We start from the raw sequence: 57,671 nt of genomic DNA on the forward strand, positions 1-57,671 counted from the left end.
AATTGAACGGACCGGCCAGTTCGGGTTGCGCCCATAATGTCTCTGCCAACCGAAGATAGCCCGCCAACGGCTCCAGCACATGCTGCCACGGCCGCACTGACACGGGGTTGCGGATGTCGAGTGTGCGGCCGTCCTGCCAGGCGCGGACGGCGTCGGGCAGCAAACGGTCTTCGGACCAATCGCCCCCGCCGATGACATTGCCGGCCCGCGCGGTCGCGACGGCCACGCCTTGTTCCCGCAGGAACGCGTCGCGATAACTGGCAGCCACCAACTCGGCGGCCGCCTTGCTGGCGCTGTAGGGGTCATGCCCCCCCAACGCATCGCTTTCGCGGTACGGATAGGGCCATTCCTCGTTGCGATAAACCTTGTCGGTCGTAATGCACAAGGCCACGCGCACGCCCGGCAAGCCGCGCAGTGCATCCAGCACGTGCGCCGTGCCCATCACGTTGGTGTCGAACGTTTGCAGCGGCTCGCGATAGCTGGCGCGCACCAGCGGCTGCGCCGCCAGATGCAACACGATCTCCGGCTGGAACGCCCGGATTCTGGCGGCCAGCGCGGGCGCTTGGCGGATATCCAGGATATGGCTGTCGACCACGGCGGCGATTCCCGCCGCCTCGAACAGGCTCGGCTGACCAGCGGGCGGCGCCAGCGACACGGCGCTGACCTCAGCGCCCAGGCGGTGCAGCCACAAGGCGAGCCAGCCGCCCTTGAATCCCGTGTGCCCCGTCAGGAAGACACGTTTTCCACGCCAGAAGCCGGCTGCATCGGCGCTCACCAAACCCTCCACGGCGCCTTGTTCGTTTCCCACAGCGATTCCAGCATGCGCTTTTCACGCAGCGTATCCATCGGCTGCCAAAAGCCCATGTGCCGGAAGGCCATCAGATCGCCCTTGCGGGCCAGGGTCTCGAGCGGCTCCATTTCCCAGGAAATGTGATCCCCTTCGATCAGGGGAAGCACCGCCGGGGACAACACAAAGAAGCCACCGTTGATCAGGCCGCCGTCGCCGCGCGGCTTCTCGGTGAAACCCGCCACCAGGTCGTCTTCCATCTTCAGCGCGCCGTAGCGCCCCGGAGGCTGCACGGCGGTCACGGTCGCGGCGCGGCCATGTTTGCGGTGAAAGGCGATCAGCGCGGAAATGTCCACGTCCGCCACCCCGTCACCGTACGTGAAGCAGAAGGCTTCTTCGTCCTTGACGTAATCGGCAACGCGCTTCAAGCGGCCGCCGGTCATCGTGTCATCACCGGTGTCCACCAGCGTGACCCGCCACGGCTCGGCATGGCGCTGATGCACTTCCATCTGGTTGTTCGCCATGTCGAAGGTCACGTCCGACATGTGCAGGAAGTAGTTGGCGAAATACTCCTTGATGACATAACCCTTGTAGCCGCAGCAGATCACGAAGTCATTGACGCCGTGTGCGGAATACATCTTCATGATGTGCCACAGGATGGGTTTGCCGCCGATTTCCACCATAGGCTTGGGCTTGACGTGCGTTTCTTCGGAAATGCGCGTGCCCAGGCCGCCCGCGAGAATGATTGCCTTCATGCTTGTTTCTCACACCAATTTTTGAACATGGCGCGAAAGGCCGTCTCGACCTTGCGCGCATAAGCGGGTTCGTCCATCAGGCTGCTTGCACGCATCTCGTCGCGCAGGCCGGCGCGGATACGCGCCAGCGCCGGAATGTCGCTGGCCAACGCCACCACCTTGTCGACGTATTCGGTTTCGGTATGGGCAGTCCATTCGCTGCGGCCCAGTCCCGTCAGCGTCGAGGCGCCAATGCGGCCCACGCCCGGGCGGCCCGTCAAGGTCACGAAGGGCAGCCCCATGTACAGGCTTTCGAACAAGGTCGTGCCCGAGTTATGGGGGAAGCAGTCGAGCGTGATGTCGCACTCGCGCAGCAGGTCCCAGGGAGGTGAATGGAAACCGATTTCAAGGCGGCTGGCCGGAATGCCGTGCACCGCGAAACGCGTCTCCAGGTCTTCACGCAAGCCGGTCGACACGTAACTGCGGCTGTCCACCACGAGTTTTGCCGTCGGCACGCGATTGAGGATGTCTGCCCACACCCGCAGGACGTGCTCGTTGAACCGGATCGCCCGGGACAGCGTGACAAATCTGACATAGCCATTGGCGATGGCCGGCAACGGGCTGACATCACCCATTTCGGCCTTCGGCCGATACGCGAAATTGCTGCCGTCCAGCCGCCACGGCGCTTCGGCGAACAAATGCTCCGAGCTCGGCGGCGCCATGTCGGAATCGATCAGGATATAGTCGATGGCCTTCAAACCGGTCGTACATCCGAAGCCCAGCCACGTGACCTGCACGGGCGCAGGCTTGCGAATGAACACACCCAGGCGATTATTGGCGGTGTGGCCGGCGAGATCCACCAGGATGTCGATCTTGTCGGCGCGGATGCGGCGGGCGAGGACGTCGTCGGACATCCCGTTGGTACGGGTCCATCCGTGTGCATAGCCCTTGAAGCGCTCGGTGACCTCGTCCTCCACTTCCAGGTGCGCATACACATGGACTTCGAACTGCCCGGCGTCATGATTCGCCATCAACGGCTCAAGAAACAGCGTCACCGGATGCACCCGGATGTCGGGCGAGACGTAGCCGATCCGCAGGCGACGCTCAGGATTCCTCTCGTTACGGTGCGGCAGCCAGTGCTTGCGCATCGGTTCGCCATAGAAGGCGTCGAACTCCTGGTAAACCGCGTATATCTGCTCGGCGGTACGATCAGGGAAGTAGTTCAATCCAAAGAATCTGCTGCCCCAGACCTGCGGATTGTCCGGCGTGCGGCGCAACACCTCTTTATATTGCCGGTCCGACCCTTCAAAGTCCCCGATGTCCGCCAGCACGACGCCATAGTTTCCGATCGAATCCAACTGGGCCGGATCAAGTTCCAAGGCGCGCTGGTAGTGGAAAATGGATTCGTAGTAGCGCGAAGCCTTGTGATAGCAACTGCCCAGCACGTTGTGCGCGGAGCCGTAGTTCTGTTGCATGGATATGGCTTGCAAGCAAGCGACCTCGGCCTCATTGAGCAGCTGCATCGAGATCAGCAGCAACGACAGCAGCACATAACGATGCGCGGTGCCCGCATCAAGCTTGAACGCTTGCAGCAGTGACGCGGCCGCTTCCTTGAGCTCGCCACGGTCGCGTTGAATCGAACTCAGCGCGTCCCACGCGGCATCGCAACGCGGTGCGTGCTTGATCAAACGGCGGACGCGCGCTTCGGTATCGGCATTGGCCTTGCCCAGATACGCCAGCATGCGCAGTTCGACAGCCTCTTTCTGCTGTTCGGGCGTGACGCCACGCAACTTGCGGACCGTCTCGGGTTGCGTCAGCAACCATCGGGACAAGGCCTGCACATAAAGCGCCCATGAATGGCGCTCGCCTTTGCTCGCCTCCAAACCTTCTTGCAGGAAATCCCGCCAGCGGGTGGCGCCGACGCGCAACGATGCGGATCGCCTGAGCGCCCGCAATTGCTGCGCCAACGAGATTTTCTCGACATCAGCAGCCGGACTCTCGATATTCAAATCCGCCGGCGGCGCCGACGCGGTTTCATCCTGAATGACGGTGTCGATCGCCGACAAAGACTGACCCGCGGCCAGGCGGTCAAGCACGACGGGTTCCACTGGTTCGTCAACCGACTCATGCCACCAGTTGAAGAGCGGCACCGCCAGCCCGTCTTTGCGCGCCGCCACGGCGGACAACAAGTGGGGGACGACCTGCAACTCGCTTTCGGCAGGCGTGTCGTAGGGCGTGGCATCCACCACGAATCGCACGAGGCCGCGGCGCAACAGATACAGGAGCGCGGCCTGGGTCACTTCCTGGGCGGTCTTGCCTTCCGGCACCTGTTGGCCGGCTTGTACGTACTCGACCAGGCGCGTCGCGGTCAGGGACTCGGGCCAGGCGCATCCCAAAGCGTCCACGACACGCTGCACGGTCAGATCATCCGTCGAAAAAACCTGCCCCGGCGTCGTTTCAAAGTAAACATTCTTCACGTCGCGCAGTCCCAGCGCGCAACGCCGGAAACGGCCCGCCCAGCGCAGGTCCATCAATCGCGGCAGGGCGACCTGCGGCAACACTTGCTCGGCGCGCTCTTGGTGCACCAGAAGCGTGCGACGGTGCTGGCGGCCGACGGAAAAGTCCAGATTCTGTTGCCGCAACACCCGCTGCTTGCCCAAGCCCAGGAGACCGTGGGCCAGCGAGACGTTGGACCCATAGGAATCGGCCATTTCAATCTGGGGTTCGGCATCGCCTGCGCAGATCATGGCAAAGCCGGAAACCAGCTCGGAGAACTCCACGAAGTAATAAGGCTGACGCGCAATCCCGAACAAACCGGCATCCAGATCGGCTCGGCTCCGCTCGGCCGCCAGGCTGAGCGCGCCCGCCATGGGGTTGCCGGCGGCGATCCCGTTGGTGAACAAGGTCAGCGCAGTCCGGGCGGCGTCGCGTTGCGCCTCCGGCGTCTCGGCGCCATGGCTGTACAGCATCATGGCATCGCGCACGGCCTCGAATGCCCGGCCCCCTGGGTAGGTGTCGTAATTGACGTAGGCGATGCCTTCGAAAGCCAGGTTCAAGCGGCAGATGCGAAGAATCTCGGCGGCCTGATCGCGGTCCAGCAAGCTGAAGACGTCATGCGCGATGATGTAGTCGAACTCGCCCATTTCCGGCGTCACTGCGGCATAGTCCGCTGCAATGAATTCCGCGTTCGCCAAGCCGAGGATGCTGGCATGCTGGCGAGCGAGTTCAATCTGGGAATAATCGGGGTCAACCCCCAATATTTTGGCGCCAGGGTAAGCGGCGGCAAACGGGAACGCGTTAGCCCCCGCTCGGCAACCCAAGACCAGCACGCGCGCCTCGTCCAGCGGCACGCTGGTCAAGCCGTACAGATGCGCTGTGGCCCGCAGGTGACCCGGCGAACTCAGGAAATTGATGGCGTGATCGGCCAAAGCGGGAGAAGCCGCAACGTCGCGGCCTCCATCGGGTAAGGACTCAGGCGCGTTCAAGAGAAACTCCGCATCGGGCATGTACCAGTGGCAATTGTTGGCGAGAATATCAGCGCTGATGCCAGCGGAATCGAGCGAAAAGCGCAGGTTTTTACCGGCTCTTGCACCCTATTCGCGCAACCGGGAATGCGGGTTCCTTTCCAAGACAATTTTGAAGCCAGCTTTTTGCCGCCTTATCGGATTTTTGGGGCGTGCGCGATCCCGGCATAATTGCGGCCGCAGCTTTGTATCTAATTTTTTCACGCCATGACCGCCACGCCCCCAGATCCACTCGCTACCCAGCACGACGGCACCCCGGATCCAGACTCTCAGGCGCCGGTGGACGCGCAGACGTTGCGTCTGCGAGAAGAGAACCGCGCGTTGCGCGAATTGCTGGCCGCCCAAGTGCAGGCTGCTCTGCCTGCGCCCGAGCCCGGCTGTCTACGCCGGATTGGCTGGTGGCTGATTTCCGCCCCGGGCGCCGCACTGGTCGGCTGGCGTGCCCTGTTGGGCCGAGACGACGCCGCGCCCTTGACCGGCCGACGCATGGGGTCCGCCACCCTGACCGTGCTCTATACCCTGGCAATCTACGGTGCGCTGGTGCTGCTGGTCGTGTATTGGAACGCACCCAACAACGGGATCACCGGTGCCACGTCGGCCAGCCCTGTGCGCGTGCCGCTTTTGCCCCTGCCGCCGCTTGTGCCCGAAGACGCCCCGTCTGACTGGGAGAGCGATGCCTCGGGCAAGTCCGCACCGGATGCCTCGCCGGATGCCACGCCCTCCGCTAAACCCGAATCCGCACCGGAATCGGAATCCACCCCGACGGCGGACCCGGAACGCGCCACGGCCCCAACGGCGCCCGGGGCGGGCGCAACACCCACTGCCCCGCCCGAGGCATCGCCTCCGCGCCCGCACGTGGCCGCAGACCCTGCGCCCGTCGCCGGTGGCCCGAAATCGACACTGCGCATCACCGAAATCCCCGCCCAGAACCCGATGGCCTGGGTCGATACATTGAAGGGCGAATTAGCCCGCTGCGCCCAGCTGGGATTTTTCGAACGGCCGGATTGTGCCTGGGCTGCTCGCAAGCAATTCTGCGAACCGAATCATGGCTGGGGTACGGTCAAGGAATGCCCGACGCAGCCATGATCCGTCTGGCCACTTGTCACAGGATGGCCACGCAAACCTGTGACAATGCTTTGCACCACGCGAGGATTCCGCGCAATAATGCGTGAACGTTGGGTCTGGCCCGACCCGTTTTTCGATTAGGACACCGCGACTTATGGACTCCGTCAACAACACCGTCAATACCGCCCTCGCCCTGAAAGACGCGAACGTCGTGCAGGAAGTGCAGGCCCGGCTATTGAAGAAGGTCTTGAATTCGCAAGCCGACACCATCGCGACGCTGATGCAGTCCGTGGCGCCGACGGCCATCGACAGCACGCTGGGCTCGCGCATCAACACGCAGGCCTGACCGCCTGGCGCGCCGACACCGGCCTACGACCCGCACAAAAAAAGCGCCGGCCCCTAGAACAGGGCCGGCGCTTTTGCTTTTACGCGCGGACGGCAATGCCGCCGCGACGTAATTACTTCTTCTTCATCGGCGGCAAGTCGGTGCAGACGCCTTCGGCCACTTCGGCCGCCATGCCCACCGATTCACCCAGCGTGGGGTGCGGGTGGATGGTCTTGGCGATGTCGACGACGTCGGCGCCCATTTCCACGGCCAGGGCCAGTTCGCTGATCAGGTCGCCAGCGTGGGTGCCCACGATGCTGCCGCCCAGGATGCGATGCGTTTCCGCGTCGAAAATCAGCTTGGTGAAGCCCTCGTCGCGGCCGTTGGCGATGGCGCGGCCGGAAGCCGCCCACGGGAACACGCCCTTCTCGATCTTGATGCCTTGCTTCTTGGCTTCGTCTTCGGTCAGGCCGACCCATGCCACTTCCGGATCGGTGTACGCCACCGACGGAATGACGCGCGCGTCGAAGAAAGACTTCTGGCCGGCCGCGGCTTCCGCCGCCACGTGGCCTTCATGCACCGCCTTGTGCGCCAGCATCGGCTGGCCGACGATGTCGCCAATGGCGTAGATGTGCGGCACATTGGTGCGCATCTGGCGATCGACCTCGATGAATCCGCGGTCGGTCACGGCGATGCCGGCGCGGTCGGCGCCGATCTTCTTGCCGTTCGGGCTGCGGCCAACGGCCTGCAGCACCAGGTCGTAGCGTTGCGGCTCTTTGGGTGCGCCCTCGCCTTCGAAGGTAACGTAGATGCCGTCCTTCTTGGCTTCCGCGCCCACGGTCTTGGTCTTCAACATGATGTTGTCGAAGCGGTAGGCGTTCTTCTTCTGCCATACCTTGACCAGGTCGCGGTCGGCGCCCTGCATCAGGCCGTCCAGCATTTCCACGACGTCCAGGCGAGCGCCCAGGGTCGAGTACACCGTGCCCATTTCCAGGCCGATGATGCCACCGCCGATGATCAGCATCTTCTTGGGCACTTCACGCAGCAGCAAGGCGCCGGTGGAGTCGACGACGCGGTCGTCGGCGGGCATGAACGGCAGCTTCACCGACTGGCTGCCGGCGGCGATGATGGCTTGCTTGAAGCGCAGCGTCTGGCTCTTGCCGTCGGCCGCCTTCACGGTCAGGTGGTTGGCATCGGCGAATTCGCCCACGCCGTGCACCACGGTGACCTTGCGCGCCTTCGCCATGCCGGCCAGACCGCCGGTCAGCTTGGCAACCACGCTGTCCTTGTAGCCGCGCAGCTTGTCCAGGTCGATCTTGGGCTCGCCGAAGCTGATGCCATGGGCAGCCAGCTCGCGGGCTTCATCGATGACCGCGGCGTTGTGCAGCAACGCCTTGGACGGAATGCAGCCCACGTTCAGGCAGACGCCGCCCAGCGTTTCGTAGCGTTCGACCAGCACCACGGACAGGCCGAGGTCGGCAGCGCGGAAGGCGGCGGAATAGCCGCCAGGCCCCGCGCCCAGCACCAGCATGTCGTATTCGCCGTCAGCCGAACCCTTGAAGGTGGCTGCCGCGGGTGCGGCGGCCTTGGCGGCCGGCGCCGGTGCGGCAGCGGCTTGCTTGGGGGCCTCGGCAGCCTTGGGCGCTTCCTTGGCGGGCGCCGCGGCAGATTCGCCGCCCGCTTCCACTTCCAGCACGACCGCGCCCTCAGCGACCTTGTCGCCGACCTTCACCGCGATGGACTTCACCACGCCGCCTTGCGACGCGGGGATTTCCATCGAGGCCTTGTCGGATTCGACGGTGATCAGGCTTTGTTCGGCCTTGATCGTGTCGCCCACGGCGACCAGCACTTCGATGACTTCCACTTCCTTGAAGTCGCCGATGTCCGGCACTTTGATTTGAACGGTATTGCTCATAGGGCTCCCCGTTTACAGCGCGATGCGGCGGAAATCGGCCAGCAAGGCGCCCAGATAGGCGTTGAAGCGGGCAGCGGACGCGCCGTCGATGACGCGGTGGTCGTACGACAGCGACAGCGGCACGATCAGGCGCGGCACGAACTGCTTGCCGTCCCAGACGGGCTTGTGCGACGAACGCGACACGCCCAGGATGGCCACTTCAGGCGCGTTGATGATCGGCGTGAACGAGGTGCCGCCGATGCCGCCCAAGGACGAGATCGAGAAGCAGCCGCCCTGCATTTCAGCAGGCGAGATCTTGCCGTCGCGGGCCTTCTTGGACAGTTCGGTCATTTCCTGCGCGATCTGCAGGATGCCCTTCTTGTCGGCGTCGCGGATCACCGGCACCACCAGCCCGTTGGGCGTATCGGCAGCGAAACCGATGTGGTAGTACTGCTTGAGCACCAGGTTGTCGCCATCCAGCGACGCGTTGAACTCGGGGAATTTCTTCAGGGCCGCAACCACGGCCTTGATCAGGAAGGCAAGCATCGTGACCTTCACGCCCGACTTCTCGTTTTCCTTGTTCAGCGTGACGCGCAGCGCTTCCAGGTCGGTGATGTCCGCTTCGTCGTTGTTGGTGACGTGCGGGATCATGACCCAGTTGCGGTGCAGGTTCGCGCCGGAAATCTTCTTGATGCGCGACAACGGCTTGGCTTCGATCGGGCCGAACTTGGTGAAGTCGACCTTCGGCCACGGCAGCAGGCCAAGGGCCGCGCCATCGCCCGAACCGCTTGCGGCGGCAACCGGACCGGCGGCCAGCGCCTGTTTGACGAAACCGCGCACGTCTTCAGCGGTGATGCGTTCCTTCGGACCCGAACCCTTGACCTTGCTCAGGTTCACGCCCAGTTCGCGGGCGAACTTGCGCACCGACGGCGAAGCGTGCGGCAGTTGGCCGGGCTTGAGGTTGGGATCTTCCAGCGCGGCGGCGGGAGCCGGGCGCGACGCCGGCGCAGCAGCAGCCGGGGCCTCGGCCTTGGCTTCTGCCTTGGCCGCCGGCGCAGCAGCCGCAGCGTCGGTCTTGGCGGCCGGAGCCGCCGCGGCGGCAGCGCCTTCCACCACGACCACGACCGAGCCCTTGGCGACCTTGTCGCCGACCTTGACCTTCACTTCCTTGACCACGCCGCCTTGCGAAGCCGGGATCTCCATCGAGGCCTTGTCGGACTCGACGGTGATCAGGCTTTGCTCGGCCTTGATCGTGTCGCCGACCGCGACCATGACTTCGATGACTTCCACTTCCTTGAAGTCGCCGATGTCAGGCACTTCGATCTCGATCGGGCCGCTGGCGGCAGCCGGCGCGGCGGCTTCGGCACGGGCGGCGGGCGCGGCAGCGGCGGCTTGCTTCGGCGCTTCCTTGGCCTCGGCCTTGGGCGCTCCCTTGGCGTCCGCCTTGGGCGCCTCGGCAGCGGCGTCAGCCGCTTCCACTTCCAGCACGACCGCGCCTTCGGCGACCTTGTCACCGACCTTCACGGTAATGGACTTCACCACGCCGCCTTGCGACGCGGGGATCTCCATCGAGGCCTTGTCGGATTCGACGGTGATCAGGCTCTGTTCGGCCTTGATCGTGTCGCCCACCGCCACCAGCACTTCAATGACTTCCACTTCCTTGAAGTCGCCGATGTCGGGAACCTTGATTTGCACGATGTTGCTCATGTCTCTTTACCCTCAGGCGTATTGCGGGTTGGCTTTGTTCGGATTGATGCCGTACTTCTTGATGGCTTCGGCCACCTTGGCAACCGGCACCTTGCCCTCGTCGGCCAACGCGCGCAGTGCGGCGACGACGACGAAGTGGCGGTCCACTTCGAAGTGCTCGCGCAGCTTCGAGCGGAAATCCGAGCGACCGAAACCATCGGTGCCCAGCACCTTGTATTCGCGGCCCTTGGGCACGAACGGACGGATCTGGTCGGCGAAGAGCTTCATATAGTCGGTCGACGCGATGATCGGGCCTTCCGTCTTGGCCAGCTGTTCCGTGACGTAGGCGACTTGCGGCTTCTTCTCGTCGGGATGCAGCATGTTGTGGCGTTCGGCGTCCAGGCCGTTGCGGCGCAGTTCGGTGAAGCTGGTGACGCTCCACAGATCCGAGGCCACGCCCCAGTCGGCTTCCAGCAGCTCTTGCGCAGCCATGACTTCGCGCAGGATCGTGCCCGAACCCATCAGTTGCACGCGGTTCTTGCCCTTGCCGTGCGACTTCAGCTTGTACATGCCCTTGATGATGCCTTCCTCGTCGCCCTGGGTCAGACCGGGTTGCGGGTAGTTTTCGTTCATCACCGTCAGGTAGTAATAGACGTTTTCCTGGTCTTCCACCATGCGCTTCAAGCCATGCTGGATGATCACGGCCAACTCATGGCCGAACGTCGGGTCGTAGGACACGCAGTTCGGGATGGTGGACGCCAGGATGTGGCTATGGCCGTCTTCGTGCTGCAGGCCTTCGCCGTTCAGCGTCGTGCGGCCGGCGGTGCCGCCCAGGAGGAAGCCGCGCGCCTGCATGTCGCCCGCTGCCCAAGCCAGGTCGCCGATGCGCTGGAACCCGAACATCGAGTAGTAGATGAAGAACGGGATCATGATGCGGTTGTTCGAGGAGTACGACGTGGCCGCCGCAATCCACGAGCTCATCGCGCCCGCTTCGTTGATGCCCTCCTGCAGAAGCTGGCCGTCGGCCGCTTCCTTGTAGTACATCACCTGGTCCTTATCGACCGGGGTGTACTTCTGGCCTTCCGGCGCATAGATGCCGATCTGGCGGAACAGGCCTTCCATACCGAAGGTGCGCGATTCGTCGGCCAGGATCGGCACGACGCGCGGGCCCAGTTCCTTGTCACGCAGCACCTGGTTCAGGATGCGCACAAAGGCTTGGGTGGTCGAGATCTCGCGGCCTTCGGCGGTGGGCTCGAGCACGGCCTTAAAGGCATCCAGCGCGGGCGCCTTGAGTTGCTCGTCAGCGCGGGCGCGACGGCGCGGCAGGTAGCCGCCCAGCTCGGCGCGGCGCTCGTGCAGGTACTTCATTTCCGGCGAATCTTCGGCCGGCTTGAAGTACGGCAGGTCGGCCAGTTGGTCGTCGGGAATCGGGATGCCGAAACGGTCGCGGAATTCGCGGATCGATTCCAGTTCCAGCTTCTTTTGCTGGTGGGTCGGGTTTTTGGCCTGGCCCACGTGGCCCATGCCGTAACCCTTGATGGTCTTGGCCAGGATGACGGTGGGTTGACCGGTGTGACTGGTCGCGGCGTCGAACGCGGCGTACACCTTGTGGGGGTCATGACCGCCACGGTTCAGGCGCCAGATGTCCTCGTCGCTCATGCGCGACACGGCTTCCAGCAGCTTCGGGTGCTTGCCGAAGAAGTGTTCGCGGACGAACTTGCCGTCGTTGGCCTTGTACGCCTGGTACTCGCCGTCCACGGTGTCTTCCATGATCTTGCGCAGGATGCCTTCCTTGTCGTGCGCAAGCAGCGGATCCCAGTAGCCGCCCCAGATCAGCTTGATCACGTTCCAGCCCGAACCGCGGAAGTCGCCTTCCAGTTCCTGGATGATCTTGCCGTTGCCGCGCACCGGACCGTCCAGACGCTGCAGGTTGCAGTTCACCACGAAGATCAGGTTGTCGAGCTTTTCACGGGCCGCCAGGGCGATGGCGCCCAGCGATTCGGGTTCGTCCATTTCGCCGTCGCCGCAGAACACCCAGACCTTGCGGTTACTGGTGTCGGCGATGCCGCGGGCGTGCAGGTACTTCAGGAAGCGGGCCTGGTAAATGGCCATCAGCGGGCCCAGGCCCATCGACACCGTCGGGAACTGCCAGAAATCCGGCATCAGCTTCGGGTGGGGATAGGACGACAGGCCCTTGCCGTCCACTTCCTGGCGGAAGTGGTTCAGCTGGTCTTCGGTCAGGCGGCCTTCAAGGTAGGCGCGGCCGTACATGCCGGGCGAGGTGTGGCCCTGGAAGTAGACCAGGTCGCCGCCGTGGTTTTCGTCTTCAGCGTGCCAGAAATGGTTCTGGCCGCAACCGATCATGGTGGCCAGCGAGGCGAACGACGCGATGTGGCCGCCCAGGTCGCCGCCGTCCGGCGGATTGTGCTTGTTGGCCTTGACGACCATGGCCATGGCGTTCCAGCGCACGTACGAACGGATGCGCGATTCCAGCTCCAGGTTGCCCGGATGCGCGGGCTCGAGGCCCGGGGGAATCGTGTTGACGTAAGCGGTATTCGGCGAGAACGGGATGTGGGCGCCGGAGCGACGGGCTTCGTCGATCAGGCGTTCCAGCAGGTAGTGCGCGCGCTGCGGCCCTTCGCGATCAAGGACTGCCGCCAGGGCTTCGAGCCACTCCTGGGTTTCAAGGGTGTCTTCGTCGTTGGCAGCCTGCGGGGCGCCAGCCTGGGCGAAAGAGGACATCGTGTGTCTCCTGTTGGGGTTCGTTCGTGACCACACCCGCTTATCTACTCGCGGACTCTGCATGGTAGCCGGGATCATCCGGGCTACCATGTCAGGCATGGGTCGGGGTGTTTTTCTAGAGACCTGCTTTGGGTCGGTTCCCTATCAGCCGGCATTCTAAGAAAGAAGATTAACCGCTCGCAAGGAAAATTTCATGTTGCGGTACGGCATTTCATAATGCGAAATGTTGACCACAAGCTGAATGTATCCTGACTGCAAGCCGATTTTCGCGCCTCGGCCGCGCCAAGGCAAAATATGCCCGCCCGCGGCACCAAAAGCGCCCAACGAGCGCCGTGTGGGGGTAATTTTTATGCCTTACACCAAAAGCCGGGGTTGATTCCCGGCAATTCCATGCCAACCCGCACTAAAATGCGCGGTCTATCTGGCCCGAATTCCATGTCCAGCGCGCCCAAGTCCAATATACCTACGCCGTTCCACGATCACGCCCGCACCCGCCGCCGCGGCGTGTATTGGGTCACGCCCGCCATGGTGCTGATCCTGTACATCTGTGTGATGGGGGTGTTCTTCTGGCTGCAACGCATCCATGACGACAGCGTCATGTTTGTGACGATCGACCAGGAAATGCGTCAGCAACGCCTGATCTGGGTGGTGCTGGCCCTGTCCTGCGTGATCGTCATCAGCCTGCTGATGCTGTGGCGCTATACCCGCTTCCGTTCCTCCGCAGAGGCCGCGCTGATCGCCGAAACGGGCTTTCGCCGCGCCATGGAGAACTCCATGTCCACCGGCATGCGCGTGCTCGACATGGAAGGCCGCATCGCCTACGTGAACCCGGCGTTCTGCCGCATGATCGGCTGGAACGAGGCCGACCTGATCGGCCGCAGCCCGCCCTTCCCCTACTGGGTGCCCGGCCGCCACGAACAGCACCAGCACACGCTGGACGTGCTGATGTCGGGCAAGACGCCCAGCAGCGGCCTGGAAGTCGAAGCGCAGCGCCGCGACGGTTCGCGCTTCACCGCCCGCATGTATGTGTCCCCGCTGCTGGACCCCAACGGCAACCAGATCGGCTGGATGACGTCCATGACGGACATCACCGAACCCAAGCGCATCCGCGAGGCGCTCACCGCCGCGCACGAGCGCTTCATGACGGTGCTGGAAGGCCTGGACGACGCCATTTCGGTGACGGCCGACACCCATGACGGCCTGGAACTGCTGTTCGCCAACCGCACCTACCGCCGCGTGTTCGGCGCGCAGACGGGCGGCCACGACGAATTGCTGGCCGGCCGCCGCGGCCGCTTCACCGACGAATCGGTGGAAGTGTTCGCGCCCTCCGTGCAGCGCTGGTTTGAAGTGCACCACCGCATGCTGGCCTGGACCGACGGCCGCCGCGTGCGCATGCAGGTTGCGCGCGACATCACCGAGCGCCGCGGCCACGAAGAGGCGTCCCGCGTGCAGCAAGAAAAGATCCAGCTGACCAGCCGCCTGACGACGATGGGCGAAATGGCCTCGTCGCTGGCGCACGAATTGAACCAGCCGCTGACCGCCATCGCGAACTACAGCATGGGCGCCGTCGCCCTGGTCAAGGCAGGCCACACCAGCCCCAACATGCTGCTGCCGGCGCTGGAAAAAGCCGCCTCCCAGGCCGAGCGCGCCGGCAAGATCATCAGCCGCATCCGCGAATTCGTGAAGCGCAGCGAACCGCGCCGCCAGCGCGTGGCCATCGGCCGCATTGTCGACAATGCCATCGGTTTTGCCGAAATCGACGCCCGCAAGCGCCGCATCCGCATCGACAGCTTCGTGCCCTCGAACGCCCCGGACGTGCTGGCCGACCCGATCCTGATCGAGCAGGTGCTGCTGAACCTGCTGAAGAACGGGCTGGAAGCCATGGAAAAGAGCGAGTCCGACGAGCTCAAGGTGGCGGTCATCCTGCACGATCAGCACATCGAAGTCGCCGTGGTGGACCGCGGCCATGGCCTGGCCGAGCCCGAGCGCCTGTTCGAACCTTTCTTCAGCACCAAATCCCAGGGCCTGGGCATGGGGCTGAATATCTGCCGTACCATTATCGAATCGCACCACGGCCGCCTGTGGGCGGACCCCAACCCCGCCGGCGGTACTATTTTCCGCTTTACCCTGCCCTGCGCTGCGTCCCAGACGCAGGCCCAGAATGATCAGTCCGAGGAGTTGCACGCATGAACACGCCCCACCTGTCGAGCACGGTATTTATTGTTGACGACGACGAAGCGGTCCGCGATTCGTTGCGCTGGCTGCTGGAAGCCAATGGCTACCGCGTTCGCGCCTATGCCAGCGGCGAATCCTTCCTGGAAGACTACGACGCCAGCCAGATCGGCGTGCTGATCGCCGACGTGCGCATGCCGGGCATGAGCGGCCTGGAACTCCAGGAACAACTGATCGCCCGCAACGCGCCGCTGCCCATCGTGTTCATCACCGGCCACGGCGACGTGCCCATGGCTGTGTCCACGATGAAGAAAGGCGCGGTCGACTTCCTGGAAAAGCCCTTCAACGAGTCCGACCTGCGCGAGATCGTCGCGCGCATGCTGGAACAGGCCACGCAACGCGTCAGCAAGCATCAGGCCCAGAAGGATCACGAAGCCATGCTGGCGCGCCTGACCGCGCGCGAGCAGCAGGTGCTGGAGCGCATTGTCGCCGGCCGCTTGAACAAGCAGATCGCCGACGACCTGGGCATCAGCATCAAGACCGTCGAGGCGCATCGCGCCAACATTATGGAAAAACTGGAAGTGACTACCGTTGCTGATTTGATGAAAGTGGCCTTGGCCAAACCCGAGGCCCACGCATGACCGCTAGGATTATCGATGGCGCAGCACTGTCGCTGCGTATTCGCGAAGAAGTCGCCCAGCGCGTCGCGGCCCTGGCCGCCAAGGGCACCCGCCCCGGCCTGGCCGTGGTGCTGGTGGGTGCGGATCCCGCGTCTCAGGTGTACGTGCGCAACAAGGTTGCCGCCTGCGAGAAGGCCGGCCTGCATTCCGTCAAGGAACAGTACCCCGCCGAGATGACCGAGGCCGAACTGCTGGCCCGCATCGCCGTCCTGAACCAGGACCCGACGATCCACGGCATCCTGGTGCAATTGCCCCTGCCCAAGCACATGGATTCGCACAAGGTCATCGAAGCCATCGCGGCCGAGAAGGACGTGGACGGGTTCCATATCAGCAACGCCGGCCTGCTCATGACCGGCCAGCCGCTGTTCCGCCCCTGCACGCCGTACGGCGTGATGAAGATGCTGGAATCGGAAGGCGTGACGCTGCGCGGCGCTGAAGCCGTGATCGTCGGCGCCAGCAACATCGTCGGCAAGCCGATGGCCATGCTGCTGTTGCAAGCCGGCGCCACCATCACGATCTGCAATTCCAAGACGCGCGACCTGGCGGCCCAGACCCGCCGCGCCGACGTCCTGGTGGTTGCCACGGGCAAGCCCGGCATGATCGACGGCTCCATGATCAAGCCCGGCGCGGTCGTCATCGACGTGGGCATCAACCGCGGCGACGACGGCAAGCTGTGCGGCGACGTGGACTTCGCTTCCGCCCGCGAAGTGGCCGGTGCCATCACCCCCGTCCCCGGCGGCGTGGGCCCCATGACCATCGCCATGCTGCTGGTCAATACGGTTGAAGCCGCGGAACGGGCTGCCGCCTGATCCCCGCCGGGCAGTCCGGGCGGCTCCCGCCCGGACGCTCCCCTGCCGCCCCCTTGGGGCGCCCTTGCGCCCTTGCATTCGGGCGGATCGCCCTTACCTGATCCCTATGACCTCCGTCGGCGCCCGGGTGCATGCCCCTCGCGCCGCCCCGCTATTGCTCACGCCGGTAACACCATGACCCAGAACCCCCTGCTCGCTCCCGTCTCCGACCTGGTCGACTATGCGGCCGTCAAGCCCGGGCATATCGTGCCCGCCATCGAGGAACTGCTGGGCATCGCCCGCCAGGCCGTCGACCACGCCGCTGATGCCGGGCTGGCGCCCACCTGGGAAGCCGTGGTGGAACCACTGGACACCGCCTCCGAGCGCCTGTGGCGCGCCTGGTCGGTGGCGGGCCACCTGAACGCCGTCGTCAACACGCCGGAGCTGCGCGAAGCCTATAACGCCGCCCTGCCGCTGATCACCGAGTTCTCGACCTGGGTCGGCCTGCACGAAGGCCTGTATCAGCAATACCAGCGCCTGGCCGCCGCCCCCGATTTCGCGTCGTGGTCGCCGGTGCGCCGCCGCATCGTCGAGATGGCGCTGCGCGACTTCCGCTTGAGCGGCGTCGAACTGCAGGGCGCCGACCGCGACCGCTATGCCCAGATCTCTGACCGCGAAGCGCAGGCCTCGCAGAAGTTCTCGGAAAACGTGTTGGATTCCATCGACGCCTGGTCGCTGCTGGTCGAAGACGAAGCCCGTCTGGCCGGCATCCCGGCCGATGTCCTGTCCGCGGCCCGCGCCGCCGCCGAGGAAGACGGCAAGCCGGGTTGGAAGCTGACGCTGAAGATGCCGTGCTACCTGCCCGTCATGCAGTACGCGCAAGACCGCTCGCTGCGTGAAGCGCTGTACCGCGGCTATGGCACCGTGGCGTCCGAACATGGCGACGGCCAGTTCGACAATTCTCCGCTGATAGAAGAACTGCTGTCGCTGCGCGCCGAAGAATCCGGCCTGCTGGGCCTGGGCACTTTCGCCGCGCTGCGCCTGCAGACCCGCATGGCCCGCGACGCCCGCGAAGTGACCGTCTTCCTGCGCGACCTGGCCGCCCGCGCCAAGCCTTACGCCCAACGCGACCTGGCCGAACTGACCGCCTACGCCACCGGCGAACTGGGCCTGGACGGGCTGCAGCCCTGGGACGTAGCCTTCGCCTCGGAGCGCCTGCGCGAATCGCGCTACGCCTATTCCGAAGACGAGGTGAAGCAGTACTTCACCGAGCCGCGCGTGCTGGCAGGCCTGTACGAAGTCATCGAAAAACTGTTCGACGTGCGCCTGACGGAAACGCCGGTGTCCACCTGGCACAGCGATGCCCGCGGCGTGCGCGTGGAAAGCCCCACGGGCGACCTGATCGGCTACCTGTACCTGGACCTGTATGCGCGCTCCGGCAAGCAAAGCGGCGCCTGGGTCGACAGCGAGCGCACGCGCCGCGTCGTGGCTGGCCGCGTGCAGACGCCGGTGGTCTACCTGACCTGCAATTTCTCGCGCCCCAATGGCGACCGCGCCGCCGTGCTGACGCATGACGACGTCATCACCCTGTTCCACGAAACCGGCCACGCCTTGCACGCACTGCTGTCCGAAGTGGACGAACCGGGCGCCGCGGCCTTCGCCAGCGTGGAATGGGACGCCATCGAACTGCCGTCGCAGTTCATGGAGAACTTCTGCTGGGAATGGGCGGTGGTGCAAAAGCTGTCGGCCCATGTGGACACGGGCGAAGCCCTGCCGCGCGCGCTCTACGACCGCCTGGTGGCTGCCCGCAACTACCAGAGCGGCATGCAGACCGTGCGCCAGATCGAGTTCGCCTTGTTCGACATGCTGATGCACGACCGCGCGAAGGGCGCCACCATCGCCGAAGTGCTGGCGCTGCTGCAGGAAGTGCGCCAGGAAGTCGCGGTGCTGTTCCCGCCGGCATGGCATCGCTTGCCGCACGCCTTCTCGCACCTGTTCGCAGGCGGCTACGGCGCGGGCTACTACAGCTACAAGTGGGCGGAAGTGTTGTCCGCCGATGCGTACGAAGCTTTCGAGGAAGCGGCAGCCAAGCAGGCCGGCAACGCCCTGGGCACGCTGGACCCGGAAACCGGCGCGCGCTTCCGCCGCGAAGTGCTGGCAGTGGGCGGCTCGCGTCCGGCAGCGGAATCGTTTGCGGCCTTCCGCGGCCGCGCGCCGCGCATCGACGCCCTGCTGCGCCATAGCGGCATGAGCGGCAACTGAAGCCCGCGTCTTTCCCTGAAACGGCCCGCCGCGTGCGGGCCGTTATTTTTCGTCCGCCGGCTTGCGCGCCGATACGACCAGCCAGCGTCCGTGCACCGACTGCCTGGACGCCGCCTGCTTCCAGAAATCGCGGATTGCCTCGGTCTCCGCGCGCTTGATCCGCTGCCGGTAGTACAACTGCGACGGCACGGCCAGCAAGTGCTCGATCCTCCGCTTGGGCTTGACCTCGTCGACCTCGTGCAGCGTGATGTCCACGAAACCATAGTGCGACAGCAGCAGATGCAGTTGCGGAAAACTCCAAGGGAAATACGTGATGTAGTCCGCACCGCGCTGGCGGCCCACCATGGGGCGGAAGCCCGAATGGAACCCGCGTATCAGGAACTGAAAGCGCGAGCGCAGATTCCAGGTGTTCGGCGTGGTGAGGATCAACGTGCCGCCAGGACGCAGCGCACGGTGCAGGCTCTGGACCAGCACGCCCGGATTGGTCAGCAAGTGGATGGCCTCGCAGCAGACGGCTGCGTCGTACTCCTGGGCGACAGCCAGCGGCGTTTCCAGGTCGTGTTCGGTCACGGAACGGTAGCCCGCGCTTGCCGGCGGAAACTCCCACAGCCCCACGCCGTCCAGCACCACCTGCCGGCCACTGGCGCCCGGCAGCGTGTCGCCCAGCCAGCCCAGCCCGCAAGGCGCGTCCAGCACCCGATCGGCGACCCGGCTGCGCAGGATGTCCACCACCACCGGGTAATACGGATAGTACGGATAACGAAGGGCGGTGCCCACGGCCATGTCCACGTTCGAAGCTTCCCTGAAACACTGCACTGACAAGGCCCTGAATGTAGTGCGCCGGTATGGCCCGGCGGGGCGAATTTGCAAGTTCTCCAACAATATTCAGACAAAGCTTCACAAGTCGGCCTGTGCCCTTTCTCGCACCAGAAGTTTGCGCCAGGACAAGAAGCGTGCTGGCTGCACGACATCAGCGGTCTGGGGCGCGCCGCCCTGCCCGGGGCTTGCGGGTAGAATCGACAGGTTTGCCGGGCTTTCCCCTTCCAACCCTTTCGGCCCCTGGACTTATGCGACACTTCATTACCGGCCGCGCCTGGCGTGGCTTGCTGCTGGCCTTGTGCGTATTGCTTGCCGCGTGCGGCGACCGGAATGTCGACTGGACGCTCTACAACGTGAAGGGCCACCTGCCCGACCTGAAATTCTCGCTGCCCGGCGCGGGCGGCAAGACGGTCAGCAGCGACGACCTCAAGGGCAAGACGGTGCTGCTATTCTTCGGCTACGCCAGTTGCCCGGATATCTGCCCCACCACCATGGCGCAATTAACCGCCGTGCTGCAGAACCTGGGCGACAAGGCCCGCGACGTGCGCATCCTGTTCGTCAGCGTGGACCCGCACCGCGACACGCCCGACATCCTGCAGGCCTACGTCAACGCGTTCAACAACAACGCCATTGGTGTGACCGGCGACGAAAAACAGATCGCCGACCTGGCCCGCCGCTACCGCGTCGCCTACCAGATCGAAAAGCCCCGGCCCGGCGACGACGCCGACATGTATGAAGTGACGCACAGCCGCGGCGTGTACATTTTCGACAACGAAGGCCGCGCACGCCTGCTGGCCTCGGACACCGACAGCATCGACGCCCTGACCAAGGATGTGCGCCAACTGATCGACCTGACCTCCTGACCCAAGGGGGGCTGCAACAATGCGCCGCAACATGTTGCGGGCGTGCGCCACATACCAGTTGTTACAGCGGGGCGATTCGGAGCGTGAGTATCATCAGTGCACATTGCCCCTTTTCCCCCTAGTAAGGAGTACGCGCATGAGCTTCATCATCATGATCATCGTCGGGTTCATCGTGGGCCTGATCGCCCGGGCCATCATGCCCGGAGACCAGAACATGGGCATCATCATGACCACCATCCTGGGTATCGTGGGCGCTGTCGTCGCCGGTTTCCTGGGCCAGACGATGGGCTGGTACGCGGAAGGCGAACCCGCCGGCTGGATCGCATCGGTCGTGGGCGCCATCATCGTGCTGTTCGTGGTTGGCATGATCGCCAAGAAGCGAACCTGACGTTCCGCTAGGCAAACATCAAAGAAAACGGGCCGATCGAAAGATCGGCCCGTTTTTTCTTGGCTATCCGGCGGTGGGTTCTTGGCCGGATCGGCCATTGCGCCATCGCCGTTTGATGGGTTGCGCGCGCTGGGCAAGCGAGTGCTTCGCCAAGGGCTCTCGCGCTTCACCCATCCTACGAACCCGTGGCCGGCGTAGCTTGCGCGGTGGCCGTACGCTCGGTCCAGCCGCCGCCCAGCACCTTGTACAAGGTCACCAGGTTCGACAGACGGGCAAGGCGCGTGTCCACCAGCGCCTGCTGCGCGCTGTAGAGCGAACGCTGCGAATCCAGCACGCTCAGGTAGTCGTCGATGCCTTGGCGGAAACGCTGGTCGGACACGTCGTAGGCGCGCTGGTTGGCGTCCACCAGCAGGCGTTGCGCCTGAATCTGGTCGTCCAGCGTGCCGCGGCCGGCCAGGGCGTCCGCCACTTCGCGAAAGCCCGTCTGGATGGACTTTTCGTACTGCGCGACCTGGATGTTCTTCTGTACCTTCGCCAAGTCCAGGCCGGCCAGCAGCGAGCCGCCCGCGAAGATCGGCACGGTGATCTGGGGCACGAAGCTCCAGGCGCCCGAACCGCCTTCGAACAGGCCGCCCAGGCTGGCGCTGGCGGTGCCCGCCTGGCCGGTCAGGCTGATGGTCGGGAAGAACGCCGCACGTGCCGCGCCGATATTGGCGTTCGCACCCTTTAACTGGTGCTCGGCGGCGCGGATGTCCGGGCGACGAGCCAGGAGGTCCGACGGCAGGCCGGCCGGCAAGGTGGTCGGCAGCATGCCGTCGTCCAGCTTGGTGGCCTGCTCCAGCGCCGCCGAGATCTCGGGCGACATGGGCTGGCCCACCAGCAACGTCAGCGCATTGCGGTCCTGCGCGGCCTGGCGCGTGTATTGCGACAGGTTGCGCTGGGCGGTGCGCAGCGACACTTCGGCCTGGCTCAGGTCCAGCGCGGTGGACAGACCCTGGTCATAACTTTGCTGGGTGAGCTTGAAGGAATCCTCCTGGCTCTTCAACGTGTCGCGCGTCAGGCTCAACAGTTCCTGGTCGGCGCGCAACGTCAGATAGGCATTGGCCACCTCGGCGATCAGCGTCAGCTGGGTTGCCGTGCGGGTTTCATCCAAGGCCAGATACGATTCCAGCGCCTTGTCGCTCAGGCTGCGGATGCGGCCGAACAGATCCAGCTCCCAGGCGGACATGGCGGCGCCTACCTGGTAGCTGTGGCTGGTCGTGGCGCGGCCGCTGGGCGACAGGTCCGCCGGCGTGCGTTGCGCCGACTCCTGGCCGGCGACGCCCACGCTGGGCATCAGATCGGCACGCTGGATGCGGTACTGCGCCCGCGCCGCTTCCACGTTCAGGGCCGCCACGCGCAAGTCGCGGTTGTTCGCCAGCGACAGCTCGATCAGCTGTTGCAGGAGCGGGTCGCCGAAGAAGTCGCGCCAGCCGATATCGGCCGTGGACATCCCTTGCGCCGCTTGCGAACCGTCCGCCTTATAGGCCGGGCCGGTGGGATAGGCGGCGTCGACCGGCGCGTCCGGCCGCTCGTACGTCGGGGCCAGCGAGCAGCCCGCCAGGGCCGCCGCCAGGGAAACAGACAATAAGGTTCTCATCTGAAGTTTCATTACGGTTGTCCTTCGGCGGACACTTCCTGCGGGCCGTTGGCGCTGGTGTCGTGCTTGTCGCGGTTTTCGCTCATGCGCTTGACCTTGAACATGCGCAGCATGATCACGAAGAACGCGGGGACAAAGAAAATGGCCAGGAACGTACCGGTCAGCATGCCGCCGATCACGCCCGTGCCGATCGCGTTCTGGCTGCCGGAGCCGGCGCCCGACGAGATCGCCAGCGGCGTCACGCCCAGGATGAATGCCAGGGACGTCATCAGGATCGGACGCAGGCGCTGGCGGGCGGCGTGAATGGCCGATTCCGTCAGGCTGGCCCCAGCCTCGAAGTGCTCTTTGGCGAACTCCACAATCAGGATGGCGTTTTTGGCCGCCAGCCCCACTGTGGTGAGCAGCCCCACCTGGAAGTACACGTCGTTGGACAAGCCCCGCATCAAGGTCGCCAACAGCACGCCGATGATCCCCAACGGCACCACCAGCATGACCGCGGTCGGGATAGACCAGCTTTCATACAGCGCCGCCAGGCACAGGAACACCACGATCAGCGAAATCGCGTACAGCGCCGGTGCTTGCGAACCCGAGAGGCGTTCTTCGAAGGACAGGCCCGTCCATTCGAAGCCCACACCCACGGGCAGCTTGGCCGCCAACCGTTCCATCTCGTCCATGGCCGCGCCCGAACTGTAGCCCGGCGCCGCCTGGCCCTGGATGTTGTAGGACGGCACGCCGTTATAGCGGTTCAGCTTCTGCGGGCCGAAGCTCCACGTCGCTTTCGAGAACGCCGAGAACGGCACCATATCACCCGCGTTGTTGCGCACGTACCATTTGTTCAGGTCTTCCGGCAGCATGCGCGACGACGCCTCGCCCTGCGCGAACACCTTCTTCACGCGGCCGCGGTCGATGAAGTCGTTGACATACGACGACCCCCAGGCGGTGGCAAGCGTGCTGTTGATGTCCGACACGGCCACGCCAAGCGCGCGCGCCTTCTCGCGGTCGATGTCCAGCTGGTACTGCGGCGCATCTTCGATGCCGTTGGGGCGCACGCCGATCAACACCGGGCTTTTCGCGGCCTCGCCCAGCAGCTGGTTGCGCGCGGCAAGCAGCTTTTCATGGCCCACGCCGGCGCGGTCCATCAGCTGGAAGTCGAAGCCCGTCACGTTGCCCAGTTCCATCACGGACGGCGGCGGCACCACGAACAATTGCGCACGGCGCTCGGTCTTCGCGAAATGCGCATTGGCGCGCGCCGCCACGGCACCGGCCTTCAGCTTCGCGTCGCCGCGTTCTTCCCAGTCGCGCAGCTTGATGAACAGGATGGACGCGTTCTGGCCGCGGCCGCCGAAGTTGAAGCCGTTGACCGCGAACACCGAGGTCACGGCGTCCTTTTCTTCGGTCAGCAGATACTTCGTGGCGTCGTCGATGACGGCCTTGGTGGCTTCCGCGGTGGCGCCGGCCGGCGTCTGGATCTGGGCAAACAGAATGCCCTGGTCTTCAGCCGGCAGGAACGCCGTCGGGATGCGCGTGAACAGCCAGCCCATGGCGATGACAAGCGCCAGGTACACCACCATCAGGCGCTTGGTGCGGTTCAGGCCGCGCGCCACGCTGTTGGCATAGCCGTTGCTGCTGCGTTCGAACGTGCGGTTGAACCAGCCGAAAAAGCCCTTCTTCGTGCCGTGATGGCCTTTCGGGATGGGTTTGAGCAAGGTCGCGCACAAGGCCGGCGTGAAGACGATGGCCACCAGCACCGACAGCACCATCGAGGACACGATGGTGATCGAGAACTGGCGGTAGATCACACCCGTGGAGCCGCCGAAGAACGCCATCGGGATGAACACGGCGGCCAGCACCATGGCAATGCCGATCAGCGCGCCTGTGATCTGGCCCATGGACTTGCGAGTGGCCTGCTTGGGTGTCAGCCCCTCTTCGGCCATCACCCGCTCGACGTTCTCGACCACCACGATGGCGTCGTCCACCAGCAGGCCGATGGCCAGCACCATGCCGAACATCGTCAAGGTGTTGATGGAATAGCCGAACGCGGCCAGCACGCCGAACGTGCCCAGCAGCACCACCGGCACGGCCAGCGTGGGGATGATGGTGGCGCGGAAGTTCTGCAGGAACAGGTACATCACCAGGAAGACCAGGATGATGGCTTCCACCAGCGTCTTGAACACTTCATGGATCGACAGGCTGACGAACGGCGTCGTGTCGTACGGATAGACGACGTCCATGCCCGGCGGGAAATACGGCTTCAGGTTGTTGATGGTGTCGCGCACCGCCTGCGCCGTATCCAGCGCGTTGGCGCCCGGCGCCAGCTTGATTGCCAGGCCCGAGGCGGGCTTGCCGTTGTAGAAGCTGTCGATGGCGTAGGTCTGGCCGCCGAGTTCGATGCGCGAGACATCGCCCAGGCGCACTTGCGAACCGTCGGCATTGACCTTCAGAAGGATGCGGCCGAAGTCTTCAGCCTTCTCCAGGCGCGACGGCCCGATGATGGTGGCATTCAACTGCTGCCCGCGCACGGACGGCAGGCCACCCAGCTGGCCGGACGACACCTGCACGTTCTGTTCCTTGATCGCCGCCACCACGTCGACCGTGGTCAACCCGTAGTTGACGAGCTTGGCGGGATCCAGCCAGATGCGCATTGCGTACTGCGAGCCGAACAGCTGGAAGTCGCCCACGCCCTGCGTGCGGCTGATCGGATCCTGGACGTAGGAGGCGACGTAGTCGGCCAGGTCGTCCTTGGTCATCGTGCCGTCGGTGGACACGAAGCCCGCCACGATCAGGAAGTTCTTCGTGGCCTTGGTGACGCGGATGCCCTGCTGCTGCACTTCCTGCGGCAAGAGCGGCTGCGCCAGCGCCAGTTTGTTCTGCACCTGCACCTGCGCCGTGTCCGGGTTGGTGCCCTGCTTGAAGGTCAGCGTGATGGACATGCTGCCGTCGGAGTTGCTTTCCGACGAGATGTACTGCAAGCCGTCCAGCCCGTTCATCTGCTGTTCGATCACCTGCACCACGGTGTCCTGCACCGTCTGCGCGGACGCGCCCGGGTAGGTCACCGCGATGCCGATGGCCGGCGGCGCGATGTTGGGGTATTGGGAGACCGGCAATTGCAGGATGGACAGCGCGCCGGCCATCATCAGCACGATCGCGATCACCCAGGCGAAAACCGGCCTATCGATAAAAAACTTTGCCATGCATGGCTCCCTGATTACTGCTTGGCCGGCGCGGCGTTCGCCGCCTGCGGCTGCTGCGCGTTGGCACCGGCTTCGGTGGCGACGACTTCGACGCCCGGCCGCACCATTTGCAGACCTTCCACGATGACCTTGTCGCCGGCGGCCAGGCCGTCGGTAACCAGCCACTTGTCGCCAATGGCGCGGTCGGTCTTCAATTCACGCAATTCGACTTGGTTCTTGGCATTGACCACCAGCGCCGTCGGCAGGCCGCGCTGGTTGCGCGTCACGCCGCGTTGCGGAACCAGTAGGCCGTCGGCGGCCACGCCGTCAGCCAGGCGGGCGCGCACGAACATGCCCGGCAGCAGGCGGCGGTCCGGGTTCGGGAACACCGCGCGCAGCGTGATCGAGCCCGTGCCCTGGTCCACCGTCACTTCCGAGAACTGGAGCTTGCCGGTCTGCTTGTATTGCGAACCGTCTTCCAGCGTCAGCGTCACCAGCGCAGCCTGTTCGCCATCGGCCTTCTTCAGCTGGCCGCTGGCCAGCGCGTCTTGCAAACGCAGCAGCTGGACGCTGGACTGGGTCACGTCGACATAGATCGGGTCAATTTGCTGCACTGCAGCCAACGCACCGGTCTGGTTGGCCGTAACGAGCGCACCTTCGGTCACGGACGACCGGCCGATGATGCCGTCGATCGGTGACAACACCTTGGTGTAGACCAGGTTGATGCGCGCCGTGTCCAGCGCGGCCTTGGCCGACATCACGTCGGCGGCGGCCTGGTCACGCGAGGCGACGGCGTTGTCATAGGTCTGCTGGCTGACGGCGCGCGTGGCCACCAGCGGCTTGTAACGTTCGGCCAGCAAGGCGGCGGTCTTCTGCTGCGCCTGGGCGCGGGCAAGCGCCGCCTTCTGGCTGTCGACGCTGGCCTGGTAGAGCGCGGGGTCGATCTGATAGAGCTGTTCGCCCGCCTTGACCTCGCCGCCCTCGGTGAACAGGCGCTTCTGGACAATGCCGTTGACCTGGGGCCGGACTTCGGCAACGCGGAATGCGGACGTGCGGCCCGGCAATTCGGTGGTCAGGGAAACGGGCTGCGTGGTCAGGGTCACGACCGAGACTTGCGGCTTGCCCGCCTGCGGCGCGTCTTGCTTCTTGCCGCAAGCGGCCAAGGTGAGAGCCGATGCCGTCAGCGTGACAACCGCCGCGCTGCGCCACATAGCGCTTTTCTTATTCATAGATTGCATTCCCGAATTCTGACAAAAAAGTTATGCCCCCACGCCATGCTCGCTTTCGCGGCTAGGGCGGGTCGTGCGCATCGACTGGGTGGATTCGCGTTGAATACGCAAGGTGGGCTTTATCGCATTGCTGCATTGCAGAACACGCATTCTGCGTTATCCCGCCCTGGAAACAAAGGGGCACATTAAGAAAACATCATTCCATTTATGGGACAATTCCAAGACCCTCGCATGTGACAGAATCTCGCCATGAAACGCTTACAAGGCATGGAACTCTTCGTAGAAGTGGCCAAGACGCACAGTTTTAGCCGCGCGGCGGCGACGCTGGGTGTCCCCAAGTCGACCTTGTCTCGCCAGGTGGCCGAACTGGAACGATCCGTTGGCCTGCGGCTGCTCAGCCGCACGACGCGCAAGGTAGAGTTGACCGACGCCGGACGGCTGTACTTCGAGCGCTGCCAGCGCATCGTGGCCGAAGCGCAGATCGCCCACGAAGAACTGCAGAAACTCGTCGATACGCCAACCGGACCGCTGCGGGTGAACATGCCTGCGGATTTCGGCACGGACTTCCTGGCTGAATCGTTCATGGAGTTCTCCCGCCGCTATCCCGACGTCACGTTTTTCCTGGATCTGGCCAATCCGGACCACGCGTCCCGCGTGTTCCAGACCTGCGACATCTCCATCGAAATCGGCGACCTGCCCGACTCGACGCAAATCGCAAGGCTGCTGGGCATGCTGCCGGCCCACCTCTATGCCTCGCACGACTACCTGGACAAGCACGGCGAACCCCGGCACCCCAGTGACTTGACCCGCCACGAGTGCATCGAGTTCCGCGCCGAAGGCGCTGGCCGCGTGACCCGCTGGCCGTTGTCCAACGGCGACCAGCACATCGAATTCACCCCGGGCAACCGGTTTTCGGTCAATGGCGTGGCCATGGCGCGCCGGCTGGCCATGCTGGGCGCGGGCATCGCGGTGCTGGTCGGCGGCCAGACGGCAGAACAGCAGTCCGGCCAGTTACGGCGGGTGCTGCCGGATTGGCAACTGGGGCCCTTCCCTGTCTACGCGGTCACCGAAACCCGGCTCCTGCCCGCCAAGACCCGGATCTTCATCGAATTCCTGATCGAGCGCCTGGGCAGCGACGGGCAAGCGAAGGATACCCCCGCTTTCATGACTTAGCGGGGTCGCGGAAACAGATTGAAAAATCTGCCGCCATTCATAGGGTCTGCAAGCCGGAATCGCCGCAGCGTTAAGAATAAATAGGGGTCAAAACCCTTCGTCGTCGCGCAGATAACGCCATTGGCCCAGGGGCAGATCCCCCAGCGACACGCGGCCGATGCGCACGCGCTTCAAGCCCACGACCTTCAGGCCCACCAGTTCGCACATGCGGCGGATCTGGCGCTTCTTTCCCTCGCGCAGCACAAACCGCAGCTGGTCGTGGTTCTGCCAGCGCACATGGGCGGGCTTGAGCGCGCGGCCGTCCAGCGACAGGCCGTGATTCAGGAGTTCGAGCCCGCGGTCCGTCAGGTCGCCCTGCACACGCACCAGGTATTCCTTGTCGACGCTGGAATCTTCGCCGATCAGGTGCTTGGCGATGCGGCCGTCTTGCGTCAGCACCAGCAGGCCTTGGGAATCGATGTCCAGCCGGCCGGCTACGGCCAGCCCGTCCAGATGGGCGCGTTCGAAACGCTGCGGCGACCGGTCGCCCGCAAAGCGCGAGCGCGAGTCGATCAGCGCCACGGCGGGCGTGTAGCCCTTTTCGGCCTGGCCGGACACATACCCCACCGGCTTGTTGATCAGAATCGTGACGCGCGAGGTCTGGCGCGCCTGCGCGGCGCGCTCCAGCGTGATCACCTGGTCGGGATAGGCCCGGGCGCCCAGTTCGGACACTACGGCGCCGTCTACGCGGACCCAGCCGCGTTCGATATAGCTGTCGGCCTCGCGGCGCGAGCAGAGTCCGCGCTCGGACATGAGCTTGGAGATGCGTACTTTTTCCATGGCCGGTATTGTATGCGGACGCCAACCGGCCTGCCGCTCAAGCCGCCGGATCGTAGTCGGACGGCGCCATGGGTTCCAGCGGATAGAGCGGACGGCGCCGGCGCTCGTAGGGAAAGAGCGAGAAGTCCGAACTGGTGACGCCCGGGCTACCGCATTCCACCAGCGCCTGCGAGATCGGTTCGAAGACCGGGCGGCAGTACATCCGGGACTTCACCAGGACGAAGCGGGCCTGGCGAGGGTCCAGCCCCATGCTTTCGAACACGCCCAGATCCCAGGGTTCGTGCGTGCGCTCCGTGATCACCAATTTGGCGGCGCCGATGTCCAGCACCGCGCTACGTCCCATGCAGGCGGTCTGGCCGGTATACGTCGGCCCCGTGATGACGTACTGGCCGTCCGTCACCGCCCCGACCACGCCCCGCAGCCGTACCGGCGCCGCAGGGCGGCCGATCGCCGGGATGGGCCGCTTGTTGCCCACCAGGATCTCGACCCGCGCGCCCTCACCCGCCGTCGTCAGCGCCGCCACCGCCTCGGGGTCGCAATACAGGCCGGCGACGATGCCCGTCAGCCCGGCGTCGACCGCGGCCATCAGGACCTCCATGGTGTCGCACGTGCCCCCGGACATGCAGTTGTCGCCATGGTCCAGCAACAGCACCGGCTTGCTGGCGCCGCCCGCCAGTTCGGCGGCCCGGGCCAGGGAATCGGCCAGGGGTTCGCTGTCGTAGAAGAAGCCGTCACGCGCCGCCCAGATGCCCTGCGCCATCTCGGTAGCCGCCTGCTCGGCCTGCGCCTGTTCGCCCGCGCCCACCACCACGACGCTCAGGCATGGCGCGGGAATGTCGGCCAGGGCGAACCCGGCCAGCACCGACACGCCCAGCATGCCGGCCGCCTCGGCACGCCGGGCCGCCTCTACGGCATCGCGCATGGCGCCTTCGGCCGTGGCGCTGCGCAACGTGTGGGTCATCAACGGCAGGCGGCGCCACGCCATCACCGGGCGCGGCCCGCCGTTGAGCCAGCCGAATAGGATGCGTCCCGCGTGTTCGCCGGTCTCGTACATGTCCACGTGGGGATAGGTCTTGAAGCTTACGATCACGTCGGCGTTGGCCATCATCTTGGGCGTAACGTTGCCATGCAGGTCCAGCGCCACCGCGATCGGCACGTCGGGCGTCTGCTGGCGCAGGCGCTCCAGCAGGTCGCCTTCGCCGTCATCGGTGCTTTCGACCGCCATGGCGCCGTGCAGATCCAGCAGGATCGCGCCGCACCCTCGCGCGCCGGCCACGATCGCATCGCAAAGCGTGCGATAGGCGGCCGCATCCACCCGGCCGCTGGGATAGGCGGTGGCCGATACCGGCGTGACCAGCGACGCCCCGTTCGCCTCCGCGAGGTCGATGAAAGCGGACATAGCCGTGCGTTTGCCCTTGTTGTCCTCGTAGGCCTGCGCGCCAAAAGCGGGGCCGTCGTTGCCGAACGCGGCCAGCGGCGTGGGCACGGGCGAGAACGTATTGGTCTCGTGGTTCAGGCGGGCGATCATGACTTTCATTGTTTTCCTCTTTGCTGGCCGGCACTTAGCCGTTTTGCCCCGGCCCCGGGCGCGAGCCGCCCAGGCCAAGCTTTTCCATGGCCTCGCTGGCCTCGATGATCATGGCGGCGACTTCCGCCACGCTGACACGCAACCCGGTGGCGCGGGTCCGCATGTGTTCATAGGCCGCGCGCTCGTCCAGCCGCTGATGGTCCATCAGCACGCGGATCGCCTTTTCAATGACGCGCCGCGCCTTGATGGTGTTTTCCAACTTGTCGATCTTGACCTGCTGCCGGCTTTGGAACTGCTTGGCCGAGCGCGCCAGCACCAGCGTGCTCAAGATGCCGGCCGAGCGGAACGGCCGCGTCAGCACGCCGTGCGCGTTGGTCTTCAGCAATTGCTTGAGCGTCGTGGGGGTTTCGTATTCGGACAGCGCGATCAAGGTGGCCTCGACTTCGCTGGCCGACCAGGCGGAGCTGTTCTGCACGCACTGCGACACCTGGAAGAAAATCACGTCCGCACCGGCGGGCGCGGCGTCCGGAAATGGCCAATGCAAATGGATGCGGCAACCGATGCGCTTGAGTTGCTCGACCAGCACGTCGCGGTCTTCGCCGGGCGGGTACACCACCGCGACGGCCACACTGCGCAGGTCCTCATAGAGGCGGCGTAGGCTATGGTCCATGCTCATTTCAACCAGAATTCGTCCAGACCGAACGCCGTCAGATAGGGGTCCGGCTTCACCGGCTGGTCGCTCTCCCAGACGATGTCGAACCGCCCATCCGCCCGGCATACGCCGATGCGCGGCGTCAGTACGCAATGGTTGTTTTCCGCCAGGATGGACATCTGCCCGTCCGGCGCGTCGAACTGGACCTGATGCACCGCCCGCACGAGCTTGCGCGTGTCCATGCTGCCCACCCGCTGCAGGGCGCGCGCGAACAGGTGCACCTGGCTGTAGCAAGTTTCGGCATAGACGCTGGCCGGATGTTCGCCGAAGCGCTCGCGCCAGCGCGCCAGGAAATGCTGGTTGGCGGGCGTATCGACAGTATTGAAATAGGTGGCGGCGGTGATGTGGCCCACGCAACGTTGCGGGCCGATCTCAGCAACCTCGGACTCCGCCATGGTCAGGCTGGCGATGGGAATGTGGGCCGTCTGCGCCCCCGCCTGCTGGCAGGCCTCGTGGTAGCGCTGGTAGAAGCGCTGCGCGTCCGCGCCGATGAGCGTGGAGAAGACCACATCGGGCTGGATGCGGCGGATGTCCGCCACGACGTCGATGATGTCGCTTTCGTCGCAGCCCAAGGGCAGATAGGTTTCGTCCAGGATCTCGCCGCCGTGCTCCTCCACGGTCTCGCGCATGATGCGGTTGGTTTCGCGTGGATAGATATAGTCCGCCCCCACCAGGAAAATGCGCGATCCGCAGTTCTGGATGAGGTAGGCGGCCAGTTGCATGCTGCCCTGATTGGGCGCCGCGCCGGTGTAGATGACGTTGGGCGAATACTCGAAGCCCTCGTACACCGAGCCGTACCACAGCAAGGAATTGGTGCGCTCCACCACCGGCAGCATCGCCTTGCGGCAATGCGAGGTGCAGCCGCCGAAGATGACGCTGACTTCGTCGTCCAGCAGCAGGCGGGCCGCCAGGCGCCGGTATTCCTCGGCATCGCTGCGCGGGTCGTAGACCACGGGTTCCAGCGGCCGGCCCAGCACGCCGCCCAAGGCGTTGATCTCTTCCACGGCCAGCACCGTCCCGAAGAAATGCTGCGACTCGGTCGTGCCCGTCACGCCGCTGCGCGAATAGAGCACGCCGATGCGCCAGCCGGGCCGTTCTGCGTCCTTGTCCTGGAGCGAGGTCATGATGACGTCCTTACGCGTGAATCCAGCGTGCCGGCCAGGGAGGAAACCGAAATGGCGGCGTTCATACCTTGAGATGGTCAATGATATTGCCGATGGCCTGGGGCGCACCAGCGTCGCCTGCGTCCACAATGGCGCCCTGCTTGAGCACCAGATAGCGGTCGGCCACGTCCAGCGCGAAAGCCACGTTCTGCTCGACGATGAACATCGACGTGCCGCGCCGTTCGCGCTCCCAGTTCAGGGCGCGGCCCAACCGTTCGATCACCGAGGGTTGCAGCCCTTCAGTGATTTCATCCAGCAGCAGCAGTTCGGGCCGCTGCATCAGTCCGCGCGCCACCAGCAGCATCTTCTGCTCTCCGCCCGACAAGGTGCCGGCGTGCTGGCGCAGCCGCGTCGCGAACACCGGGAACAGCTCGGTGATGTCGGCGAAGCGCTCGTCGAAGAGTTTCTCGTTCGGCAGGCCCAGCCGCAAGTTGTCGCGGATGCTCAGGTCGGGAAACAGAGGCTGTTCCTGCGCCGCGTAGGCGACGCCGCAGCGCGCCACCTCGTGCGGGCGCAAGCGCGTGGCGTCCACCCCGCCCACACTGACACGCCCCCGCAACTTGGGCAGGTAGCCCATGATGGTCTGGAGCAGCGTGCTTTTGCCCATGCCGTTCTTGCCCAGCAGCGCCACGCAGGCGCCGCGCTCGACCGACAGCGAAATATCGTTCAGCACCACCGAGCCCTTGTAGCCGCTGGACACGCCGTCCAGGCGTAATGCCGGCGCAGTACCCGTCATTGCCCTGCTCCTTGCGCGGTCTGCGCGCTGCCCGCGTAGATGGTACGCACCAATTCGGATTCCACGACGTCGCGGAAGCTCCCGTCCATGACGATCCGGCCCTGATGCAGGACGACGATCCGCGTCGCCACCTCCTTCACGAAGTCCAGATCATGCTCCACCAGCAGGCAGCACAGCCCGTACTTGTGCGCCAGCGACGACAGCATCTGGCCGATCTGCGCCCGCTCAGCCTTCGACAGGCCCGCCGTAGGCTCGTCCAGCAGCACGATGCGCGGCTCCAGCGCCAGCACCATCGCCAGTTCCAGCGCCTGTTGCTGCCCGTGTGACAGGTCGCGGGCCACGCTGCCCAGGCATTGGTCCAGCCCCGTCACGCGCAGCACTTCCAGCGCGTAAGGCGGCAGATCCAACGTGGACGCGCGGCGCCACCACGAGGGCTGCTCGCGCAGTGTCGTGGCGATGCGCAGGCTTTCGGCCACCGTCATCGTGTCGAACACGTTGGCGTTCTGGAACTTGCGCCCCAGGCCGTAGCGCACGCATTGCTCCGGACCGTCCCGCAGGACCCGGTGGCCGTACAGCTCCAGATCGCCTTCGGACCGTTCGGCGCCGTCGGCAATGCAGCGCATCAGCGTGGTCTTGCCCGCGCCGTTGGGGCCGATCAGGCCCACCAGCTCACCGCCTTTGGCCCGCAGGTCGATGCCTTCCAGCACCTTCAGGCTGCCGAAGCGCTTGGCCACGCCAGACAGGTTCAAGGCCCACGATGCCCCGCTGGCCGGTTGCGGCTGCCCGGTGCGCACACCAAGCGTGGGCACGGGAGCTGCCGCGCCGCGCCGCCGGAACGGCGCCGTCAGCAGCGGCAACAGCCCGCGCGGCAACAGCAGGATCACCAGGATGAACGTCACGCCCAGCAACAATTGCCACAGGAAAGGCAGGTTCCCGCTCAGGTAAGAACCCGCCACATTGATGAGGATGGCGCCCAGTACAGGGCCCCAGATGGTGCCGCGTCCGCCCAGCGCCACCCAGATGATCAACTCCGTGCCGAACACGAATCCTGTCAGCTCCGGCGCCACCACGCCGCTGAACGCGCCATAGCCGAACCCCGCCAGGCTGGCCACGGCGCCGCACACTACCAACAGCACGATGCGCCAGTGGGCGGTGTTCAGGCCCAGGTAGCTGCAACGCGATTCGTTGTCGCGCAGCGCCACCAGGATGCGCCCGCCGTCGCTGCGCACCACGACCCACGCCAGCAAGGCCACCACCGACAGCGTTCCCGCCGCAATCACATACCAGGCCTCAAGAGACAGGTCGAACGTCTCGTAGCCCGTCAGGCCGGACGACGACCCGGTATAGGTGCCGCCGGCCAACACCAGCTGCATCAGCACGATGGGCAGCACCAGCGAGATGACCGTCGCGAAGAATGGCGACGCCCCCCGATAGAACGACAGCCACCCCGTCACCAGCGCAAGCAGCGCCGCGGTACCCACTGCCGCCATTGCGGCCAGCGCAGCGGTACCAGGCGAAAACCCATAATGCGTGAAGGCCAGGCCGGCGGCATACGCGCCCACGCCAAAAAAGGCAGACTGGCCGAACGTCAGATGGCCGGTGTAGCCCCACAGCACATCCACCGTCACCGCCGCCATCGCAAAAAACAGCGCCTTGATCAGCACGTTGAGCAAGTAGGTGTCGAACAGCCAGGGGCCGGCCACGGTAAGGGCGAGGCACATGGCTGCCAGCCACGGCAGTCCCTGGCCGCGCGGCGAGCGCGAGGCCGGCACGGAGGCCGCCTGCGCGTCTTGGGCAAGCGTATGGTCAGTCATGGGCGAATCCTTGGGGACGCAGGCGCAGCGTCAGCGCGGCCAATACGGCGATGGTGACGCCGCCCAGGATCGGGCTGACGAAAATGCTCACCAGCACCTGGCAAGCGCCATAGGCCAGGCAGGTCAGGAGCAATGCAGTGATCGAATGGCCCGACACCATGACCAGCATGAAGGCGCTGACCAGCCACGGCAGGCCCATGTTCGGATCGACGCTGGATAACGGCGTGATCAGCGCGCCGGCCAGCGCGCCCAGCCCCGCCCCCAGGCCAAAGGTCGTGAAGCGTATGCGCTCGGCGTTGATGCCCAGGCCACGCGCCAGGTCCTCGTTCATGATCACGGCGCGGGTCCGCACGCCGAAGCGGGTGCCGTTCAGCAGCAGCGTCATGGCGGCGTAGATCAGCAGCGCCCCGGGCACCAGGAACAGGCGGTACGCCGAGTACTCCGTGCCCAGGAAGGACACGGCGCCCTGGATCGGCGAATCCACGAACTGCACTTCGCGCCCGAATGACACGGTGATGAGCTGGCCGATCACGATGCCCAGCCCCCACGTGGCCAGGATCGCGTCCAGCGGCCGCTTGTACAGCGGCTGCACGATCAGGCGTTCAACGCCCATGCCCACCAGCACGCCGACCGCCAACGCGAACGGCAGGGCCACCCAGGGGTTCAGGCCCAACTGCGTCACGACCAGGCTGGCATAGCTTCCCAGCGTAAGAATCGCCCCGTGCGCGAAATTGACGATCTTCATCACGCCGAAGATGATCATCAGCCCCGACGTCACGATGAACAGCATGGCGGCCGTGCTCAAGATGTCCAGCAGCAAACCCATATCGATCTCCGGCGCCGCCGGACGGGCCGGCGGCGCGTATCACATTACTGCGGCGTCACTTCAGATCCGGGCATTGCGCACCCGGGTCCACCTTATCGAACGTCTGCAGGATCTTGATGGAACCGTCCTGCTGCACCTGGCCCAGGCGCATGGTCAGCGCCGCGTGCCGTTGGCGGTCCATCTTGACGGGGCCGCGGGGGCCGTCGAACGACACCTCGCTCAGGGCCTGCACCACCTTCTGCGGATCCATGCCGCCCGCCTTCTCGACCGCCGCCTTGTACAGATAGAAGGCTTCGTACTGCGGGCCCGAGAATTCATTCGCGGTCTTGGCATCGTTGCCGAATTTCGCCTTCAGGCCGTCCAGGAATTTGCGGTTCTGCGGCGTATCGATACTGGTCAGGTACGACGCCGACATGTACATGCCCACCGCCGTGTCGCCCATGGTCTTGGCCGTGCCTTCGTCGATCGCCAGGTTGCCGTAGGGCATGGACAGGCCCGCCGCCTTGACCTGCTTGGCCAGGCTGACGTTCGGGCCGCCCCCCGCCGTCGAGCTGATCAGCGCATCCGGGTTTGCCGAACGAATCTTCGACACCACGGACGTCCAGTCCGAACCGTCGATGGGCAGGTATTCCTCGCCCACCACGCGTCCGCCCTGCTTCTCGATGTATTCCCGCGTGAACTTCAGCATGCCGCGGCCGAAGGCGTAGTCGCTGCCGACCAGGAAGAAGGTCTTGGCGCCGCGCTCCTTCATGAAGTGGTCCACCACCGGCGCCACCTGCTGCTCGGGCACCCAGCCGTTCACGTGCATCCAGCGGTTGCACGAACGGCCTTCATAGAACGAGGTGTAGATATAGGGCACTTTGCCGCGCGACACGATAGGCAGCGCGGCATTGCGCGCCGCGCTGGTTTCCATGGCGATGATGGCATCGACCTTCTTCTGGAAGACCAGCGTGTCATAGGCCTTTTGCGCACCCACGGCGCCCGAGGCGTCGTCGGCGATCTCCAGCACGATCTGGCGGCCCAATATGCCGCCAGCCGCGTTGATCTCGTCGGCCGCCAGTTGGGACGCCTGCACCACGCCGGGCGCCACGACGCTGTTGGCGCCCGACAAGCCGACCGGGACGCCGATGCGCAAAGGTTCTGCCGCGTGCGCGCTGGCGACACCCGCCAGCAATGCGACGAACGACAGGCGGAGGCGGAAGCTGCTGAACAGGGGTTTCATGAGGTTGCTCCTTGGGAGTCGGCCATGGGCCATCGCTTAACGTTGCCGCGGGGCGCCATCAGCGCCCAGTTGCTCGTCGTAGATATCGCAGCGCCTGTCGCGCAGCACGTGGTTGAAATCGTTCAATTGGCGCGCCCGGCGCGAGGCCTGCACGTCGATGGGCGCCAGCAGCACTTCTTCCTGGTCGACGCTGGCGGGGCCCGCGGCCGTCCAGCCCTGCGATCCCACGATCAGGCTGCGGCCCACGAAAGGCTGGCCGCGTTCGGTGCCCACGCGGTCGGCGCACACCACGGTCAAGCCGTTGCTGTGCGCGCCCCCGATGGTCAGCGCATGCGCCATCACCGGCCCGTCTAGCGTCTGCCCTGGCATCGGCACCCAGTTGGTCGGCACCGCCACGATGTCCGCGCCGCGCACCGCCAGCAGCCGGTAGACCTCGGGGAACCAGCCGTCATAGCAAATGGCCACGCCCAGGCGGCCCAGCTCGGTATGGAACACCGGCAGGCCCAGGTCTCCAGCCTCGAAATACAGGTTTTCGTCGCCCCACAGATGCAGCTTGCGATACGTGCCGATGTAGCCGGAAGGGCCCGCGATCAAGGCGGCGTTGTACAGGCGGTCGCCGCTGCGTTCGGCAATGCCCGCCACCAGGTAGATGCCCAGGCGCTGCGCCAGCGCGATCCAGGCCTGCGAACTGGGGCCGCCGGGCACGGCTTCGGCCAATGCATAAGCCTCTTCGCGGCTCGCGAATACGTAACCCGTGTTCGCCAATTCGGGCAGCACCACCAGCCGCGCGCCTTTTGCGGCGGCCTGCTCCACCAGTTCGGTCGAACGGGCCACATTGGCGGCGACGTCGCCGATCACGGGGGCCATCTGCACACTGGCTACCCAGATGGCCGTGGCCGGGGAACTCTGCGTGTCCGACGCTTGCATGCGATCTCCCAATTTGAAAATTGAAAACGAAAAAGCCCCCGACCACGCATCGCGTGCAAGTCGGGGGCTTCTATAGCCATACCAAATGTTCAAGCAGCAATTATTGCTGCGGGGTACTGCATGCCTTGCTCGAAACGGCCAAAGCCGATTGCGGGTCCCGTCAACGGGAGGAAAGGCATTCCGGTCAATCTTGACCGTGGGCAAATAATAGAGATCGCGCCGATCCCGGGACAATAAGTGCTTTCCCGGACGCAGGAATCGCGGGCCGGCCGCTAGCCGCGCAGCCCTTTTTACGGCGTCGCCCTTGCCGCTGCGTCATTGCGACGCATTGGGGCCGTCAGCCGAGCTTGGCATAATACGCAGCCATGATGAAACCCGCAGCACATCACCCTCCCCTTGCCGCTGGCTGGCTCTCCGTCGCCCCGCCCATCCTGTCGCCGGCCGTGCGCCACTGGCTGTTCCGCCCCGGCGCGCTGACCGCCGGCCTGCGCCAAGTCGGCCAGGTCCGCCTGCGCGTGCTGGCCGAATACGCCGACGGCGCTCCGCTGGATGAGGCTCGCGCCATGGGCATCGCCCCCGGCACGCCCGTGTGGATCCGGGAAGTGCTGATGTCGGTGAACGGCGTGGACAGCGTGCCGGCCCGCAGCCTCACGCCCCTGGGCGCGTCGCACGGCGCCTGGCAAGGCATGCGCCGGCTGCTGACCCGGCCGCTGGCCGACATGCTGTATCACGACAGCACCGTCATCCGGTCGCCCTTCGCCTGCCGCCGCCTGGCGCGCCCGGTGCCGTTTCACGCCACGGCGCGTGGCGTCCTGCCGCCTGACCAGCAGGACCACGACGCGGCCCGCATCTGGGCGCGCCGATCCGTGTTCTGGCGCCAGGGCCAACCGCTGTTGGTGGCCGAGTGCTTCCTGCCCGGCTTCTGGGAACTGATCGCGGACCGGCCCGTGCCGCCGCTGGTCCCGCATCAGCGCACGCCGCGCTAAGGCGCGGAAGGCTGGCTCCCGCCCGGCGCCAAGGAGGCTCGCGCCGCGCGGGGCCGCTTATGCCAGAATAAGGTAATGAGACCCTACCTCGTTCTCGGCCTGCTCCTTCTTGGCACCCTGGCTGCCGTGGGCTACCGCTTCCGGCACCCCAAGCCCGACGACACCCGCCGCCGCATCGTCAGCGACCTTGTCGCCGGTGGCCTCATGTACGCTTTCATCGCCCCGGCCGTCGGCGGCGCCGCGCTCATGCTGGCCCTCTCGGCGGTGACCCGGGATCCCCAGAACCTGATCGTGGCCGTCCTTGGCCTGCCGTGGTTCTACGTCTTCGGCATCGTGCCGGCGCTGCTGTGCGGCGTCGTGGCGGGCGCGCTCAAACCCGTTCTTCCGACCTGGCCCGCCTTGGGCATGATGACGGTGGCGGGCGGCCTGTACGGATTCCTGTTCCTGGCCGCCTTCGGCAGCCAAGACTTCAGATGGACGGACCTGCTATTCCCCTTGAGCGTGGGCGCCCTGCCCGGCATCGTGGGCTCGCTGCTTTGCACCTATTGGTTCTTCGGCAGGCCCGGCCGCCCACGCGCGCTGGCAACGGATGCGACGCCAGAGGCAGCGGATCCCCCACAATGATCGCCTTCACGCGTCCCCCTCCCCCTTTCCCTGGCAGCCTGGTCACCGACATGTCCCCTCCCATGCTTACCCTTTGGTTCCGACGCTTCTGGCTGCTGGCAATCACCAGCCTGATCACTCTGCATGCGGGCGCCAGCTTTGCGCAGACGTTCGACCGGCAAGCGGAAAACCAGCGCTACCAGCAATGGCTGCAGGATTTCCGTCGGGATTTCCAACAGTTCCGCCAAATGCCCGATCGGGAAAATGCGGATGTGGACAAACTGTTCGCCGGCACGCTGGTGCCCGGTTCGCGCGCCTCGCAGGTGGTGAAGGAACTGGCCCGCGCCCAAGGCGACACCACCCATGGTGAAATCCGGTTTGTGGGCATCCAGCGCGTGTTCATGGCGGCGTTGTCCAATTCGGTTGTCGCGGGCGATGGCGGCGTCTATCCGGAAACCCAGGCCGCGTTCAAACAGCAGACTTTGCGCGTGCGCTACATGCATGTGGATGGCGGCGGGCGGTTGGAGAACTATTTCAACAACCCGGAAATCTTCAAGCCATACCGGCTGCCGGACCCCGGCGTGTTGACGCGCGACGCCTACCCCTTCCTGCTGTTTGAAGACGCACAGGGCAAGCTGCGCCTGGGCGGGGTATCGAAGGAATTCTGGGATCTGGTGAAGTACATGGACGCGCAACAATATGCGTAAGCTGCCGATCGTCCTTGCCCTGGCCGCCGCCCAGGCGCTGCTTGCCACCCCCGCGTTTGCCGATTGCGGTCCGGCCGTTACCGATTTTTCCGAACCCTCCACACTGCCCGCCGTGCCGGTGTCCGCCGACTTGGCGAACGACCGCGTTCTGCTCGGCAAACAGGGGGAACGCGTGCCGACGAACCGCAAACTTGCCTGGACCAACGAGCGCGGCGACCCGGATCCGCACACCTGGACGGACAAGGTCGATTGGTCGGCCTACCGGACCCGGGAAACGCCGGGCACGGTCGCCCCGACCCGGCTTTACTTCAGCCCGGACGGCAGGCTGTGCCGCGTGGAACGGTATGGCAAGATCCGCGGCAGGACGGTGCTGGAAGGCGGGTATGTCCTGGCCTACGACACGGCGGGTGCGCTGGCGGCCTACACCGAATACGACCTGTCGGGCTCGTCCGATGCGCAGCCCTATGCCGCAACCCGGCGCGCGTGCCTGCAACGCGATGCGCGGGGCGTCCTGAGCACCTTCATCGATGACGGCTGCGGCGACGCCAAAGGCCCCGGCGCCAGCCGGCATTACGTGCGCGACGCCTCGGGCCGCTTGCTGCGCGTGATCGACACGTTATCGCCGGGCCAGCCTTTGGCCGTCCAGACCCTGGACGCGCAGGGCAAGCCGGCGCAGCGCTACGTACGCCAGTACTCCGCGTTTGTCGCACCGAACGACAGCCAGGGGCCTTACGCCTATCCGGAACCCGCCGCGCGCCCGGACCGCCTGTATCCGCGCCTGCGCGAACACCTGGCCGCATTCCCAGGTGAAATTCCCGGTATGGAATGGCGCATCGTACGCATCGCCGACGAGGTGCCGATGGACGGCGACGACCAGTCTTCCTGGGACCCTGCCGTGCAGACCGTGCTGGCCAAGGGCGAAACCGACGCCCAAGGCGCGGCGCACGTCACGCCACAGGCCCAGGAGCAGATCTGGCTGGCCATGCAAAAACACCCGGGCCGCGTCCTTTTCTATTTCGACCCGATGGGGCGCGTCGCGCTGGTGCCCGCCATGACGCCCGCGCAATGGAATGCCTGCGGCGATCCGGCCAACCTTGCGCCGGACGCCTGCACGCAATGACGGTCAGCGCTTGCCTGGCCGGGTGTCCACCGCCAGGCAAAGCAACGCCGTCACCAAGGCCAGCGCCACGTGCGCCACATACAGCGGCGAGAAGGCGGCGTGGCTGACCGCGCCATGGCCCAGCATCAGCACCGTGATCGCCACACCCATCACCCCGCCGATCTGCCGCGTCGCTTGGTTGACGGCGCTGCCCACGGCATAGTGCTGCGCGGGTAGCTTGCTGACGGCCGCGCCCGACAAGGACGGCAACACCATGCCGACGCCGATCCCGCTGAGCAGCAGGCCCGGCAGCCATTGCGTCAGATACGCGGGCTGCTCGCCCGGCACCAGCAGGAACCACAATCCGCTGGCCGCGTAGATCAAGGAGCCGCCCACTAGGAACGGACGGTGGCCCATCCGCGCGGCCAGGCGCCCGGTCAGGATCGCCGTCGGCATGACCAGCAGCGGCCCCGGCGTCACGGCCAGGCCGGCGCGCGGCAGGCTGTAATGCCACACCCCCGTCATGTAGAAAAAGAACGCGAAGAACATCATCGCGAACGCAATGCCGAAGCTCAGCGTGGCCAGGTTCACATAGCGATAGGTGCGATGCTTGAACAGTGACAAATCCACCAGCGGGTGCGGCGTGGCACGCGCCCAGGCCACGAAAGCCCCCAGCGAAACGACGCCCACGGCGGCCACCACGCCCAGCTCCAGCCGGCTCCAGGACGGCGATTCCGACTGCACAATCGCCAGCGCCAACGCGCCCACGGCCACCATCAACAACGCCATGCCGACGCCGTCCACGCGGCGGCGCGCATCAGCCTTCACGGACTCCTTCAGCAAACCTGCGCCGTACCAAAGCGACAAGGCGCCCAACGGCAGGTTGATGTAGAAGGCCCAGGGCCAGCCCGCCATGTCCACGACGAACGCCCCCAGGCTGGGGCCGACCGCCGCGGCCAAACCGCCCACGGCGCCCCACAGACTGACCGCCACGGCGCGCTGGGAGGACGGAAAGGCCGCCAGCACGATCGACAACGACGCCGGCGTCAGCAGCGCCGCGCCCACGGCCTGCAGCACACGGGCGGCGATCAGCCACCCCACGCTGCCTGCCAGGCCGCATGCGGCCGAGGCGGCCAGGAACAGCACCACCCCGACCATGAACATGCGCTTGCGGCCATGCGTATCGGCCAGACCACCTGAGGGGATCAGCATGGCGGCAAACACGACCGTGTAGGCATTGAGCACCCACGACATGTCCGCGGCCGAGGCCTCGGGAAAGCCGGCGCGTAAGGCGCCGAACGCCGCGTACAGCATGGTGCTGTCCAGCGACACGAGGAACACGGCGATGCTCGCAACCCAGAAGATCGGCCACGGAGACGCCGCGGCGGGCGCGATAGCGGGGTCGTTCGCGGAGTCGGGTTCGTTTGCAGAGATGGCCGGCGGAGATGCCGGCGCGGAGCGGGCAGTAGCGTGCATGATGGATTTATCCCAGCGCCTTCAGATAAACCGCCGGTTCGGCGGACAGACCCTGCTTGACCTGACGGGTCCGGTCGTCGGCCAGCACTTCTTCGGCGCCCGCCTCCAGCCCGTCGAACGCCTGGCTCACGATGGATTCCGGCGTCGACTTGGGGCCGTCGATGCCCTTGGTCAGATCCGTATCCACAAAGCCCATGTGCAGTCCCAGCACCTGCGTCTTCTGCGCCCGCAAGTCGTTACGCAACCCGTTGGTCATGGCCCACGCGGCCGACTTGCTCATGGCGTAGACGCCCAGCAGCGGGCCGTTGATCCAGCTGGCAATCGACAGCACATTCAGCAGCGCTCCGCCGCCATTGGCGGCCAGCACCGGCGCGAACGCCTGCGCCACACGCAACGAGCCGAAGAGGTTGGTGTCCAGATGACGCTGCGCGGACTCGATGCTGCCCTCCGCCATGAAACCGCCGATGGCTGCGATGCCGGCGTTGTTGATGACGAGCGTCACGTCCGACGCATGCGCCGCGGCGGCCGCCACGTCTTGCGAATTCGTCACGTCCAGCTTGATCGCTTCGACGCCCGCCAAGGTGACGGTCGACGGATCGCGTGCGCCGGCATAGACTTTGCGCGCCCCGCGGGCCAGCGCCTCGCGGGCAAAGGCCAACCCTAAACCGCGGTTGGCGCCAGTAATCAAAACCACTGCATTCTTGAGATCCATGATGGGATGTCCTTGGGGGGTAGATAGAGCAACTGGTGTTGGCTAAATATGATGATCATCATATTTACGGCCGGTAAAAAAACCGCGCAATGCGGCCTTCGGATTCGGTTCGGGTCAGGCAGACGGGGCGTTGGCCTCGCGGTCGTATTGGTCCAGGATGGCGTGGCGGGCAGAGGCCAGCACCGCGCGCCCTTCGGCGTTGTCGCCCAGCGCCCGGGCCAGCTGCAACGCGCCCACGAGCGTACTGGTCACCGCGGCGGCGGCATGTTCGCCGGCTGTTGCCGGCAGCGCCTGCCGCACGGCTTCCATCAGGCGTTGCACACGCACCGCCGAGGCTTCGCGCACTTCGGACGACTGGCGCGGGATCTCGGAAGCCAGTGCCGACACCGGGCAGCCCCCTTCACAACCTTTCAGATGCGCCTCGCCCAGATACGCCTCAACCCAGGCGCGCAAGGGGCTGGCCCCGTCGGCCCGGCGTTGCTCCATGCTCTTGGACATGCGCGCCGCGCCATCGCGACCGGCGCGTTCCATCGCGGCGGCCAGCAAGGCATCCCGCGACGGGAAATGCGCGTAGAAGCCGCCGTGGGTCAGCCCAGCCTCTTTCATGACGTCGGCCACGCCGACGCCCGCATAACCCTCGCGACGAATCGCGCGCGCCGCGGCGTCGACGATGCGTTCGTGAGAAAGCGCTTTACGGGATGATGGGCCAGGCATGGTCGGGAATCCGAAATATTATGATCATCATATTAATCCCGCAAAAAGACCCCGTGCAAGAAAAATACGGGGTGAATTTGTAACGCGGCGATGCAGGCACGGCGCCTAGCGCCAGGCCTCCGGCTCGACACTGACTTCGCCCTTGTCGGCCGAAAAGTACACGATGCCGTCCGATATGTTGGCGTTGAGCTGCATCGTGCGTTCGGCCAGCTTGGCGAGCGCACGGGTCTGGTCCGACGGCAGGTTGATGACCTTCAAGTTACGGGTGCGCTCGAGCTTGTTGCGCACGCCGTCCCACCAGATTTTGCTGGCCGACCCGCCGTAGCAGTACACGATGACTTCATCGGCGCGGCCACAGGCGCGCAAGATGCGGCGTTCTTCGGGCTGACCCACTTCGATCCACAGCTTGACCGCGCCGGTCAGGTCCTTGACCCACAAGTCGGGCTCGTCGGTATCGCTCAGGCCCTTGGTGAACGCCAGTTCTTCCTGCGCATGCAGGGCATAGGCGACCAGGCGGACCATCAGGCGCTCGTCGGTTTCCGAAGGATGGCGGGCGACCGTCAGCGAATGGCTGCCGTAGTAGTGGCGGTCCGTATCGGCGACGTTTAGTTCGGCCTTGTAGATGGTGGCGCGCAGGGCCATGGTGAAAAATCCGTTGAAATCGTGCAGATTGCGTGAAGGCCGCCATGATAACGCTTGCGGGAGGGGCGTGTTTCGCGTGGCCTCGTGAGTTGGTCTGTGTGCTGGCACTTCGTAGGTCGCTTGTCGGCGTGGGGGGCAGGGGCGCTCGCGCCCACGATTGCGGTCCGGCGCGCCGGCGCCGGACTGCCCCGTCGTCATCGTCGTCCGCCTTCGGCTCCCTTCCGATTCCCTCGGGCGCATCGAGGTTGCTCGCGCCCCTGCCCCCCACGCCGACAAGCTGGATCTGTCCGGGCCCGGTGCGTTGTTGGAGCCGTGGTCGGTGTCGAGGCTTGCGGGGCCCGCCGATTGTGGCCGCCCGGGCGGCCACAATCGGCATACGTGCCGTGCGTCGTCGGGCGGGGGCCGCTTCGCGCATGCGGGGCGGGATTGCTCGGGGCGCCTCCATCGGGGGAGTGGTAGAGATGGGCGGCGCGCGGCACGGGGCGGCTTGCGCATGCGGACTTTGCGCGCGCGCCGCCCATCCGGCGTCGGGGCTAAATGACGGGTGGCGGCGTTACACTTATTGTGGACTTTGCCCACATCGACATCCCCTTTTCGTCTGCGCCCTCGTCTTCCGACCATGACCGCCACCGCCGCTCTGCTCGCCTTCACGCTGGCCGCCGCTATCCTCACAATTACCCCGGGTCTCGATACGGCGCTTGTCTTGCGCACCGCCGCCGTCGAAGGCGGACGCCGGGCACTGATGGCGGGGCTGGGTATTTGTGCGGGATGCCTGCTTTGGGGCGCCATCGCGGCTTTCGGCCTGGGCTCGTTGCTGGCCGTATCCTCGCTGGCCTACGACACGCTGCGGATCTGCGCGGCCGTCTACTTGTTCTACCTGGGCGCCAAACTGCTGTGGCGCACCCTGCCCGGCCGCAGCCCGGGCCCGCACGCGACCGCCTCTGATCCGGTCCCCCGCGGCGCGCCCGCTGCCACCAGCGCCACAGGCTGGTTTCTGCGTGGGTGTCTGACCAATGCCCTGAACCCGAAGGTGGGCATCTTCTACATCACGTTCCTGCCCCAGTTCATCCCCGCAGGCAGCGATGTGCTGACCTTCAGCCTATTACTGGCGGCCATCCACGCGCTCCTGGGCGTGCTCTGGTTCGCCCTTCTCGTCGCCGCCACCCGCCCACTGGCAAGATGGCTGTCCCGCCCCGCCGTGATGCGCGGTTTGGACCGTATGACCGGTGCCGTGTTCATTGCGTTTGGATTGAAGCTGGCGCTGGAGAAGCGCTGACGCGGGAGATGGTAGGTACGGTGGGGGGATCGCGTAAGGCGGTCTTTGTGAACCACGATCGGTGCGGGCGAACCCCGATGGGTTACGCGCGTTGGCGGCCTCTGAATTAGGCAGGCCTTGCCGCGCTCCACCCATCCTACGGGATGCGCCACACCGTTTCGGCGAGCGCGAAGCGTCATTGTCCCGCCGCAAGACGCTTGAACGCCAAAAAAGGCCGCCCGCGCGGCCGTCTTTGGCGGCCCCGCAAACTCCTTCACCCCTCCTGGCCCGGGGCAAAAACGCCAAGCACCCCGCCCTCCCCGATGGCAGGCAGAGGCAATCGGTGGAGCAGTCGGCGTCGGGGTGGGGGTGGGCGCGGGGAGTCGATGCGCCCGAGGGAATCTGAAGGAACCGCCAACGGCGGTGACGAAGATGACGACGGGGCCGTCCGGAGCGAAGGCTCCGGACCGCAATCGTTGACCCGCGCCCGCCCCCACCCCGGCGCCGACTGCGCGTTAAAAACGCAACCGATCAAACGCCGAATGCACCCCCGCCTCAATACACCCCAATAGCATGCCGCGCCACAAAATGCCCGTCACCCACGGCCACCAAAGGCTCCACCAACGGATCATCCCCCAACTTACGCATCGGGCTGGGAATCTCATCCACCAGCAGTGAACGCTCGCGATGCCGCCGCTGCGGATCCGCGATCGGCACTGCCGCCATCAGCTTCTTCGTATAGGGATGCTGCGGGTTCTCGAAGATCGCTCGGCGCGGTCCGATCTCGACGATCTGCCCGAGGTACATCACCGCCACCCGGTGGCTCACGCGCTCCACCACCGCCATATCGTGCGAGATGAACAGGAACGACACGCCCAGCTCACGTTGCAGATCCAGCAGCAGGTTCACGATCTGCGCCTGGATCGACACGTCCAGCGCCGACACCGACTCGTCCGCGATCACAACCTTGGGATTCAGCGCCAACGCCCGCGCAATGCAGATACGTTGACGCTGGCCGCCCGAGAACTCGTGCGGATAGCGGTCGATCATTTCAGGCAGCAGGCCGCACTTGTCCATCAGCCAGCGCACGCGGTCCTGCGCGGCCTTGCCGCGGGCCACGCCATGGATCAACAGCGGCTCCATGATGGAATAGCCCACCGTCATCCGCGGGTCCAGCGACGCGAACGGGTCCTGGAAGATGAACTGGATGTGTTGACGCAAGGTCTGCATCGCGCTGCCGCGCAGCGCCCCGATGTTCTTGCCGTCGAACTCGATCGTGCCGCTCTTGCTCTTGACCAGTTGCAGCAGCGACCGGCCCGTCGTGGTCTTGCCGCAACCGGACTCGCCCACTAGAGACAGCGTCTCGCCGGGGTACAGGTCAAAGCTGACTTTTTCGACCGCATGCACACGCTTTTGCACCCGGCCCAGGATGCCACCGGTGATATCGAAACTGGTCGTCAGGTCGCGCACCTTCAGCACCGGCCCGTTTTCGCGGCGAACGGTGCTCGGCGCCGCCACGGGCGCGTCCACCAGCGCGGCCGGATCGGCGACGTGGGCGGCTTCCTCCACTTTCAGAAGCGGGAACGGCGCAGGCTCGTCGGTGCCGTGCATGGCGCCCAGGCGCGGCACGGCCGACAGCAAGGCGCGCGTATAGGCGTGTTGCGGACGCGCGAAGATCTCGTCCGAACCGCCCTCTTCCACCTTGTCGCCGCGATACATCACCAGCACGCGGTCGGCCACTTCGGCCACCACACCCATATCGTGGGTGATGAAGATCACGCCCATGTCCATCTCTTCCTGCAACTGGCGGATCAGTTGCAGGATCTGGGCCTGGATGGTGACGTCCAGCGCGGTCGTCGGCTCATCGGCGATCAGCAGCTGGGGCTTGCACGACAACGCCATCGCGATCATCACGCGCTGGCGCATGCCGCCCGACAACTGGTGCGGGTAGCGGTCCAGGATGGCGCGAGCTTCGGGGATGCGCACGCGTTCCAGCATGCGCAGCGTTTCGGCGCGCGCGCCGGCCGCGTCCAGCCCCTGGTGCAGCTGCAGGGCTTCGGCAATCTGGTTGCCGGCCGTGAAGCTGGGGTTCAGCGACGTCATCGGCTCCTGGAAGATCATCGCCACGTCGGCGCCGCGCACGCGTTGCAGCGTGGAATCGGGTGCGTGGGCCAGGTCCAGCACCTCGCCGTTGCGGCGGCGCAGGAACATGTCGCCGTTGACGATCTTGCCGCCGCCGTACTCCACCAGGCGCATCAGCGCCAGCGAAGTCACGGACTTGCCCGAACCGGACTCGCCCACGATGGCCAGGGTTTCGCCGCGATCGACGTGGAACGACACGTTACGCACGGCTTCGACCGTACGCTCGGGGGTCTTGAAGCGCACGGTCAGGTCATTGACCTGCACGACGCGTTTGGGATCCATGGTTGCCATAGTGATTACTTTTCCTGACGCGGATCGAGCGCGTCGCGCAGCCCGTCGCCCAGCAGATTGAAGCCCAGCACCACCAGGAAAATGGCCGATCCGGGGAAGATCGACATCCAGGGCGCCTGGGTCATGAAGTTCTTGGCCGTGTTCAGCATCGAGCCCCACGACGGCGTCGGCGGCTGCAGCCCCAGGCCCAGGAAGGACAGGCTGGCCTCGGCGATGATGGCCGTGGCGATGGTGATCGTGGCCTGCACGATCAGCGGCGGCATCACGTTGGGGAACACGTGCCGGCCAATGATGCGCAAGTCGGATGCGCCCAGCGCGCGGGCGCTTTGCACATAGTCTTCGTTTTTCACCGCCAGCACCTGCCCGCGCGTCAAGCGCACGAACTTGGGCGCCGCCGACACGCCGATGGCAATCATCGCGTTGGTCAGGCTGGGCCCCAGGAAGGCGGCCAGCGCGATGGCCAGGATCAGGAACGGAATGGCCAGCAGCGCCTCGGTGGCGCGCGAGATGAAACTATCGGTCCAGCCGCCGAAGTAACCGGCCGCCAGCCCGAACGGCACACCCACGACCAGCGCGATCAGCACGGACACCAGGCCCGCCATCAGGGAGGCGCGGGCGCCATAGACCATGCGGCTGAAAATGTCGCGGCCCAGTTCGTCCGTGCCCAGCCAATAGGACGCCGACGGCGCCTTGCGGATGGTGGTGAAACTGGTCTGCAGGGGGTCGTGGTTGGCGATGAACGGCGCCAGGACGGCCAGCAGGACGAAGAACGCCACGATGCCCAGACCCAGCATCGCGATGTGGTTGCGTTTGAATTTGCCCCAGGCGCGGTTGCGGCTGCGGGGCGGCGTGACGGCTGCGGCCGTTGCAGGAAGTGCGCTCATGAGTGCCTCAGGCGGGGGTTGACCAGGATGTACAGAATGTCGGCCAGCAGGTTCATCAGGATGAAGCCCACCGCCACGCAGAGCACCACGCCCTGCACCACCGCGTAGTCGCGCGTGAACACCGCGTCCACCACCAGCTTGCCGAAACCGGGAATCGTGAAGACCTGCTCGGTCAGCACGGCGCCGGCCAGCAATTCGCCGAACAGCAAGGTCACCAGCGTGACGATCGGCATCAGCGCATTGCGCAAGGCGTGGCGCAGCACCACGCGGCGCGGCGACACGCCCTTGGCGCGCGCGGTGCGCACGTAGTCGGCGGACAGCGCCTCCAGCATGGAAGAACGCGTGTGCCGCATCAGGTAGGCCGCGATCGCCGTGGACAGCACCAGCGAGGGCATCAGCATCGTCTTGATCGACAGCCAGAAATCTTCCGCTGGCGACACGTAGCCCGAGGCCGGCAGCAGCTTCCACTGCACCGACACCACCATGATCAGGATGATCCCCAGCCAGAAGTTGGGGATCGACATGCCGGATAGCGCCGCGATGTTGGCCCCCATTTCGATGGGCTTGCCTTTGCGCACCGCTGCGATGATCCCCATCGGGATGCCGATCAGCAGCGCGAAGAACATCGCCATCGCAGCCAGTTGCAGGGTGACGGGCAGCTTTTGCGCGATCAGCGTCGTGACGGGCACGTCGGTGCGCAGGGACTTGCCCAGGTCGCCTTGCAGCACCTGGCCGGCCCAGGCCGCGTATTGCACGGGCAAGGGATCGTTCAGGCGGTATTTGTCGCGCAGGTAGTCCAGGACGGCCGGGTCGCGCTCTTCGCCGGCCAGTGTCAGCACCGGATCGCCGGGCAGGATTTTTTGCAGCATGAAGACGATCATCGACACCAGTATCAGTGTCGGTATCGCGACGACCACGCGGCGCAAGATGAGTTTAAGCATGTGGGAAAAACCGTAGAACAGGAACGGCGGACGGCGTCAGGCCAACATCACCTGGCGCGCGGCCGCCGCAAAGAACCGTTGGACGCGTCGCCGCCTCCAACGTGCGCGGCGCCCCCGGGAGGACGCCGCGCCTCGTCGTCACTTCTGCGCGAACGTCACACCCTTCAGGCGGATCATGCCGTCAGGATACGGCGTAAAGCCCTTGACCTTCTTGCCCATGGCGAACGGCCACGGCTGGTAGTAGTTGTACACGCCCGGCAGCTCGTCCTGGATGATGGTCTGCGCCTGATCGTAGATTTCCTTGCGCTTCGCTTCGTCGGGCACCGTGCGGGCCTCGTTTAGCAGCTTGTCCACTTCCGGGTTGCAGTAATGGCCATCGTTCAGCGCGCCCTTGCAGGTCACGAACGCGTGCACGTTGCCGTCGGGATCGACCCGGCCGGACCAGCCCAGCATCACGATCTGGAAGTTGCCCGCCGACGATTCCTTCTGCAAGGCCGCATATTCGGTGGGGCGCAAGGACAGGTCGAAGCCCGCTTCGGACGCCATCGCCTGGACGATCTCGGCAATCGACGAGGTCGTCGTGTTGTTGCCGAACACCAGTTCGGCCTTCACGCGGTCGAACCCGGCTTGCTTGAGCAATGCCTTGGCCTTGGCCACGTCGCGCTTGGTAACCGGGAACTTGTCGCTGTGATAGGGGCTGGCCGGCGGGAACGGCTGCTGGGCGGGTTCGAAGATGCCGCCGCCTGCCACGTCGTTGATGGCGTTGCGGTCCAGCGCGTACTGGAACGCCTGACGCACCAGCTTGTTCTTGAACGGGTTGTCTTCGGCGCGCTTGCCGTTGCCTACGTTGAACATGAACTGCTGGAAGCCCAGGCCCGCCACCGGCGCAAACGTCAGGCTGGCATCGTTCTTGACCTGCGGCGCGTCCGACGGATTCAGGCGCTCCAGCATGTCCAGGTCGCCCGCACGCAGGTTCGACAGGCGAACCGTGGTGTCAGGGATGGGCAGGAAGGTCACGCGCTTGAAGGCGTAGTCCTTGGCGTCGTAGTACTGGTCGAATTTCTCCAGCACGATGCGGTCGTTCTGGATGCGTTCGACGAACTTGTACGGGCCCGAGCACACGGGCTTGCGGCCCACCGACGCCACGTCGGCGTCGGCGAAGGTCTTGGGCGACAGCATCATGCCGGCGCGGTCGGATAGCTGGGCCAGCAAGGTGGCGTCCGGCTTCTTCAAGGTCAGGACCAGCGTGGACGCGTCCGGCGCATCCACTTTCTCGACCGAAGCCAGTTCACCCTTGCGCAGGCTGTCCGGCAGGCTCATGGCGCGTTCCAGGTTGGCCTTGGCCGCCGGCGCGTCGAACTTCGTGCCGTCATGGAACAGCGCGTCTTCGCGCAGCTTGAACGTCAGCACCTTGTTGTCGGGGCTGAACGACCACGACGTGGCCAGTTGCGGCACGAAATGCAGCTTGGGATCGATGTCCACCAGCTTGTCGCACAGCGACGTGAACACGATGCGGCCGACGTAGGTGCGGGCGCGGTGCGGGTCCAGGACGTCCGGGTCTTCCTGCAGGCCGATCCGGATGTTCTGGGCGCACGCCGCCCCCGCAGCCAGCGCCAGCAAGCTGGTGCCGAAGGTCATGGTCAAGCGTTTCATTGTGTTTTTCCCCTTGTTGCTTGCGAGCTTAACGTTTAGAAGCCGACCGCCTGGCCGTCGCGGCGGCTGTCGCTGGCGGCGACATAACCCAGTTCGTTGTCGGTCTCGGACATGCGCCAGATGAACTGGCCGGCGCCGAAGTCCATGTAGGGATCGTCAACGGACTTCAAAGCATGCCCGAGGTCTTTCAGGCCCGCAATGGTGGAAGCCTTCATGTTGGTCTCGATGTCCAGCGTGAAGTCGCGGTTGACCTTCCAGCGCGGCGCGCAGCACGCGGCCTGCGGGTTCTGGTGGTAGTCGATCATGCGGACGACCGTCTGCATATGGCCCTGCGGCTGCATGTCGCCGCCCATCACGCCGAAGCTCATGACCGGCTTGCCGCCGCGCGTCAGGAAACCCGGGATGATGGTGTGGAACGGACGCTTGCCGCCTTCGACCACGTTGGCGGACTTGGGGTCCATCGAGAAACCGACGCCCCGGTTCTGCATGCTGATGCCGGTGCCCGGCACGACCACGCCCGACCCGAAGCCCATGTAGTTGGACTGGATGAACGAGATCATCATGCCGTTTTCGTCGGCGGCGGTCAGGTAGATGGTGCCGCCGGCGTGCGGGCGGCCGGCTTCGAAATGGGTGGCCTGGTCCAGGCGGATCAGCTTGGCGCGGCTGTCCAGATAGGCGTCCGACAGCATCTGCTCGGGGGTGACCTGCATGGCGCGCGGGTCGGCCACATACTTGTACAGGTCGGCAAAAGCCAGCTTCATGGCTTCGATCTGGATGTGCTGCGACTGCACGGAATCCACGGGGATGTCCGACATGTCGAAGCGTTCGACGATGCCCAGCGCAATCAGCGCAGCGATGCCCTGCCCGTTCGGGGGGATCTCGTGCAGCTCGTAGCCGCGGTACGACTTGGAAATCGGCTTGACCCAGTCCGGGCGGTAGTTGCGCAGGTCTTCCAGCGTCATCGCGCCGCCGCATTCCTTGCTGAAGGCGGCGATGCGTTCGGCCAGTTCGCCTTCATAGAAGTCACGGCCCTTGGATTCGGCGATGCGGCGCAGCGTATTGGCGGCGTCCGGGAAACGGAAGTGTTCGCCGACCTTGGGGGCGCGGCCTTCCGGCATGAATGCCTGGGCGTAACCCGGCTGCGATTTCAGTTCTTGGGCTGCGGCGCCCCACTTGTGCGCCACCACCGGGGGCACGGCATAGCCGCGCTCGGCGATTTCAATGGCAGGTTCGAACAGTTGCTCGAACGGCAGCTTGCCCAGCTTTTCGTGCAGCGCGGCCCAGCCGGCCACCACGCCCGGCACCGTCACCGAGTCCCAGCCGCGCTTGGGCTGGATGGCCAGGCCGTCCGGGCCCGTGCCGTACTTGGCCTTGAAGTATTCGGTGTTCCAGGCGGCGGGCGCCACGCCCGACGAATTCAAACCATGCAGTTCCTTGCCATCCCAGACGATGGCGAAGCAGTCGCCGCCCAAGCCGCAGGAAACCGGTTCGACCAGCACGATCGTGGCGGCGGCCGCAATGGCGGCGTCCACGGCGTTGCCGCCCTTGAGCAGCATACGCAACCCGGCTTGGGCTGCCAGCGGATGCGACGTGGACACCACGTTGCGCGCAAACAGCGGGATGCGTACGGAAGGATACGGGTTGACCCAGTCAAAGGTTTTCATCGGCTTGTCTCTAAACGGTCTGAACGGTTAAGCAGGCGAAGGTACTCTCGTGATCTAATTAAATCAATTTGATTTTTTGTTCCGTCATAAAAGAAAATTTTATGAGTACGATCCGGTTTTTACGCACTTTCCTGGCAGTCGCCCATCACGGTTCCTTTTCCGAAGCCGCCGAGCAAGTGGCGCTGACCCAGGCCGCCGTCAGCTTCCAGATGCGTTCCCTGGAGGCGGAGCTTGGCCGCGAACTGTTCGACCGCAGCGGGCGTCTTGCCATTCTTAACGCAGCCGGCCGGGAATTGCTACCTGAAATCAAGCATTTACTGGATTTATACGACCGAATGCGCTTGCCGCGCACCGTGCCGGGCGAACTGGCTGGCGCGGTGTCGGTCGGCAGCATCGTGTCCTGCATGGGGACCCTGTCCAAGGTGGTGTCGGGCCTGAAGAAGGCCCACCCGAAGCTGGACGTGCGCATCCTGTCGGGCAAGGCCAGCGAGTTGGCCGGCAAGGTCGAAGACGGCGAATTGGACGCGGCCTTCCTCGTGGAAGCCGGCCGCAAGATGGCCAGCACGCGCTGGACGCCGCTATATGAAGAGCAACTGGTGGTGATCGCCCCGGCGTCCGCCGCGGGCAAGGACGCCCGTCAGGTATTGGCGAACAACCCCTTCCTGCGCTTTGACCGCACCCAGCGCACGGGGCTGCAGATCGACCGCCTGCTGCGGCGCCTGGCGGTGCCGCTCAATGAATTCCTGGAACTCAACGCCATCGAGACGCTGGTGGAACTGGTGCGCCAGGAAGTGGGCGTGACCCTGCTGCCGCTGATCAACGGGTCAAACTGGCAGCACAGCCCGGAACTGCGGATCTTGACGCTGCCCCAGGACTTAGGCCCGCTTTCGCGGGCCATTGGCATGCTCGAACGGCGCGAGCATGCGCGCCAGGGCATCACGGCGGCGATCTGCGATGCGTGCGCCACGGCATTCCGGGCGCGCGAACCGCAGACCGCTGCCTGACCCTTAGGTCGCCATCGCCGGGTCGGTCACCGACGACTTGCCGGTTTCGACGCGGCCCGCGAAGCGGCGCAGGTACGACGGATCTTCGGCCAGGCGCGCCGTGAAGTCGTACCAGTGGCCGCTACCTTCCAGGGCCCAGTGCTGCTCGACCTTGCTGCCGGCGGGCACGGTCAGCGTCCAACGCTCGTTGTTGCTGTAGTAGGCGTTGGGCGTGACTTCGAAGGTGCAGGCGTCTTTGCCGCTGTTGATGAAGCTGACATAGACGTCGCCGTTGGCGATGTCGTAGCAGACGCGGATTTCCGGATCCAGCTGCGCCGTGCGGGCCAGGGCCAGGTCGCCCGCGAACTGGCGGTGATAGCCGTTGGGGCCCAGCACCCACAGGTCGTACTTGCCGCCGTCTACCGCCGTATCCCAGCTGCCTTCCAGCTGCTTGCCGGCTTCGACCGTATAACGGCGCGGCAGGCGGTCCAGGTGCAGGCGGTCATAGACGTGGAACACCGCCGCCTGCTTGCCCGTGTTGGAGAACACCAGCCACATATTGCCCGTGCTGGGCTGGCTGCGCCCGCTGGTGTGCAATTCGTACGGCAAGGCGCGCGAATAGCGGTGGCCCGCTTCCTGTACCGGCTTGGCCTGGGTGCTGGGATCCGGCAGCGGCACGGCGGTCAGGGCTTCCTGCTCGGTGCGTTTCTGGTCCGATTCGGCGCGCGTCTGCAGATTCAGGTTGGGCAGCTTTTCGTCGTTGGGCGTGGCGAAGTTGAACGCAGAGGTCATGTCGCCCAGCACGGCGCGGCGCCACGGGCTGATGTTCTCTTCCTTCACGCCGAAGCGGGCTTCCAGGAAACGCAGCACGGACGTGTGGTCGAACGCCTGGGAATTGACCCAGCCGCCGCGGCTCCACGGCGACACCACGTACATCGGCACGCGCGGACCGGGGCCGTAGACGCGGTTGTCGGCCGCGTCCTGGGCCGAGGCGTGCGTGTGGCGTTCCAGGTCGGTGTTGACGGTGGACGCGCCGGCCATCGAACCGTCCGGGTTCAGCGACGGGGCGGCGGGCGGCGGCACGTGGTCGAAGTACCCGTCGTTCTCGTCGAAGTTGATCAGCAGGACGGTCTTGCTCCATACGTCCGGGTTCGACGTCAGCGCATCCAGCGTTTCCTGGATGTACCAGGCGCCCTGGACGGGGCTGGACGGGCCGGGGTGTTCGGAATACGTGGCGGGCGCCACGATCCACGACACCTGCGGCAGCCTGCCGTTGTTGACGTCGTCGCGCAGGGCCTGCAGGAAGCCGCCGTCAGGCATGGTGTTGGCCGTGCCCTTGTACAGCGGATTGGACGCATCCATGCTGGGGGTCCAGGCCGGGTACGGCGCGCCGTTGGCGGAATTGCCGGCTTGCTCGTTGGCGCGGCGATATTGCTGGAAGCCGGCCAAGGGATTGTCGCCGAAGTTCTCGGGCAGGTTCTGGTAGACCGTCCAGCTGACGCCGGCCTTCTGGAGCCGTTCCGGATAGGTCGTCCAGGTCCAGCCGGTGGTGGACGCGCCCAGGCTATCCCACTGGTTGCGGGTCGACGGGCCATTGCCCTGCGCCAGCGGATCGTTGGTGCCGGTCCAGTGGAACAGGCGGTTCGTGTTGGTGCCGCCGTGCGTGGAACAGTGGTAGGCGTCGCACAGGGTGAACGCTTCAGCCAGCGCGAACTGGAAGTCCACCTCTTTCTGGCGGTAGTAGCCCATCGACTGGTTCTGCTTGTAGCGCGGCCACTGGTTCATGCGGCCGCCGTCCCAGGCCATCTGCGCGTCCACGTAGTCGTGTGGCGTGCCCGACACGCGCTGGGCGTTGCCCTGCGTGCTGTCCAGGTGATACGGCATGACCACGCGCGTGCCATTGGTCTGTTCCCAGACCGAACGGTTCTGCGCCAGCGGGATCGTGATGCGGTCGCCAAAGCCGCGCACGCCCTTGAACGTGCCGAAGTACATGTCGAACGAGCGGTTTTCCTGCATCAGGATGACCACGTGCTCGACGTCGTTGATCGTGCCGGTGCGGTTGTTGGCCGGGATGGCCAGCGCGCGGCGGATGGCGGGCGGGAACATCGACAGCGCGGTCAGGCCGGCGGTGGACGCCGCGGCGTTGCGCAGGAAGCGGCGCTTGCCGGCGTGGATCGGGTCTTTTTCGGACTTCACGGTTTCGTTTCCTATGACTCGGTAGGGAGCGCGGCTCAAGGCGCGCAACGCAGTTCGGGCTTGGCCGGCGTGGGCGGCACGGGCGTCGGGGTTTCGGTTCCGCCGCCGTTGTCCGGCTTGCTGTCGTCGCCGTCATCGCCGCCGCAGGCGGCCAGGGTGGCGGTCAGCATCAGCACCGCGCCGACGCGCAGCAAACCGCGCAAGATCAAGGAGTTGCTCATGGTTTTCTATCCTAGGAACATCAGGGAAACAGTTCGGAAACGGACTTGCCGGACATGGCCAGCGACTTCACTTCGGCCTCGGTCAAGGCACGCGACCAGAAGGCCAGATCGTCGAAATTCATCGTGTACGGGCCCTTCGTGCCGGCGCAGCAGATGCCGTAGGTGCCGCGGCCGTCTTCGTTCAAGCCGATGTGCGGGCCGAACACGCCGGCCACTTGCGCCAGGTTCACCGAACCCGTGGCGGTCGAGCGGCGCGTGAATCCCAGTTCGCTGTCGTAGACGGAGGCCGTCATGGTCTTGGCGGTCTTGTCGACGGTCATGGCGATGTAGACCGGCTTGTTGGCCGTGAACTTCACGCCGTTGATGTCGACGCGCGATCCGCCGCCCGCCAGGTTGAAGCGCAGCTCGGGGCCAGCCCACTGGGCGATGGTGATGCCGGGGTTGCCGCCAGAGTTGTAGTCCTTGTTGCCCAGGATCGAGCGGTCGTTGGCCGTGCCGTCGGACTGGAACCAGAAGCCGATCGTGAAGACCTGCAGACTGTCGAGCAGACCTGCCGGGTAGTCCAGCTTGAAAGCGCCCAGGGCGGCCGAACCGCGCTCGTTCTTGAACATCTTGCCGAACACGCCCGCGTCGGCGAAGGCCGGGGCTTGCACGCCGTCGTACGGCGTGATCACGCCGCCGCCCGCCGCGATGTCGGTCACGTTGCCTTCAAACGGGAACAGCATCGTCAGACCCGTGCGCAGCGACGGCAACAGCACCACGGGTTTGGCATAGACCACCGTGGCGCGCGTGGCGCTGACGGCGCGCCCTGCGGA

46 protein-coding genes (2 of these 46 only partly in view) are annotated in these 57,671 nt (G+C 65.4%); 15 read left to right on the plus strand and 31 right to left on the minus strand.

Annotated features, from left to right (window positions below; genetic code table 11):
• The 3 genes in view from rfbG to AC3WMU_RS09510 are tightly spaced (each overlapping or abutting the next) and all read right to left on the minus strand, a layout consistent with a single transcriptional unit that may run on beyond the window.
• Positions 1-775: the 5' portion of a CDP-glucose 4,6-dehydratase gene (gene rfbG, locus AC3WMU_RS09500; protein ID WP_424626041.1), read on the minus strand. Its footprint begins 287 nt before the window's first position; only the first 775 of its 1,062 coding nucleotides appear in the window; its start codon is at positions 773-775; its stop codon lies beyond the left edge, outside the window.
• Entirely contained in the window at positions 772-1,542 is a 771-nt protein-coding gene (gene rfbF / locus AC3WMU_RS09505) for a glucose-1-phosphate cytidylyltransferase (protein WP_315134935.1), read from the minus strand. The genes rfbG and rfbF overlap by 4 nt, the downstream gene beginning before the upstream one ends.
• Positions 1,539-5,006, minus strand: coding sequence for an O-linked N-acetylglucosamine transferase family protein (locus tag AC3WMU_RS09510; protein WP_492282216.1), 3,468 nt, complete (start codon positions 5,004-5,006; stop codon positions 1,539-1,541). The genes rfbF and AC3WMU_RS09510 overlap by 4 nt, the downstream gene beginning before the upstream one ends.
• Before the next feature lie 246 nt (positions 5,007-5,252).
• Here AC3WMU_RS09510 and AC3WMU_RS09515 point away from each other — a divergent pair, with 246 nt between their 5' ends.
• Both AC3WMU_RS09515 and AC3WMU_RS09520 read left to right on the plus strand, forming a co-directional pair.
• Positions 5,253-6,131 (plus strand): hypothetical protein, encoded by an 879-nt coding sequence (locus AC3WMU_RS09515; RefSeq protein WP_492282217.1) that lies wholly within the window; start codon positions 5,253-5,255, stop codon positions 6,129-6,131.
• A gap of 133 nt (positions 6,132-6,264) precedes the next feature.
• Entirely contained in the window at positions 6,265-6,456 is a 192-nt protein-coding gene (locus tag AC3WMU_RS09520) for a putative motility protein (RefSeq protein ID WP_006227411.1), read from the plus strand.
• Between the two features lie 112 nt (positions 6,457-6,568).
• Here AC3WMU_RS09520 and lpdA read toward each other — a convergent pair whose 3' ends face one another.
• The 3 genes from lpdA to aceE are packed head-to-tail and all read right to left on the minus strand — an operon-like array spanning position 6,569 to position 12,757.
• Positions 6,569-8,350, minus strand: a complete 1,782-nt coding sequence (lpdA, locus tag AC3WMU_RS09525) for a dihydrolipoyl dehydrogenase (protein ID WP_006227410.1) — start codon at positions 8,348-8,350, stop codon at positions 6,569-6,571.
• Positions 8,351-8,362: 12 nt separating this feature from the next.
• Entirely contained in the window at positions 8,363-10,036 is a 1,674-nt protein-coding gene (gene aceF, locus AC3WMU_RS09530) for a dihydrolipoyllysine-residue acetyltransferase (protein WP_492282218.1), read from the minus strand.
• A gap of 12 nt (positions 10,037-10,048) precedes the next feature.
• Positions 10,049-12,757, minus strand: coding sequence for a pyruvate dehydrogenase (acetyl-transferring), homodimeric type (gene aceE / locus AC3WMU_RS09535; RefSeq protein WP_280028601.1), 2,709 nt, complete (start codon positions 12,755-12,757; stop codon positions 10,049-10,051).
• 435 nt (positions 12,758-13,192) lie between these two features.
• On the opposite strand from aceE, the gene AC3WMU_RS09540 reads away from it, so the two are divergent.
• The 4 genes from AC3WMU_RS09540 to AC3WMU_RS09555 all read left to right on the plus strand — a co-directional run bounded on the left by AC3WMU_RS09540 (position 13,193) and on the right by AC3WMU_RS09555 (position 18,659).
• Positions 13,193-14,947 (plus strand): PAS domain-containing sensor histidine kinase, encoded by a 1,755-nt coding sequence (locus AC3WMU_RS09540; RefSeq protein WP_006227407.1) that lies wholly within the window; start codon positions 13,193-13,195, stop codon positions 14,945-14,947.
• Positions 14,944-15,570 carry a response regulator transcription factor gene (locus tag AC3WMU_RS09545; RefSeq protein ID WP_006219003.1) on the plus strand — a complete coding sequence of 209 codons (627 nt, stop codon included), beginning with the start codon at positions 14,944-14,946 and terminating at the stop codon, positions 15,568-15,570. The genes AC3WMU_RS09540 and AC3WMU_RS09545 overlap by 4 nt, the downstream gene beginning before the upstream one ends.
• Complete coding sequence (gene folD, locus AC3WMU_RS09550; RefSeq protein WP_006227406.1) at positions 15,567-16,418, plus strand: bifunctional methylenetetrahydrofolate dehydrogenase/methenyltetrahydrofolate cyclohydrolase FolD; 852 nt, start codon at positions 15,567-15,569, stop codon at positions 16,416-16,418. Before AC3WMU_RS09545 ends, folD begins: the two co-directional genes overlap by 4 nt.
• 174 nt (positions 16,419-16,592) lie before the next feature.
• Positions 16,593-18,659, plus strand: a complete 2,067-nt coding sequence (locus AC3WMU_RS09555) for a M3 family metallopeptidase (protein WP_492282219.1) — start codon at positions 16,593-16,595, stop codon at positions 18,657-18,659.
• Positions 18,660-18,701: 42 nt separating this feature from the next.
• Here AC3WMU_RS09555 and AC3WMU_RS09560 read toward each other — a convergent pair whose 3' ends face one another.
• The gene (locus AC3WMU_RS09560) at positions 18,702-19,442 is read right to left on the minus strand and encodes a methyltransferase domain-containing protein (RefSeq protein WP_006227404.1); all 741 of its coding nucleotides are present in this window, start codon (positions 19,440-19,442) and stop codon (positions 18,702-18,704) included.
• Between the two features lie 284 nt (positions 19,443-19,726).
• Between AC3WMU_RS09560 and AC3WMU_RS09565 the strand changes: the two genes are divergently transcribed.
• Together AC3WMU_RS09565 and AC3WMU_RS09570 are read left to right on the plus strand one after the other, a co-directional pair.
• Complete coding sequence (locus tag AC3WMU_RS09565) at positions 19,727-20,341, plus strand: SCO family protein (protein WP_454676709.1); 615 nt, start codon at positions 19,727-19,729, stop codon at positions 20,339-20,341.
• 136 nt (positions 20,342-20,477) lie between these two features.
• A complete protein-coding gene (locus AC3WMU_RS09570) occupies positions 20,478-20,729 on the plus strand; it encodes a GlsB/YeaQ/YmgE family stress response membrane protein (RefSeq protein ID WP_006227402.1) in 252 nt (83 codons plus the stop codon).
• Positions 20,730-20,904: 175 nt separating this feature from the next.
• Here AC3WMU_RS09570 and adeC read toward each other — a convergent pair whose 3' ends face one another.
• The 3 genes from adeC to AC3WMU_RS09585 are packed head-to-tail and all read right to left on the minus strand — an operon-like array spanning position 20,905 to position 26,749.
• Complete coding sequence (gene adeC / locus AC3WMU_RS09575) at positions 20,905-22,380, minus strand: AdeC/AdeK/OprM family multidrug efflux complex outer membrane factor (RefSeq protein ID WP_035214088.1); 1,476 nt, start codon at positions 22,378-22,380, stop codon at positions 20,905-20,907.
• Entirely contained in the window at positions 22,380-25,559 is a 3,180-nt protein-coding gene (locus tag AC3WMU_RS09580; RefSeq protein WP_088588386.1) for an efflux RND transporter permease subunit, read from the minus strand. The genes adeC and AC3WMU_RS09580 overlap by 1 nt, the downstream gene beginning before the upstream one ends.
• A 14-nt stretch (positions 25,560-25,573) precedes the next feature.
• The gene (locus AC3WMU_RS09585; RefSeq protein ID WP_280028630.1) at positions 25,574-26,749 is read right to left on the minus strand and encodes an efflux RND transporter periplasmic adaptor subunit; all 1,176 of its coding nucleotides are present in this window, start codon (positions 26,747-26,749) and stop codon (positions 25,574-25,576) included.
• 285 nt (positions 26,750-27,034) lie between these two features.
• On the opposite strand from AC3WMU_RS09585, the gene AC3WMU_RS09590 reads away from it, so the two are divergent.
• A complete protein-coding gene (locus AC3WMU_RS09590) occupies positions 27,035-27,940 on the plus strand; it encodes a LysR family transcriptional regulator (RefSeq protein ID WP_492282369.1) in 906 nt (301 codons plus the stop codon).
• 87 nt (positions 27,941-28,027) lie between these two features.
• Here AC3WMU_RS09590 and AC3WMU_RS09595 read toward each other — a convergent pair whose 3' ends face one another.
• The 9 genes from AC3WMU_RS09595 to AC3WMU_RS09635 form a co-directional block, all read right to left on the minus strand.
• Complete coding sequence (locus AC3WMU_RS09595) at positions 28,028-28,759, minus strand: pseudouridine synthase (RefSeq protein ID WP_006227397.1); 732 nt, start codon at positions 28,757-28,759, stop codon at positions 28,028-28,030.
• A gap of 37 nt (positions 28,760-28,796) precedes the next feature.
• Positions 28,797-30,296, minus strand: coding sequence for a M81 family metallopeptidase (locus AC3WMU_RS09600; RefSeq protein ID WP_492282220.1), 1,500 nt, complete (start codon positions 30,294-30,296; stop codon positions 28,797-28,799).
• A gap of 25 nt (positions 30,297-30,321) precedes the next feature.
• Positions 30,322-30,957 carry an ANTAR domain-containing response regulator gene (locus AC3WMU_RS09605; RefSeq protein WP_035214086.1) on the minus strand — a complete coding sequence of 212 codons (636 nt, stop codon included), beginning with the start codon at positions 30,955-30,957 and terminating at the stop codon, positions 30,322-30,324.
• Positions 30,958-30,959: 2 nt separating this feature from the next.
• The gene (locus tag AC3WMU_RS09610) at positions 30,960-32,123 is read right to left on the minus strand and encodes a transporter substrate-binding domain-containing protein (RefSeq protein WP_088588389.1); all 1,164 of its coding nucleotides are present in this window, start codon (positions 32,121-32,123) and stop codon (positions 30,960-30,962) included.
• A gap of 61 nt (positions 32,124-32,184) precedes the next feature.
• Complete coding sequence (locus AC3WMU_RS09615) at positions 32,185-32,898, minus strand: ABC transporter ATP-binding protein (protein ID WP_492282221.1); 714 nt, start codon at positions 32,896-32,898, stop codon at positions 32,185-32,187.
• Positions 32,895-34,712: a branched-chain amino acid ABC transporter ATP-binding protein/permease gene (locus AC3WMU_RS09620; protein WP_492282222.1), complete on the minus strand. Its 1,818-nt coding sequence runs from the start codon at positions 34,710-34,712 to the stop codon at positions 32,895-32,897. Before AC3WMU_RS09620 ends, AC3WMU_RS09615 begins: the two co-directional genes overlap by 4 nt.
• Entirely contained in the window at positions 34,705-35,538 is an 834-nt protein-coding gene (locus tag AC3WMU_RS09625; protein WP_492282223.1) for a branched-chain amino acid ABC transporter permease, read from the minus strand. The genes AC3WMU_RS09620 and AC3WMU_RS09625 overlap by 8 nt, the downstream gene beginning before the upstream one ends.
• Positions 35,539-35,593: 55 nt before the next feature.
• Entirely contained in the window at positions 35,594-36,760 is a 1,167-nt protein-coding gene (locus AC3WMU_RS09630; protein ID WP_492282224.1) for a substrate-binding protein, read from the minus strand.
• A 36-nt stretch (positions 36,761-36,796) separates the two neighbouring features.
• Positions 36,797-37,687 carry a nitrilase family protein gene (locus AC3WMU_RS09635; protein WP_424626050.1) on the minus strand — a complete coding sequence of 297 codons (891 nt, stop codon included), beginning with the start codon at positions 37,685-37,687 and terminating at the stop codon, positions 36,797-36,799.
• Between the two features lie 365 nt (positions 37,688-38,052).
• On the opposite strand from AC3WMU_RS09635, the gene AC3WMU_RS09640 reads away from it, so the two are divergent.
• The 4 genes from AC3WMU_RS09640 to AC3WMU_RS09655 all read left to right on the plus strand — a co-directional run bounded on the left by AC3WMU_RS09640 (position 38,053) and on the right by AC3WMU_RS09655 (position 41,103).
• A complete protein-coding gene (locus tag AC3WMU_RS09640) occupies positions 38,053-38,673 on the plus strand; it encodes a chorismate--pyruvate lyase family protein (RefSeq protein ID WP_006227388.1) in 621 nt (206 codons plus the stop codon).
• Between the two features lie 75 nt (positions 38,674-38,748).
• Positions 38,749-39,297, plus strand: a complete 549-nt coding sequence (locus tag AC3WMU_RS09645) for a hypothetical protein (protein WP_006227387.1) — start codon at positions 38,749-38,751, stop codon at positions 39,295-39,297.
• 50 nt (positions 39,298-39,347) lie between these two features.
• The gene (locus tag AC3WMU_RS09650) at positions 39,348-39,983 is read left to right on the plus strand and encodes a hypothetical protein (RefSeq protein WP_424626051.1); all 636 of its coding nucleotides are present in this window, start codon (positions 39,348-39,350) and stop codon (positions 39,981-39,983) included.
• Positions 39,976-41,103, plus strand: coding sequence for a hypothetical protein (locus AC3WMU_RS09655; RefSeq protein WP_492282225.1), 1,128 nt, complete (start codon positions 39,976-39,978; stop codon positions 41,101-41,103). The genes AC3WMU_RS09650 and AC3WMU_RS09655 overlap by 8 nt, the downstream gene beginning before the upstream one ends.
• 3 nt (positions 41,104-41,106) lie before the next feature.
• Here the strand turns inward: AC3WMU_RS09655 and AC3WMU_RS09660 are convergent, their stop codons facing one another.
• The 4 genes from AC3WMU_RS09660 to AC3WMU_RS09675 all read right to left on the minus strand — a co-directional run bounded on the left by AC3WMU_RS09660 (position 41,107) and on the right by AC3WMU_RS09675 (position 44,626).
• Complete coding sequence (locus tag AC3WMU_RS09660) at positions 41,107-42,558, minus strand: MFS transporter (protein ID WP_492282226.1); 1,452 nt, start codon at positions 42,556-42,558, stop codon at positions 41,107-41,109.
• A 7-nt stretch (positions 42,559-42,565) separates the two neighbouring features.
• A complete protein-coding gene (locus tag AC3WMU_RS09665; protein WP_280028620.1) occupies positions 42,566-43,270 on the minus strand; it encodes an SDR family oxidoreductase in 705 nt (234 codons plus the stop codon).
• Between the two features lie 114 nt (positions 43,271-43,384).
• The gene (locus AC3WMU_RS09670; RefSeq protein ID WP_280028622.1) at positions 43,385-43,984 is read right to left on the minus strand and encodes a TetR/AcrR family transcriptional regulator; all 600 of its coding nucleotides are present in this window, start codon (positions 43,982-43,984) and stop codon (positions 43,385-43,387) included.
• A 105-nt stretch (positions 43,985-44,089) separates the two neighbouring features.
• Positions 44,090-44,626: a YaeQ family protein gene (locus tag AC3WMU_RS09675; protein WP_006227381.1), complete on the minus strand. Its 537-nt coding sequence runs from the start codon at positions 44,624-44,626 to the stop codon at positions 44,090-44,092.
• A gap of 619 nt (positions 44,627-45,245) precedes the next feature.
• Between AC3WMU_RS09675 and AC3WMU_RS09680 the strand changes: the two genes are divergently transcribed.
• A complete protein-coding gene (locus AC3WMU_RS09680) occupies positions 45,246-45,902 on the plus strand; it encodes a LysE family translocator (protein ID WP_006227380.1) in 657 nt (218 codons plus the stop codon).
• Between the two features lie 534 nt (positions 45,903-46,436).
• Here the strand turns inward: AC3WMU_RS09680 and AC3WMU_RS09685 are convergent.
• The 5 genes from AC3WMU_RS09685 to ggt form a co-directional block, all read right to left on the minus strand.
• Positions 46,437-48,305, minus strand: coding sequence for a dipeptide ABC transporter ATP-binding protein (locus AC3WMU_RS09685; protein ID WP_085946983.1), 1,869 nt, complete (start codon positions 48,303-48,305; stop codon positions 46,437-46,439).
• Positions 48,306-48,319: 14 nt separating this feature from the next.
• Entirely contained in the window at positions 48,320-49,198 is an 879-nt protein-coding gene (gene nikC, locus AC3WMU_RS09690) for a nickel transporter permease (RefSeq protein WP_006227378.1), read from the minus strand.
• Positions 49,195-50,139, minus strand: a complete 945-nt coding sequence (locus AC3WMU_RS09695; protein WP_006227377.1) for an ABC transporter permease — start codon at positions 50,137-50,139, stop codon at positions 49,195-49,197. The genes nikC and AC3WMU_RS09695 overlap by 4 nt, the downstream gene beginning before the upstream one ends.
• Positions 50,140-50,277: 138 nt before the next feature.
• A complete protein-coding gene (locus tag AC3WMU_RS09700; RefSeq protein ID WP_492282227.1) occupies positions 50,278-51,792 on the minus strand; it encodes an ABC transporter substrate-binding protein in 1,515 nt (504 codons plus the stop codon).
• Positions 51,793-51,827: 35 nt separating this feature from the next.
• Positions 51,828-53,456, minus strand: coding sequence for a gamma-glutamyltransferase (ggt, locus tag AC3WMU_RS09705; RefSeq protein WP_006227375.1), 1,629 nt, complete (start codon positions 53,454-53,456; stop codon positions 51,828-51,830).
• Positions 53,457-53,557: 101 nt separating this feature from the next.
• Here ggt and AC3WMU_RS09710 point away from each other — a divergent pair, with 101 nt between their 5' ends.
• On the plus strand, positions 53,558-54,460 hold the full coding sequence (locus AC3WMU_RS09710; RefSeq protein WP_006227374.1) for a LysR family transcriptional regulator: 903 nt from the start codon (positions 53,558-53,560) through the stop codon (positions 54,458-54,460).
• A gap of 3 nt (positions 54,461-54,463) precedes the next feature.
• On the opposite strand, the gene AC3WMU_RS09715 is transcribed toward AC3WMU_RS09710, so the two are convergent.
• The 3 genes in view from AC3WMU_RS09715 to AC3WMU_RS09725 are tightly spaced (at most 35 nt apart) and all read right to left on the minus strand, a layout consistent with a single transcriptional unit that may run on beyond the window.
• Positions 54,464-56,635, minus strand: coding sequence for a phosphocholine-specific phospholipase C (locus AC3WMU_RS09715; RefSeq protein ID WP_006227373.1), 2,172 nt, complete (start codon positions 56,633-56,635; stop codon positions 54,464-54,466).
• A gap of 35 nt (positions 56,636-56,670) precedes the next feature.
• On the minus strand, positions 56,671-56,856 hold the full coding sequence (locus AC3WMU_RS09720; protein ID WP_006227372.1) for a hypothetical protein: 186 nt from the start codon (positions 56,854-56,856) through the stop codon (positions 56,671-56,673).
• A gap of 20 nt (positions 56,857-56,876) precedes the next feature.
• Positions 56,877-57,671: the 3' end of a nucleotide pyrophosphatase gene (locus AC3WMU_RS09725; protein ID WP_492282228.1), read on the minus strand. 1,212 nt of this gene lie beyond the right edge of the window; the window shows 795 of its 2,007 coding nt (coding positions 1,213-2,007); its start codon lies off the right edge, out of view — the gene reads right to left on this strand; the stop codon is at positions 56,877-56,879.

This window comes from Achromobacter sp. FW305-C-13 (assembly GCF_058783475.1).

Coding starts and splice junctions, on each gene's coding strand:
- rfbF (WP_315134935.1), bottom strand. CDS start 1,542: ATGAAGGCAATCATTCTCGCGGGCGGCCTGGGCACGCGCATTTCCGAA.
- AC3WMU_RS09515 (WP_492282217.1), top strand. CDS start 5,253: ATGACCGCCACGCCCCCAGATCCACTCGCTACCCAGCACGACGGCACC.
- AC3WMU_RS09520 (WP_006227411.1), top strand. CDS start 6,265: ATGGACTCCGTCAACAACACCGTCAATACCGCCCTCGCCCTGAAAGAC.
- lpdA (WP_006227410.1), bottom strand. CDS start 8,350: ATGAGCAATACCGTTCAAATCAAAGTGCCGGACATCGGCGACTTCAAG.
- aceF (WP_492282218.1), bottom strand. CDS start 10,036: ATGAGCAACATCGTGCAAATCAAGGTTCCCGACATCGGCGACTTCAAG.
- aceE (WP_280028601.1), bottom strand. CDS start 12,757: ATGTCCTCTTTCGCCCAGGCTGGCGCCCCGCAGGCTGCCAACGACGAA.
- AC3WMU_RS09540 (WP_006227407.1), top strand. CDS start 13,193: ATGTCCAGCGCGCCCAAGTCCAATATACCTACGCCGTTCCACGATCAC.
- AC3WMU_RS09545 (WP_006219003.1), top strand. CDS start 14,944: ATGAACACGCCCCACCTGTCGAGCACGGTATTTATTGTTGACGACGAC.
- folD (WP_006227406.1), top strand. CDS start 15,567: ATGACCGCTAGGATTATCGATGGCGCAGCACTGTCGCTGCGTATTCGC.
- AC3WMU_RS09555 (WP_492282219.1), top strand. CDS start 16,593: ATGACCCAGAACCCCCTGCTCGCTCCCGTCTCCGACCTGGTCGACTAT.
- AC3WMU_RS09560 (WP_006227404.1), bottom strand. CDS start 19,442: ATGGCCGTGGGCACCGCCCTTCGTTATCCGTACTATCCGTATTACCCG.
- AC3WMU_RS09565 (WP_454676709.1), top strand. CDS start 19,727: ATGCGACACTTCATTACCGGCCGCGCCTGGCGTGGCTTGCTGCTGGCC.
- AC3WMU_RS09570 (WP_006227402.1), top strand. CDS start 20,478: ATGAGCTTCATCATCATGATCATCGTCGGGTTCATCGTGGGCCTGATC.
- adeC (WP_035214088.1), bottom strand. CDS start 22,380: ATGAAACTTCAGATGAGAACCTTATTGTCTGTTTCCCTGGCGGCGGCC.
- AC3WMU_RS09580 (WP_088588386.1), bottom strand. CDS start 25,559: ATGGCAAAGTTTTTTATCGATAGGCCGGTTTTCGCCTGGGTGATCGCG.
- AC3WMU_RS09585 (WP_280028630.1), bottom strand. CDS start 26,749: ATGTGGCGCAGCGCGGCGGTTGTCACGCTGACGGCATCGGCTCTCACC.
- AC3WMU_RS09590 (WP_492282369.1), top strand. CDS start 27,035: ATGGAACTCTTCGTAGAAGTGGCCAAGACGCACAGTTTTAGCCGCGCG.
- AC3WMU_RS09595 (WP_006227397.1), bottom strand. CDS start 28,759: ATGGAAAAAGTACGCATCTCCAAGCTCATGTCCGAGCGCGGACTCTGC.
- AC3WMU_RS09600 (WP_492282220.1), bottom strand. CDS start 30,296: ATGAAAGTCATGATCGCCCGCCTGAACCACGAGACCAATACGTTCTCG.
- AC3WMU_RS09605 (WP_035214086.1), bottom strand. CDS start 30,957: ATGGACCATAGCCTACGCCGCCTCTATGAGGACCTGCGCAGTGTGGCC.
- AC3WMU_RS09610 (WP_088588389.1), bottom strand. CDS start 32,123: ATGACCTCGCTCCAGGACAAGGACGCAGAACGGCCCGGCTGGCGCATC.
- AC3WMU_RS09615 (WP_492282221.1), bottom strand. CDS start 32,898: ATGACGGGTACTGCGCCGGCATTACGCCTGGACGGCGTGTCCAGCGGC.
- AC3WMU_RS09620 (WP_492282222.1), bottom strand. CDS start 34,712: ATGACTGACCATACGCTTGCCCAAGACGCGCAGGCGGCCTCCGTGCCG.
- AC3WMU_RS09625 (WP_492282223.1), bottom strand. CDS start 35,538: ATGGGTTTGCTGCTGGACATCTTGAGCACGGCCGCCATGCTGTTCATC.
- AC3WMU_RS09630 (WP_492282224.1), bottom strand. CDS start 36,760: ATGAAACCCCTGTTCAGCAGCTTCCGCCTCCGCCTGTCGTTCGTCGCA.
- AC3WMU_RS09635 (WP_424626050.1), bottom strand. CDS start 37,687: ATGCAAGCGTCGGACACGCAGAGTTCCCCGGCCACGGCCATCTGGGTA.
- AC3WMU_RS09640 (WP_006227388.1), top strand. CDS start 38,053: ATGATGAAACCCGCAGCACATCACCCTCCCCTTGCCGCTGGCTGGCTC.
- AC3WMU_RS09645 (WP_006227387.1), top strand. CDS start 38,749: ATGAGACCCTACCTCGTTCTCGGCCTGCTCCTTCTTGGCACCCTGGCT.
- AC3WMU_RS09650 (WP_424626051.1), top strand. CDS start 39,348: ATGTCCCCTCCCATGCTTACCCTTTGGTTCCGACGCTTCTGGCTGCTG.
- AC3WMU_RS09655 (WP_492282225.1), top strand. CDS start 39,976: ATGCGTAAGCTGCCGATCGTCCTTGCCCTGGCCGCCGCCCAGGCGCTG.
- AC3WMU_RS09660 (WP_492282226.1), bottom strand. CDS start 42,558: ATGCACGCTACTGCCCGCTCCGCGCCGGCATCTCCGCCGGCCATCTCT.
- AC3WMU_RS09665 (WP_280028620.1), bottom strand. CDS start 43,270: ATGGATCTCAAGAATGCAGTGGTTTTGATTACTGGCGCCAACCGCGGT.
- AC3WMU_RS09670 (WP_280028622.1), bottom strand. CDS start 43,984: ATGCCTGGCCCATCATCCCGTAAAGCGCTTTCTCACGAACGCATCGTC.
- AC3WMU_RS09675 (WP_006227381.1), bottom strand. CDS start 44,626: ATGGCCCTGCGCGCCACCATCTACAAGGCCGAACTAAACGTCGCCGAT.
- AC3WMU_RS09680 (WP_006227380.1), top strand. CDS start 45,246: ATGACCGCCACCGCCGCTCTGCTCGCCTTCACGCTGGCCGCCGCTATC.
- AC3WMU_RS09685 (WP_085946983.1), bottom strand. CDS start 48,305: ATGGATCCCAAACGCGTCGTGCAGGTCAATGACCTGACCGTGCGCTTC.
- nikC (WP_006227378.1), bottom strand. CDS start 49,198: ATGAGCGCACTTCCTGCAACGGCCGCAGCCGTCACGCCGCCCCGCAGC.
- AC3WMU_RS09695 (WP_006227377.1), bottom strand. CDS start 50,139: ATGCTTAAACTCATCTTGCGCCGCGTGGTCGTCGCGATACCGACACTG.
- AC3WMU_RS09700 (WP_492282227.1), bottom strand. CDS start 51,792: ATGAAACGCTTGACCATGACCTTCGGCACCAGCTTGCTGGCGCTGGCT.
- ggt (WP_006227375.1), bottom strand. CDS start 53,456: ATGAAAACCTTTGACTGGGTCAACCCGTATCCTTCCGTACGCATCCCG.
- AC3WMU_RS09710 (WP_006227374.1), top strand. CDS start 53,558: ATGAGTACGATCCGGTTTTTACGCACTTTCCTGGCAGTCGCCCATCAC.
- AC3WMU_RS09720 (WP_006227372.1), bottom strand. CDS start 56,856: ATGAGCAACTCCTTGATCTTGCGCGGTTTGCTGCGCGTCGGCGCGGTG.